General features: G+C 60.4%; 51 protein-coding genes and 8 tRNA genes (2 of these 59 running past the window's edge). 14 read left to right on the top strand and 45 right to left on the bottom strand.

Annotated elements, in window-relative coordinates; all coding sequences use genetic code 11:
* The 4 genes in view from NMB39_RS10105 to NMB39_RS10090 are tightly spaced (at most 57 nt apart) and all read right to left on the bottom strand, a layout consistent with a single transcriptional unit that may run on beyond the window.
* Window positions 1–132, bottom strand: the start of a protein-coding gene (locus NMB39_RS10105; RefSeq protein WP_198721031.1) for a LacI family DNA-binding transcriptional regulator. Its footprint begins 891 nt before the window's first position; the window shows 132 of its 1,023 coding nt (coding positions 1–132); the start codon lies at window positions 130–132; its stop codon lies beyond the left edge, outside the window.
* Window positions 133–135: 3 nt separating this feature from the next.
* Window positions 136–1,113, bottom strand: a complete 978-nt coding sequence (locus NMB39_RS10100) for an ABC transporter permease (RefSeq protein WP_003192502.1) — start codon at window positions 1,111–1,113, stop codon at window positions 136–138.
* The gene (locus NMB39_RS10095) at window positions 1,110–2,663 is read right to left on the bottom strand and encodes a sugar ABC transporter ATP-binding protein (protein ID WP_057024662.1); all 1,554 of its coding nucleotides are present in this window, start codon (window positions 2,661–2,663) and stop codon (window positions 1,110–1,112) included. The genes NMB39_RS10100 and NMB39_RS10095 overlap by 4 nt, the downstream gene beginning before the upstream one ends.
* Before the next feature lie 57 nt (window positions 2,664–2,720).
* Entirely contained in the window at window positions 2,721–3,680 is a 960-nt protein-coding gene (locus tag NMB39_RS10090) for a sugar ABC transporter substrate-binding protein (RefSeq protein ID WP_046068915.1), read from the bottom strand.
* A gap of 562 nt (window positions 3,681–4,242) precedes the next feature.
* On the opposite strand from NMB39_RS10090, the gene NMB39_RS10085 reads away from it, so the two are divergent.
* The 3 genes from NMB39_RS10085 (at window position 4,243) to NMB39_RS10075 (ending at window position 6,520) form a co-directional block, all read left to right on the top strand.
* Window positions 4,243–5,331 (top strand): asparaginase, encoded by a 1,089-nt coding sequence (locus tag NMB39_RS10085; protein WP_057024661.1) that lies wholly within the window; start codon window positions 4,243–4,245, stop codon window positions 5,329–5,331.
* A gap of 243 nt (window positions 5,332–5,574) precedes the next feature.
* On the top strand, window positions 5,575–5,826 hold the full coding sequence (locus tag NMB39_RS10080) for a DUF1654 domain-containing protein (RefSeq protein WP_231989017.1): 252 nt from the start codon (window positions 5,575–5,577) through the stop codon (window positions 5,824–5,826).
* 4 nt (window positions 5,827–5,830) lie between these two features.
* Complete coding sequence (locus tag NMB39_RS10075) at window positions 5,831–6,520, top strand: endonuclease (RefSeq protein ID WP_046068918.1); 690 nt, start codon at window positions 5,831–5,833, stop codon at window positions 6,518–6,520.
* A 31-nt stretch (window positions 6,521–6,551) separates the two neighbouring features.
* Here the strand turns inward: NMB39_RS10075 and NMB39_RS10070 are convergent, their stop codons facing one another.
* The gene (locus NMB39_RS10070) at window positions 6,552–6,917 is read right to left on the bottom strand and encodes an SPOR domain-containing protein (RefSeq protein WP_046068919.1); all 366 of its coding nucleotides are present in this window, start codon (window positions 6,915–6,917) and stop codon (window positions 6,552–6,554) included.
* A gap of 262 nt (window positions 6,918–7,179) precedes the next feature.
* Between NMB39_RS10070 and csrA the strand changes: the two genes are divergently transcribed.
* From csrA to NMB39_RS10055, 3 genes are all read left to right on the top strand, one after another.
* Entirely contained in the window at window positions 7,180–7,374 is a 195-nt protein-coding gene (gene csrA, locus NMB39_RS10065; protein ID WP_003192511.1) for a carbon storage regulator CsrA, read from the top strand.
* Between the two features lie 209 nt (window positions 7,375–7,583).
* Window positions 7,584–7,844, top strand: coding sequence for a hypothetical protein (locus NMB39_RS10060; RefSeq protein ID WP_057024659.1), 261 nt, complete (start codon window positions 7,584–7,586; stop codon window positions 7,842–7,844).
* A gap of 92 nt (window positions 7,845–7,936) precedes the next feature.
* On the top strand, window positions 7,937–8,221 hold the full coding sequence (locus NMB39_RS10055) for a DUF1652 domain-containing protein (RefSeq protein WP_057024687.1): 285 nt from the start codon (window positions 7,937–7,939) through the stop codon (window positions 8,219–8,221).
* 19 nt (window positions 8,222–8,240) lie between these two features.
* Here the strand turns inward: NMB39_RS10055 and NMB39_RS10050 are convergent, their stop codons facing one another.
* Window positions 8,241–8,918, bottom strand: coding sequence for an HAD family hydrolase (locus NMB39_RS10050; protein ID WP_306958371.1), 678 nt, complete (start codon window positions 8,916–8,918; stop codon window positions 8,241–8,243).
* Between the two features lie 220 nt (window positions 8,919–9,138).
* Here NMB39_RS10050 and NMB39_RS10045 point away from each other — a divergent pair, with 220 nt between their 5' ends.
* Genes NMB39_RS10045 through NMB39_RS10035 form a run of 3 tightly spaced genes read left to right on the top strand, consistent with a single transcriptional unit; the run spans window position 9,139 to window position 11,511 of the window.
* Entirely contained in the window at window positions 9,139–9,399 is a 261-nt protein-coding gene (locus NMB39_RS10045) for a DUF2790 domain-containing protein (protein ID WP_494339324.1), read from the top strand.
* A 43-nt stretch (window positions 9,400–9,442) separates the two neighbouring features.
* Window positions 9,443–10,114 (top strand): heavy metal response regulator transcription factor, encoded by a 672-nt coding sequence (locus NMB39_RS10040; protein WP_057024656.1) that lies wholly within the window; start codon window positions 9,443–9,445, stop codon window positions 10,112–10,114.
* The gene (locus NMB39_RS10035; protein WP_494339325.1) at window positions 10,111–11,511 is read left to right on the top strand and encodes a heavy metal sensor histidine kinase; all 1,401 of its coding nucleotides are present in this window, start codon (window positions 10,111–10,113) and stop codon (window positions 11,509–11,511) included. Before NMB39_RS10040 ends, NMB39_RS10035 begins: the two co-directional genes overlap by 4 nt.
* A gap of 12 nt (window positions 11,512–11,523) precedes the next feature.
* On the opposite strand, the gene NMB39_RS10030 is transcribed toward NMB39_RS10035, so the two are convergent.
* From NMB39_RS10030 to NMB39_RS10010, 5 genes are all read right to left on the bottom strand, one after another.
* The gene (locus tag NMB39_RS10030) at window positions 11,524–12,036 is read right to left on the bottom strand and encodes an anti-virulence regulator CigR family protein (RefSeq protein ID WP_057024654.1); all 513 of its coding nucleotides are present in this window, start codon (window positions 12,034–12,036) and stop codon (window positions 11,524–11,526) included.
* Between the two features lie 72 nt (window positions 12,037–12,108).
* Window positions 12,109–12,723: a pyroglutamyl-peptidase I gene (gene pcp, locus NMB39_RS10025; RefSeq protein ID WP_057024653.1), complete on the bottom strand. Its 615-nt coding sequence runs from the start codon at window positions 12,721–12,723 to the stop codon at window positions 12,109–12,111.
* Window positions 12,724–12,730: 7 nt separating this feature from the next.
* Window positions 12,731–13,681, bottom strand: coding sequence for a DUF979 domain-containing protein (locus NMB39_RS10020; RefSeq protein ID WP_046068927.1), 951 nt, complete (start codon window positions 13,679–13,681; stop codon window positions 12,731–12,733).
* Entirely contained in the window at window positions 13,678–14,394 is a 717-nt protein-coding gene (locus tag NMB39_RS10015) for a DUF969 domain-containing protein (protein ID WP_043049552.1), read from the bottom strand. The genes NMB39_RS10020 and NMB39_RS10015 overlap by 4 nt, the downstream gene beginning before the upstream one ends.
* A gap of 637 nt (window positions 14,395–15,031) precedes the next feature.
* Window positions 15,032–15,108, bottom strand: a tRNA-Val gene (locus NMB39_RS10010).
* 184 nt (window positions 15,109–15,292) lie between these two features.
* Here NMB39_RS10010 and NMB39_RS10005 point away from each other — a divergent pair.
* Window positions 15,293–16,576, top strand: a complete 1,284-nt coding sequence (locus NMB39_RS10005) for an NAD(P)/FAD-dependent oxidoreductase (protein ID WP_494339326.1) — start codon at window positions 15,293–15,295, stop codon at window positions 16,574–16,576.
* A gap of 65 nt (window positions 16,577–16,641) precedes the next feature.
* Here NMB39_RS10005 and NMB39_RS10000 read toward each other — a convergent pair whose 3' ends face one another.
* The 22 genes from NMB39_RS10000 to leuC all read right to left on the bottom strand — a co-directional run bounded on the left by NMB39_RS10000 (window position 16,642) and on the right by leuC (window position 40,661).
* The gene (locus NMB39_RS10000) at window positions 16,642–17,877 is read right to left on the bottom strand and encodes a c-type cytochrome (RefSeq protein ID WP_494339327.1); all 1,236 of its coding nucleotides are present in this window, start codon (window positions 17,875–17,877) and stop codon (window positions 16,642–16,644) included.
* A gap of 2 nt (window positions 17,878–17,879) precedes the next feature.
* Window positions 17,880–18,419 carry a (2Fe-2S)-binding protein gene (locus tag NMB39_RS09995; RefSeq protein ID WP_043049549.1) on the bottom strand — a complete coding sequence of 180 codons (540 nt, stop codon included), beginning with the start codon at window positions 18,417–18,419 and terminating at the stop codon, window positions 17,880–17,882.
* Window positions 18,412–21,243, bottom strand: a complete 2,832-nt coding sequence (locus NMB39_RS09990; RefSeq protein WP_494339328.1) for a xanthine dehydrogenase family protein molybdopterin-binding subunit — start codon at window positions 21,241–21,243, stop codon at window positions 18,412–18,414. Before NMB39_RS09990 ends, NMB39_RS09995 begins: the two co-directional genes overlap by 8 nt.
* Window positions 21,244–21,657: 414 nt before the next feature.
* Window positions 21,658–21,734 (bottom strand) — tRNA-Asp (locus NMB39_RS09985).
* A gap of 105 nt (window positions 21,735–21,839) precedes the next feature.
* A tRNA-Asp gene (locus NMB39_RS09980) sits at window positions 21,840–21,916 on the bottom strand.
* 55 nt (window positions 21,917–21,971) lie between these two features.
* Window positions 21,972–22,047: transfer RNA gene (locus tag NMB39_RS09975), tRNA-Val, on the bottom strand.
* A 107-nt stretch (window positions 22,048–22,154) separates the two neighbouring features.
* Window positions 22,155–22,919, bottom strand: a complete 765-nt coding sequence (locus NMB39_RS09970) for an SDR family oxidoreductase (RefSeq protein ID WP_046068931.1) — start codon at window positions 22,917–22,919, stop codon at window positions 22,155–22,157.
* An 11-nt stretch (window positions 22,920–22,930) separates the two neighbouring features.
* Window positions 22,931–24,142, bottom strand: coding sequence for an O-succinylhomoserine sulfhydrylase (locus tag NMB39_RS09965; RefSeq protein WP_043051728.1), 1,212 nt, complete (start codon window positions 24,140–24,142; stop codon window positions 22,931–22,933).
* 65 nt (window positions 24,143–24,207) lie between these two features.
* A complete protein-coding gene (purF, locus tag NMB39_RS09960) occupies window positions 24,208–25,713 on the bottom strand; it encodes an amidophosphoribosyltransferase (RefSeq protein ID WP_015884965.1) in 1,506 nt (501 codons plus the stop codon).
* Window positions 25,714–25,754: 41 nt separating this feature from the next.
* The gene (locus tag NMB39_RS09955) at window positions 25,755–26,312 is read right to left on the bottom strand and encodes a CvpA family protein (protein WP_494339329.1); all 558 of its coding nucleotides are present in this window, start codon (window positions 26,310–26,312) and stop codon (window positions 25,755–25,757) included.
* Between the two features lie 249 nt (window positions 26,313–26,561).
* Window positions 26,562–27,221, bottom strand: a complete 660-nt coding sequence (locus tag NMB39_RS09950; RefSeq protein ID WP_494339330.1) for an SPOR domain-containing protein — start codon at window positions 27,219–27,221, stop codon at window positions 26,562–26,564.
* Window positions 27,205–28,512, bottom strand: a complete 1,308-nt coding sequence (folC, locus tag NMB39_RS09945) for a bifunctional tetrahydrofolate synthase/dihydrofolate synthase (RefSeq protein WP_494339331.1) — start codon at window positions 28,510–28,512, stop codon at window positions 27,205–27,207. Before folC ends, NMB39_RS09950 begins: the two co-directional genes overlap by 17 nt.
* Window positions 28,509–29,429 (bottom strand): acetyl-CoA carboxylase, carboxyltransferase subunit beta, encoded by a 921-nt coding sequence (gene accD / locus NMB39_RS09940; protein ID WP_032888267.1) that lies wholly within the window; start codon window positions 29,427–29,429, stop codon window positions 28,509–28,511. Before accD ends, folC begins: the two co-directional genes overlap by 4 nt.
* A gap of 243 nt (window positions 29,430–29,672) precedes the next feature.
* On the bottom strand, window positions 29,673–30,305 hold the full coding sequence (locus NMB39_RS09935) for a phosphoribosylanthranilate isomerase (protein ID WP_057024639.1): 633 nt from the start codon (window positions 30,303–30,305) through the stop codon (window positions 29,673–29,675).
* A gap of 64 nt (window positions 30,306–30,369) precedes the next feature.
* The gene (gene truA, locus NMB39_RS09930; protein WP_057024638.1) at window positions 30,370–31,194 is read right to left on the bottom strand and encodes a tRNA pseudouridine(38-40) synthase TruA; all 825 of its coding nucleotides are present in this window, start codon (window positions 31,192–31,194) and stop codon (window positions 30,370–30,372) included.
* A gap of 230 nt (window positions 31,195–31,424) precedes the next feature.
* Window positions 31,425–33,950, bottom strand: coding sequence for a motility hub landmark protein FimV (locus NMB39_RS09925; RefSeq protein WP_494339332.1), 2,526 nt, complete (start codon window positions 33,948–33,950; stop codon window positions 31,425–31,427).
* A gap of 161 nt (window positions 33,951–34,111) precedes the next feature.
* Window positions 34,112–35,122, bottom strand: a complete 1,011-nt coding sequence (locus NMB39_RS09920) for an aspartate-semialdehyde dehydrogenase (RefSeq protein ID WP_494339333.1) — start codon at window positions 35,120–35,122, stop codon at window positions 34,112–34,114.
* A 238-nt stretch (window positions 35,123–35,360) separates the two neighbouring features.
* Complete coding sequence (asd, locus tag NMB39_RS09915; protein ID WP_005789767.1) at window positions 35,361–36,473, bottom strand: aspartate-semialdehyde dehydrogenase; 1,113 nt, start codon at window positions 36,471–36,473, stop codon at window positions 35,361–35,363.
* A gap of 64 nt (window positions 36,474–36,537) precedes the next feature.
* The gene (gene leuB, locus NMB39_RS09910) at window positions 36,538–37,620 is read right to left on the bottom strand and encodes a 3-isopropylmalate dehydrogenase (protein WP_306958385.1); all 1,083 of its coding nucleotides are present in this window, start codon (window positions 37,618–37,620) and stop codon (window positions 36,538–36,540) included.
* Between the two features lie 53 nt (window positions 37,621–37,673).
* Window positions 37,674–38,438, bottom strand: coding sequence for a class I SAM-dependent methyltransferase (locus NMB39_RS09905; protein ID WP_306958386.1), 765 nt, complete (start codon window positions 38,436–38,438; stop codon window positions 37,674–37,676).
* A gap of 149 nt (window positions 38,439–38,587) precedes the next feature.
* Window positions 38,588–39,232, bottom strand: coding sequence for a 3-isopropylmalate dehydratase small subunit (leuD, locus tag NMB39_RS09900; RefSeq protein WP_005789771.1), 645 nt, complete (start codon window positions 39,230–39,232; stop codon window positions 38,588–38,590).
* A gap of 10 nt (window positions 39,233–39,242) precedes the next feature.
* Window positions 39,243–40,661, bottom strand: coding sequence for a 3-isopropylmalate dehydratase large subunit (gene leuC / locus NMB39_RS09895; RefSeq protein ID WP_043051273.1), 1,419 nt, complete (start codon window positions 40,659–40,661; stop codon window positions 39,243–39,245).
* Between the two features lie 140 nt (window positions 40,662–40,801).
* On the opposite strand from leuC, the gene NMB39_RS09890 reads away from it, so the two are divergent.
* Window positions 40,802–41,692, top strand: a complete 891-nt coding sequence (locus tag NMB39_RS09890) for a LysR family transcriptional regulator (RefSeq protein WP_057024633.1) — start codon at window positions 40,802–40,804, stop codon at window positions 41,690–41,692.
* A 66-nt stretch (window positions 41,693–41,758) separates the two neighbouring features.
* The gene (locus NMB39_RS09885) at window positions 41,759–45,037 is read left to right on the top strand and encodes a sensor domain-containing protein (protein WP_494339334.1); all 3,279 of its coding nucleotides are present in this window, start codon (window positions 41,759–41,761) and stop codon (window positions 45,035–45,037) included.
* A 3-nt stretch (window positions 45,038–45,040) separates the two neighbouring features.
* On the opposite strand, the gene NMB39_RS09880 is transcribed toward NMB39_RS09885, so the two are convergent.
* The 11 genes from NMB39_RS09880 to uvrB form a co-directional block, all read right to left on the bottom strand.
* Complete coding sequence (locus tag NMB39_RS09880; protein ID WP_232923713.1) at window positions 45,041–45,988, bottom strand: CsgG/HfaB family protein; 948 nt, start codon at window positions 45,986–45,988, stop codon at window positions 45,041–45,043.
* A 456-nt stretch (window positions 45,989–46,444) separates the two neighbouring features.
* On the bottom strand, window positions 46,445–47,407 hold the full coding sequence (locus NMB39_RS09875; protein ID WP_057024631.1) for a tRNA dihydrouridine synthase: 963 nt from the start codon (window positions 47,405–47,407) through the stop codon (window positions 46,445–46,447).
* Between the two features lie 55 nt (window positions 47,408–47,462).
* Entirely contained in the window at window positions 47,463–47,897 is a 435-nt protein-coding gene (locus tag NMB39_RS09870) for an acyl-CoA thioesterase (RefSeq protein ID WP_494339335.1), read from the bottom strand.
* 38 nt (window positions 47,898–47,935) lie between these two features.
* Complete coding sequence (locus NMB39_RS09865; RefSeq protein WP_057024685.1) at window positions 47,936–48,766, bottom strand: alpha/beta hydrolase; 831 nt, start codon at window positions 48,764–48,766, stop codon at window positions 47,936–47,938.
* A 14-nt stretch (window positions 48,767–48,780) separates the two neighbouring features.
* Window positions 48,781–49,320: a TetR/AcrR family transcriptional regulator gene (locus NMB39_RS09860; protein ID WP_046068946.1), complete on the bottom strand. Its 540-nt coding sequence runs from the start codon at window positions 49,318–49,320 to the stop codon at window positions 48,781–48,783.
* A 182-nt stretch (window positions 49,321–49,502) separates the two neighbouring features.
* A tRNA-Glu gene (locus NMB39_RS09855) sits at window positions 49,503–49,578 on the bottom strand.
* A 78-nt stretch (window positions 49,579–49,656) separates the two neighbouring features.
* Window positions 49,657–49,732: transfer RNA gene (locus NMB39_RS09850), tRNA-Ala, on the bottom strand.
* A 50-nt stretch (window positions 49,733–49,782) separates the two neighbouring features.
* A tRNA-Glu gene (locus tag NMB39_RS09845) sits at window positions 49,783–49,858 on the bottom strand.
* A 78-nt stretch (window positions 49,859–49,936) separates the two neighbouring features.
* Window positions 49,937–50,012 (bottom strand) — tRNA-Ala (locus NMB39_RS09840).
* A 147-nt stretch (window positions 50,013–50,159) separates the two neighbouring features.
* The gene (gene gltX / locus NMB39_RS09835) at window positions 50,160–51,641 is read right to left on the bottom strand and encodes a glutamate--tRNA ligase (protein WP_046068947.1); all 1,482 of its coding nucleotides are present in this window, start codon (window positions 51,639–51,641) and stop codon (window positions 50,160–50,162) included.
* A 695-nt stretch (window positions 51,642–52,336) separates the two neighbouring features.
* On the bottom strand, window positions 52,337–54,352 hold the full coding sequence (gene uvrB, locus NMB39_RS09830) for an excinuclease ABC subunit UvrB (RefSeq protein ID WP_043047516.1): 2,016 nt from the start codon (window positions 54,350–54,352) through the stop codon (window positions 52,337–52,339).
* A 343-nt stretch (window positions 54,353–54,695) separates the two neighbouring features.
* Here uvrB and NMB39_RS09825 point away from each other — a divergent pair, with 343 nt between their 5' ends.
* Window positions 54,696–55,892: an amino acid aminotransferase gene (locus tag NMB39_RS09825; protein ID WP_043047517.1), complete on the top strand. Its 1,197-nt coding sequence runs from the start codon at window positions 54,696–54,698 to the stop codon at window positions 55,890–55,892.
* A gap of 98 nt (window positions 55,893–55,990) precedes the next feature.
* Complete coding sequence (locus NMB39_RS09820; RefSeq protein WP_043047518.1) at window positions 55,991–56,200, top strand: hypothetical protein; 210 nt, start codon at window positions 55,991–55,993, stop codon at window positions 56,198–56,200.
* Window positions 56,201–56,322: 122 nt separating this feature from the next.
* On the opposite strand, the gene ptrR is transcribed toward NMB39_RS09820, so the two are convergent.
* Window positions 56,323–56,998 carry the 3' portion of a putrescine utilization regulator PtrR gene (gene ptrR / locus NMB39_RS09815; RefSeq protein WP_046068948.1) on the bottom strand. Its footprint extends 197 nt past the window's final position, so the window shows 676 of its 873 coding nt (coding positions 198–873); its start codon lies beyond the right edge, outside the window; its stop codon occupies window positions 56,323–56,325.

Raw genomic sequence — 56,998 nt, 5'->3', positions numbered from 1 at the left:
GTCCAGTTGCTTGATCGCCGCCTCGACCTTGATGCGTACCGGCTCGCTGACCGGGCGCGTCTTGTTCACCACATGGGACACCGTGGTGTAGGAAATACCTGCAAGCGCTGCCACATCCTTGATCGTTGCCATGGTTCAGCCCCGCCGACTGGCGCGCTGGCTGCGGTAAGTATCGAGGACGACGGCGATCACGATCACTGCACCGGTAATGATGCGTTTCGTGGGCTCCGTTGCGCCGATCTGCGCCAGGCCGGCAGCCAATACCGAAATGATTAACACACCGAAGAACGTACTGATGACCGAACCGCGCCCGCCCATCAGGCTGGTGCCGCCAATCACCACGGCGGCGATCACTTGCAGTTCCAGGCCCGAACCGGCATTCGGGTCCGCCGCCTCCAGACGCGAAATTTGGAACAGGGCAGCCACACCGGCCAACAGGCCCATCAGGCTGAATACCAGGATCTTGTAGGGCTTGGGATTGATGCCAGCCAGGCGCACCGCCTCTTCGTTGGTGCCGATACCGATCAGGTAACGCCCGAATACAGTACGGGTCAGAACCAGCTGGGCCGCAATGATCACCAGCAGCGCAATGATGAACGACGGTGAAATGCCAAAGGCAATCGGGTTGGACAGCCAGGCAAACGAGTCACCGATATAGGCGGTGCGCGAGCCGGTCATCTGGTAGGCCACGCCGCGAGCCATCTCCAGCACACCCAGGGACACGATAAATGACGGAATGCGCCAGGCCACGGTGATAGAGCCGGTGATAGTACCGGCCAATGCGGCGCAGCCCATACCCAGCAGGGCGGCCGGCAGCACGCTCCAGCCCCAGCCAAGAATCGCCACGCTGACCGCCGACGCCGCCAATGCCAGTACGGAACCTACCGACAGATCGATGCCGCCGATGATCAGGATGAAGGTCATGCCTACCGCCAGCACCATCAGGTCCGGAATCTGGTTGGCCAGGGTACTGAAGGTGTCATAGGACAGGAAGTGGTCGCTGAGCACCGAGAACAGCGCAATCATCGCCAGCAAAGCGCCCGCCAGACCCAGGTAAGTACCCAGGCCATAGAAGTTGCCGCCAGTCTTACCGGGGGAAATGCTTGTTTTCATGGGGTATTCCTAGGCGCTGCTTCGTTGAGCAGCGCATCACGTTTCTGATAGCCGGCAAAGGCGGCGGCGAGCAATTCGTCCTGGGTCCAGCTGTCACGCTCGAAGGTCTGGATCAGGCGCCCGGCGGACAACACACCGATGCGGTCACAGATCAGCATCAGTTCGCGCAGGTCACTGGACACCACCACCAACGCCTTACCCTGGCGCGTCAGTTCGCCGAGCAAGGCATAAATGTCGAACTTGGCGCCGACGTCGATACCTCGGGTCGGCTCATCGAACAGCATCACCGAACAATCGCGCTCCAGCCAACGGCCGATCACCACCTTCTGCTGGTTGCCCCCCGACAGCTCGGAGACCAATTGCGCCGGGCTGGAACTGCGGATCCGCATGGCGTCGATCTGGCGCTTGGCCAAGGCCGTTTCATCGCGGCTATTGACCAGGCCGCCACCGGAGATTTCCGGCATGTTACCCAGGGCGATATTGGCGCTGATGGACTGGGTCAGCAGCAGGCCCTCGCCTTTGCGGTCTTCGGTGATCAGGGCAATGCCGTGACCGACCGCGTCCACCGGCGAGCGGATACTCACCACCTTGGCCGGCGAGCCCAGGGCCACGGTGCCGCTGTCGGCCAGGTCGGCGCCGAAGATCAGGCGGAGCAATTCGGTGCGACCGGCGCCGATCAAGCCGGAGATGCCATAGATCTCGCCAGCTCGCACTGCAAATGAGACGTCGCGAACCTTGTCCGAGCGGCTCAGGCCGGTCACGGTCAAGGCCGGGGCACCGATCGTACGTGGACCCAGGTCGATGTGTTCGCCCAACTCGCGACCGACCATCAAGGTCACCAGCTGCTCGCTGTTGTAATTGGCCATCGGCTCGACGCAGACCAGCTTGCCGTCGCGCAATACTGCAATGCGCTGGGCGACACGGGCCAGCTCTTCCAGCCGGTGCGAAATATAAATGATCGCCACGCCCCGGGCCTGCAGGCGGGTGATTTGTTCAAACAGCATCTCGACTTCACGGGCGGTCAGCATGGCCGTGGGTTCGTCGAGGATCAGCACATGACAGTCGCCAATCAGGTTACGGGCAATCTCGACCATTTGCTGATGACCAATGCCCAGGCTGCCAACCAGCGTATCCGGGTCGATCGCGTCCAGGCCGACCTGGGCCATGGCTTCGATCGCAGCCTTGCGCAGTTGTTTGCGGCTGATCCAGCCACAGCTGCTCGGCAGATTATCCAGGAACAGGTTTTCAGCCACCGTCAGCGTCGGCAGCAGGTTGAGTTCCTGCATGACCATGCGTACGCCCAGCGCTTCGGCCTGGGTGCGACTGCCAGGAAGGTAATCCTGGCCATTGAACTGCATGTGCCCGGTGGTCGGCGTGACCAGGCCGCCAATGATCTTCGACAAGGTACTTTTGCCTGCGCCGTTCTCACCGGTCAGCGCCAGCACTTCCCCGCGATTGAGCGTCAGGGTGATGTCGGACAGAACCGGCTGGGCATAGGTCTTACCGATACCGCTGACCGAGAGGACAGCGTTCGGGGCGGAAGATGACATAGGAAAATCTCCAGGCGCCCGCTCAGGACGAGCGAGCGCTGTTGGGTACTGCCAGGATTACTTCTTGAGGACGAGTTCGACCGGGGTTTCGATCACGCCATCTTTGGCATCGACCTTTTCACCCTTGACCAGCTTCAGCGCGTTCTGGATACCGAACACCGCTTGCTGGGCGGCGGCCTGGTCGGCAGTCGCGAGCACACGCCCGTCCTGCAGCATCGGCTTGATGGCTTCAATGTTGTCGTAGCCTACGACCAGCACCTTGCCGGCCTTGCCCGCGGCACGTACGGCAGAAACAGCGCCCAGGGCCATGTTGTCGTTACCGGCCAACAGGGCCTTGAGGTCGGGGTGTTCGCTCAGCATCGCCGACGCAACTTTCTGGCCCTGGTCGATTTCCCAATTACCGGATTGGGTGGAAACGATCTTCATGCCTGCGGCGTCCATCGCATCCTTGTAGCCTGCGGTACGCTGCTGGGCGTTGGTGGTGGTCGGTACGCCTTCGATGATGCCAACCTTGTCACCCGCAGAGAGCTGCTTGGCCAGGTAGTCGCCCACCAGCTTGGAGCCTTTGCGGTTGTCCGGGCCTACGAAAGGAATATCGAGGTTTTTGCTTTTGAGTACGTCAGGGTCAAGGCGGTTGTCGATGTTGACGACCTTGATGCCAGCGTCAGAGGCTTTTTTCAGCACGTTGGCCAGCGCTTTGGAATCGGCGGGCGCGATCACAATGGCATTGACCTTGGAATTGATCATTTCATTGACGATGGCAATCTGTGCGCTGGTGTCGGTTTCGTTCTTGATACCGTTGGTAATCATGTCGAAATCGGCGGCGTGATCTTTCTGATAAGCCTTCGCACCCTCTTGCATCGTGACGAAGAATTCATTGGCAAGGGATTTCATCACCAGGCCGACCTTGGGTTTGGCGGCGGCGTCTTCAGCAAATGCAGAGGAGAGAGGTAAAGCGGCGGATGCGGCAGCAAGCACAGCGACAGCAAGAAGACGTCCAGCAAATGGCAGCTTCATGGGTTCACTCCGATCTTATGATTATTGTGAGCAACGCTTGCACCGAAGACCCTTCGGTAGCCTCCCACCTGGGTGGCCGATACGAGCTGTCACGGTACTCGAGGAGTGTGCCGTGAAACATCTCGCAAACGTTTGCGTTAACAAACTATGAGAACCTTGTCGGGATTTGTCAACGGTAGAAAACAAGCCTTTCATCCAGCTCTCCAGCACTGGCGACTTCACCGGAGCCACTGATACGTTTAAGCAAAGCCCTTTACCGCATAACCCCTGAAACGACAGATGATGCCTGCCGAAGCCGTGCGAGTTGCCAAGATAATCCATACAGCTTTCGGACAACCGAACACCACAGCCCTGCATCGTTCGGAAAGCCGGACGAAGCGTCGCGCCAGCAATCTTAAATGCCGACAAAATTTGTTCTAAATCAAAACGTTAAATTAAAGCAGCAGGCACCATCAGTCTGGTACGAATCCTGCTCTTTCCCAGCACCCTGCGGCGCTCAGAACCGCCCGGGTGTTCTAGATGAACCTGCTACAGCACTCATCAAAAACCAGAGAGAAAAATAATGACATCTGCACTGAAGAACTTTGTCCCGGGCGCCCTCGCGCTCCTGCTGCTGTTCCCCCTTGCCGCCCAGGCAAAAGAAGTTGAAACCAAGACTAAATTGTCCAACGTGGTCATCCTGGCCACAGGCGGCACCATCGCCGGCGCTGGCGCCAGTGCCGCCAATAGCGCTACCTACCAGGCCGCCAAGGTCGGCATCGAACAACTGATTGCCGGCGTTCCTGAGCTTGGCCAGATCGCCAATGTACGCGGCGAGCAGGTGATGCAAATTGCCTCGGAAAGCATCAACAACGAAAACCTGCTGCAACTGGGCCGTCGCGTCGCCGAACTGGCCGACAGCAAGGACGTGGATGGTATCGTGATCACCCACGGCACCGACACCCTTGAAGAAACCGCCTACTTCCTGAACCTGGTGGAGAAAACCGACAAGCCTATCGTGGTGGTCGGCTCCATGCGCCCAGGCACCGCCATGTCGGCGGACGGCATGCTCAACCTGTACAACGCGGTTGCCGTCGCCGGCAGCAAGGATGCACGGGGCAAAGGCGTACTGGTCACCATGAACGACGAGATCCAATCGGGTCGCGACGTGAGCAAGATGATCAACATCAAGACCGAGGCATTCAAGAGCCCGTGGGGTCCGCTGGGCATGGTTGTTGAAGGCAAATCCTACTGGTTCCGCCTGCCGGCCAAGCGTCACACCATGGATTCCGAATTCGATATCAAGACCATCAAGAGCCTGCCCGATGTCGAAATTGCCTACGGTTATGGCAACGTGAGCGACACCGCCGTCAAGGCACTGGCCCAGGCTGGCGCCAAGGCCATCATCCATGCCGGTACCGGCAATGGCTCGGTATCCTCCAAGGTGGTCCCTGCCCTGCAGGAACTGCGCAAGCAAGGCGTGCAGATCATTCGCTCTTCCCATGTGAATGCCGGCGGTTTCGTCCTGCGTAACGCGGAACAACCAGACGACAAATATGACTGGGTTGCTGCCCATGACCTGAACCCGCAGAAAGCCCGCATCCTGGCAATGGTCGCCCTGACCAAGACCCAGGACAGCAAGGAACTGCAACGGATGTTCTGGGAATACTGATTCCTGGTGATCTACCTGTAGGAGCGAGCTTGCTCGCGAAGAACGCTAACGATAACGCGCAAAGCCTGACTTATTGCGGCGCTATCACGTTTTTGCGAGCAAGCTCGCTCCTACAGTTCCTTTGTCCCACCTCTCAACAAACTCCCTTAATCGCTGTCAGACCAACTTCTTGAAATTTAAGCAGTTGCGAAATCGCCTACATTTAAATACTGTATGTGCGTACAGCCTATTAAGGAATGCTCCGTGGCAAAGCCCTCGTCCGCAGTACCCGCATCGCCTGACGCCTACCAGCGCCTGGCCATTCGCGTGCAAAAAATCATCAATTCGACCAACGCGCAGAAAGCCAAGGCAGCCTTGATCTTCCGTTTACCCGATGAGCCGGAAGACGAGTGGCAGCGTCTTCTGGAAGAAATTGCTGAAAACGACAATGTCACCCTGGCCTATCGGGATGACGGCGGCGTGCAGATTTTCTGGGTTGTGCCGAAGGAAGATTGATTGAATGAGTGCCCGCTTTATTGCCCTGTGCTGTCTGTTTTTTACCATCACCGCCCACGCCCAAGCACCTCGAACCTTCAGCGAAGCCAAGAAAATTGCCTGGAAGCTCTACGCCCCGCAATCCACCGAGTTCTACTGCGGGTGTAAGTACACGGGTAATCGTGTGGACCTGAAGGCCTGTGGCTACATCCCACGCAAAAACGCCAACCGCGCTGCGCGCATCGAGTGGGAACACATCGTGCCTGCCTGGCAAATCGGGCATCAGCGCCAATGTTGGCAAAGTGGCGGGCGAAAAAACTGCACGCGCCATGACGAGGTGTTCAAACGCGCCGAAGCTGACCTGCACAACCTGGTGCCGAGCATCGGCGAAGTGAATGGCGACCGTAACAACTTCAGCTTTGGCTGGCTGCCGATACAAAGCGGGCAGTACGGCTCATGCCTGACCCAGGTGGATTTCAAGGCCAAGAAGGTCATGCCGCGCCCGTCCATTCGTGGAATGATTGCCCGCACGTATTTTTACATGAGCAAGCAGTACGGTCTGCGCCTGTCGAAACAGGACCGGCAACTGTATGAAGCCTGGAACAAGACCTATCCGGTGCAGACCTGGGAGCGCCAGCGCAACCAGACCGTGGCCTGTGTGATGGGACGAGGCAACGAGTTTGTCGGCCCGGTGAACCTTAAGGCCTGCGGCTGAATGTGGGCGGGGCTGCCGCCCACTCAGGCCCTTACTGCGCGACCTTGTGTTCGATGATCTCCGACACCGTATCGGTTTTCTTGGCCCTCGCCATCTTTTCGTTAAGCAACGCCTGCCTGGCTTCTGCCTCCGCTTTGGTGGCGAACGGGCCCAGCCGCACTTCATCCTTGCCATCGACCTTCACGATGTAAAAACTGAAACCATGCTCCAGCAACCAGGCGGTCAGGTCAGTGATCGCCTGCAGCTTGTGGTCCGGCGGGCCGACCCATAGATCCCATTCCTGAGCGGCAATCGCACCGGTTTGCGGCAGGCTTTCGGTCACGGCAGGCTTGGCCTTGGGGGCATCGACCGATTTACCTTCACCGCATCCGGCCAACGCCAACACCACAATTGCCATCGCTACTTTACGCACTGCCCTGCTCCTTTGAGGATCAAAGAGGCGACTTTACCATTCACTGTCTATTCTGGCCGTCATAAACGTTGGCTTAAACAATGCGAATGATGTATCGCGACCTGTATGATGCCGCCATGGGAATTAATGTCGCCTCTATGCGTCCTAAAAGAGGCAGTCACAGGGAAGCGCTTCGCAGTAAGCTACACACATCCGACACCTGCCCTGTCTGAAACATGTGTCCTTAAAAGTAATCAAGGAGAAGTCCATGCTTATACTCACCCGCAAAGTCGGTGAAAGCATAAACATCGGTGATGACATTACGATCACCATCCTGGGCGTTAGCGGCCAGCAAGTACGAATCGGCATCAACGCCCCCAAGGATGTTGCCGTGCATCGCGAGGAGATTTACCAGCGCATCCAGGCTGGCCTGACTGCACCCGACAAAAACCAGACGCCTTGAAACGCCTCAGTAGCCAGCCTTTTCGTTCATTGTAACGGCTGGCGAAAACCCAATTAGCCTGATCGCGCTTTCCGGCGTGGCCAGCGCACCTTGAGCATGGCCCTTCGCTGCAAGATGAAACTGTCAGGGTATCTGGAACTTGTCGAACTATTCGCAGCCCAATTTGTGACGCTTTTTCCTGCCATCCGAGTGCATTCAGGAGCACGTCGATGAGGCCAGTCGCGACGCCCCCACTTGTTACCCGATCCTGGATGATCGCCCTGCTGATAGGCTTGGTTTTCCTGGCGCTCGGGTATGGGCTGAGAGTGGAAGCTGAACGGGCCTTTCCCGATGACCACGCCTGGCTGGACTTGACACTTCTGCTGTGTGGCTACTTGCTGGTGTTCTGCCTCAAACCCCTCCAAAAGGTTATTTTGCGCAAGTTGTGCCAACGCGCAGCTCATCGTGCCCACCAGCAAACCCTGCGCTGATACCGTTGCATGCTATCGGATCGCCGGTATTTACAGTTGAGCAACAAGACCTATGCTTGGGCATGCACAGTCAGTCAAAGGTGCAGGACCAGATGGACACGCTCAGCAAATCCCAAATCGAAAAGGCCTTGGCAGACCGCCTGCCCAGCTACACGGTTGAGTGCACCCTGCATGCCGACGGTACCCTGTCAGCCGTTCTCAGCGGCCCGGAAACCGATCATTTTGCGGTTACCGGAATCGTGCGGGCGCATTATCACGGCACTGAAGCCATCAACCGGCTCGCAACAGAGATACTCAGGGAAATGGTGCTGTCGCGTCAGGGAATGAAAAGCAGCCGGTTGCAAGCAGTCGCCTGCACAGGAGGCCGAGCCCGGTAAAGGCTCGGCCTTCTGTGCATCAAGACGTCAACGGATGAACGCAAAGCAAGCCATCATCGTCGCGTAGCGCCCGCAACCCGTTGTATCCCTCGATACAAGCATGCTCAGTCACCATCGGCGTCAGGTGCGCAGAGGTCACGACCATGATATCCGCCCCCGCCGCCTCCCCCGCCCGGATGCCCACCGTGGCGTCCTCGAATACCAGGCAGTCTTGCACCGGCACGCCCAGGCGCTGGGCACCCAGCACATAACAGGCCGGATCCGGCTTGCCGCTCGCCACATCTTCGGCCGTCACTAACACCGCCGGCACCGGAATGCCCGCCGCTTGCAGTCGGCGCATTGCCAACGCTTTAGGAGCAGAGGTGACCAGCGCCCATTGATCGATGGGCAAGCATTTCAAAAACTCCACCGCACCGGGAATCGCCACGACACCGTCGACATCGTTCAACTCAGCCTCGGTGATCCACCGGGCTTCCACCTCGGGATCGACACCCGGCAACGCCTGGCGAGTGATCGTATCAATCGCACGGGCGCCATGAATGGTGGTCAGGAAAGCCTTCACGTCCAAGCCGTGACGTTCGGCCCAGATGCTCCATACCCGCTCGGCTGCGGCTATGGAGTTAAGCAGGGTCCCGTCCATGTCGAACAGGAAGGCGCGATAGCGCCGGGTAAACACAGCTGGATTCGGGATGGACACTACGCGGCTTCCTCATGAGCGAGACCCGTGCAATCTACGGATCACCTCCACGCTTGTAAACGCCGAGCCATCTACGGCCCGATCCTCAGAGCGCCTGGGCGCTCGTGTCGAGCCAACAATGACGAACTTGTCATGATCCTGTTGGTTAGCTGTTGGGGTCACCTGGTTACCGTGGACTCACTGCCACTGCGGCAGCCAATCCGTAACGAGAGATGCCACCATGAAACTGTTTACCCTCGGTTTTTCCGCTCTGCTCGCCGCCGGTTCCGCGTTCGCTGCCGATACGGCCCCAGCCTCTAGCGTTATCCATGACAAGACCGGCTTCTTCGTGCACCTGGATGTCGCCAAGGTAGTGTCGAGTACCGACACCTACGGCCAGTGCGGGGTCGTACCGGCGCAATTGCGTTACCTGGATCACCAGGGACGCGAACACGTGCTGGATTACCAGGTCCAGGCCATCGGTTGCGCCAGTGACAATTGATCGGGCTACACTTGCGCCACTTATTGAAGCAGGGGCATCTGCCATGAACATCCTCGTAGTCGAAGACGAACCCAAGGCCGGCAATTACCTGCTCAACGGCCTGCAGGAGCTGGGCCACTCTGTAAGCCTGGCCCGCGATGGCGTGGATGGTTTGCACCAGGCCCTGGAGACGCCCTTCGACGTGATTGTGCTGGACGTGATGATGCCGAAGATGGACGGCTGGGAAGTGCTGCGCCGCCTGCGTAAAGAAGCCGATACGCCGGTGCTGTTCCTCACCGCCCGGGATGATATCGCCGACCGCATCAAAGGCCTGGAGCTGGGTGCCGACGACTACCTGATCAAGCCCTTCTCCTTCGCCGAGCTGGTCGCACGCCTGCGTACCCTCAACCGCCGCGGCCCCAGCCGCGAGGAAGAACAGCTGCACATCGCCGACCTGCACATTGACGTGCTCAAGCGCCGTGTCACCCGTGCCGGCACGCGCATCACCCTGACCAACAAGGAATTCGCCCTGCTGCACCTGTTCGCCACGCACCAGGGCCAGGTGCTGTCCCGCTCGTTGATCGCCTCGCGGGTATGGGACATGAACTTCGACAGCGACACCAACGTAGTGGATGTGGCCGTCAGACGCCTGCGCCTGAAAATCGACGACCCGTTCCAGCTCAAGCTGATCCACAGCGTGCGGGGCATTGGCTACCGCTTCGATACCCAGCCATGAACCGTCATCGCCACTACTCCCTGACCCTGCGCCTGGCGCTGATCTTCGCCTTGCTCGCCTTCGCCTTGCTGGCAACCCTGGGCGTGACGTTGTACCGCGAGCTGGAGCGTGAACTGATCAAGCGTGACGACGCCGCGCTGATCTCGCGCGCCAACCAACTGCGCAACCTGCTTAATGACGGCAACACCCTGGAGCTGATCAAATCCAAGCCGGAGCTGTTCCAGAACATGCTGGGCAACAGTGAGTCGGTATTGAGCATCGCCGCACCCGGGCAGCAAGCGTTATTGCTGGTGAACCCTGGCAACATCCAGATTCCCCCGGTGTCGCCCGTGACGAAAGACCATGCGCTCGGGCTTGCCGATGTGCACCATTTCCTCGATGTGAACGGCGTGCCGTTCGCCACCGTAGCGGCGTCCATCGACACTGGTGACCTGGGCAACCTGCAAGTCACCGTCGGGCGCCTGATGGCCGAACGCACGGCCATGCTCGCGCGTTATCGCTTGAACGTGTTCATCCTGGCCAGCATCGCAGCGGTGATCCTCGCCTTGGTCGGTTATGTGCTGGTACACCGTGGGCTGCTGCCGTTGCGGCGTCTGGCCAGCCATGCACAGGGCATCGGCGTCAGTAACCTGGCCGAACGCCTCGACAGCCACGGCGCTCCCAAAGAACTGCTGCCGATGATTGATTCCTTCAACACCATGCTTGAACGGCTGGCCAAAGGTTTTATCCAGCTGGGCCAGGTCTCCACCGATATGGCCCACGAGTTGCGTACCCCCATCAACAACTTGCTCGGTGAAACCCAGGTCGCCCTGCAACAGAGCCGCAGCATGGAGAGTTACCAACAACTGCTGGCTTCCAACGTCGAAGAGCTCGAACGCCTGGCGCGGATGCTCGATAACATGTTGTTCCTGGCCCGTACCGACCCTGCCAGCGCCTTGCGCCAGCGCCAGGAGCTGGACGCAGCGGAAGAAGTGGAACGCATCGGAGATTATTTCGAGGGGCTGGCCGGTGATGTGGGCATGCACATCGTCGGCTTGGGCGAAGGTGTGATCTGGGCTGAACCGATGCTACTGCGCCGGGCCCTGGCGAATCTGTGTGCCAATGCCATCAAGTATGGCGCGCCGAACACCGAACTGAATATCCAGGCAATCCCGACGACCGAAGGCATCCGCCTGAGGGTCAGCAACTACGGCCAAACCATTGCCGCCGAGCATTTGCCCAGGTTGTTCGAACGCTTTTACCGGGTAGATGAATCCCGCGAATGTTCGTCCCAGTCCAACGGGCTGGGACTGTCAATTGTGGCGACCATCATGCAGTTGCATAACGGCCGCTATGGGGTTACCAGTGAGGGCGGCGTGACGTGCTTTGAATTGTTTTTTCCAAAGCGCAACGCGTGACAGCTCGCCCACTCAATCCAAGGCCCCGTTCAGCACCTCGTAGATGATACCGGTGGCAATGGCCACCAAGATCAAGTCGGTTCCCGCTTGCTGCCATTCATAACCATCGTAATGGGGCAACCGTCCCAACAGGCGGCCGTCGAGCTTCTTGGCGATACCGGGTGGCAGCGGCTTGCCACGCGCCAGGTTCTTCTGGATACCTGGCGGCAATGCGGGCCCCGGGCTCCAGTAATCGCGATAGCCGCCCAACACATTCAGTACGCTCCCTCGATCAACGCTGGGGCCATGACCACCCGACGCGCCCTTGCCTCCGGGTTTGTCATAGCCCTGTCCTACCGGGTTATTGCCTTTGTTATTGCCCTGCCCCTTCCCTCCCGGGTTATTAGCCTTGTTATTACCCTGACCCTGCCCCCCCTGGTTATTACCTTGGCCCTTGCCATTACCGGGATCAGCCAGGGCGAGACCGCTACCCGCAAACAGCGCGAGGGACAACGCGATAGACACGAACTTCGGGCACTTGATCATGATGGTTTTCCAAGGTGGATACGCTTGTGAACTATAGCCGAAGTTGCCCCACCTATATGCGCAGCCCAGCCGTCAGCTCACCTGCCCACCTGTTTCCACCACATCGGCCTGGATGAACCAAGCCGTAGAGACCGCCAGCCGCAAGCCTTCAACCAGGGAAGGCTGGCCCGCTGGCGGCAAGCTCGGCACATGGACAAACCCACTGCGCACCCCGGTGCCGGCCAGCCGATGCTGCAAAAGATAAAACACCTGGTTGCACACGAAGGTCCCCGCCGTTTGCGAAACCGCTGCTGCAACGCCCGCCTCGCGCAGCGCCTTGACCATGGCCTTGATCGGCAACGTCGAGAAGTACGCAGCCGGGCCATCGACCACCACCGCCGTATCAATCGGTTGTTGCCCGAGGTTGTCGGGGATGCGCGCGTCGTTGATATTGATCGCCACCCGCTCGATGGACATCTCGCTGCGCCCAGGTGCCAGGCCGGTAGCAATCACCATCGCCGGGCTCAACTCGTTTATCAGTTGGGCCAGGTACGCGCCTGCGGTGGCAAATGCGCACGGCAAGCAACGCGCGACAATTTGCACACCCTCGGCCACTTGCACGCCATCGAGCTGTCGCGCCGCCTCCCAGGAGGGGTTCACCAAGTCGTTATCAAAGGGCTCGAAGCCCGTCAGCAGCACCGTTTGCATTTGAGCCTCACATCAACAGATAAAGCAGCACGATATTGACCACCAGCATCATCAGCGCCGTGGGTATCTGGGCCTTGATCACCGCGTTTTTATCAGGCAGCTCCAATAAGGCTGCCGGTACGATGTTGAAGTTGGCCGCCATCGGCGTCATCAGCGTACCGCAGTAGCCGGAAAACATGCCGATCGCCGCCATCACCGCAGGGTTGCCGCCATAAATCCCCACCAGTACCGGCACGCCGACGCCACCTGTCATTACCGGGAACGCCGCGAACCCATTACCCATGATCACGGTAAACAAGGCCATGCCCAGCACATACACCATCACCGCCACCAACTTGTAATCCAGGTTGATATAAGTGGTGGTGACGTGGGCGACAGCGGTGCCCACCCCGGCTTCATTGAACAGCAAGCCGAGCATCGCCAGCATCTGCGGCAGCACCATCGCCCAGCCCAGGGCCTCGGTCAGGCGGCGCGATTCGCGCAAGGCTTGTACCGGCGTATCGCGGGTCAGCCAGCAGGCCAGGCCCAAGGCAATCAGGCAGCCGATGCCGAGGGACACAAAGGTGGTGTTCTTCGGGTCCAGCAGCGGTACACCGCCGATTTCAGTGTGCTTGAGCAATACCGAGCCAATCACCGTGGTCAGCGGGATCGCCAACGCCGGGATAAACAACTTGTGGCCCAGGCGCCCGGCACTGGCGCGGGACGCCTTGTCGTGCAATTCGGCGTGCTGGCCACGACCCACACCGCCCAGGCCTGCGATCAATGCCATCACCACCACACCGACCCCGATCACCACCGAAGGCAGGCGCTCCCCCACCAGGAAGGGTATGGCGAACAACAGCCAGAACAGCGCGCTGGACCAGCGCTTGGGATGGGAACGATCGAGCAGGATCATGCCCGCGGTGATCAGCAACAGCACACCGGCCAGCCAGTACAGGTATTGAATGGAAATGATCATTGCGCAGCCTCCACCGGGGCGGTGGCCGGGCTCATCTCTCGGGTCAGGCGTCGATCAAAGCGATGCAGGCGGATAGCGTGAATGATGAAGGCACAGATCGCCGTGGGAATGCCCCATACCGCAATGTGCAACGGCTCCACATCAATGCCCGAACCCAACAGGAAGGTATGCATCAACGCAATCGCACCGAAGGCGACAAAAATATCTTCCCCAAAAAACAGCCCGACGTTGTCGGTGGCCGCGCACATGGCCAATACCTTGTGGCGCAGCTTGTCCGGCAGCTTGCCGTAGCGTTTTTCCGCCGCGCCTTCGGCCATCGGCGCCAACAGCGGGCGCACCATTTGCGGATGCCCACCCAGGCTGGTCAGCCCCATGGCGGCCGTGGATTCACGCACAAACAGATACATGATCAGCAAACGCCCAACCGTGGCGCGCTCGAAGCGGGCGATCCAGTTCTGCGCATGCAGGCGCAGGCCATGGCGCTCCAACAGGCCGATCACCGCCAGCGGCAGTAATAGAATCAATTGCAGGGCACGGGTCTGGAGGAAGCCATCGCCCATTGTGGCGAGAATTTTTTCCAGCGGAAACTGGGCGGCGAACCCGGTAGCGATGGCGGCCGCGGTGACCACCAACAGCGGATTGAAGCGCAATACAAAGCCGACCACGATGACAAGTACGCCGATCAACGGCCATAAGTTCACTACTGTTTGCATGGCGGAGAGGTCCTTTAGTGCGCGCTGCGGCGCCATTACAGCAGGATGTGGGCAAAGGGCTCACAGCATGAATTGGCGTGCAGTCGGCTCGGTTTTTTTATTGTTGACCCGGAAGGTCGAGCGTCAGTGGCGGCAACTTTGCTGCCTGGGGGCGGGGGGTGTCCAACAAGAAAAATTGTTGCTGCAAACCAATAATTTTTGTGGGGGATGGCACCACGCAATCGGGCGCCATGGGACGGATTCAACCCAGGCTTATCGGGAAAAGTCGCGTAGGTGAACCGAGGAGGCACTCACCATCGGTTCAGCCATATGAATTCCCAAACAAGATCTATACTCCACGATGCAGCTGTGTGTATCTGAAGTTCGTTCACGGTGTTATGCCGACAATGAGGGCTCGCGCTATGTATGCCGGACAAATGAGTAATATGGCGACCACGTTTGGCGAGATACGCTGCCAGGTGTTCGTCCAGATAATTTGCCTGCTGTCGGTGGCTACGCTGTTCTGCTGACCCACCCTTCAAACCTGAAAGTACGCCGCGAGGCGTCTGAGGGTGTCCATTGCCCAAATTTCAGACAACAAAAAAGGGCCCACCTTTCGGTGAGCCCTTCTAGACCGCCCAGCAGAGCGGATTTTGTTTGGTAGGCGCGATTGGACTCGAACCAACGACCCCCACCATGTCAAGGTGGTGCTCTAACCAACTGAGCTACGTGCCTGCTGTGAGGCGGCATTCTACGGAATTCCGGAGGGGTGTCAACATCTTTTTTGCAGCTAAGCCTATGAATATGCGAATTTTTTATTTGCGCCGGGCACGTCTGTGATTTTTCGGTGGCTGGCAGGCAATTTTCAACTCAGGTAGGATCGCCGCACTCGTAAAAAATATAAAACAGAGGTTCCAGGATGGCGAACACCCCATACCCCCAGTCGTATTACGCCGCTTCCGCCAATGCAGTTCCACCTCGCCCAACACTGCAAGGTGAAGTCGAAACCGATGTGTGCGTGATTGGTGCCGGCTATACCGGGCTTTCCAGCGCGCTGTTCCTGCTGGAGAACGGCTTTCGCGTGACCGTCCTGGAAGCGGCCAAGGTCGGCTTTGGTGCCTCGGGCCGTAATGGCGGGCAGATCGTCAACAGCTACAGCCGCGATATCGACGTGATCGAGCGCAGTGTCGGCCCCAAGCAAGCGCAACTGCTCGGGCAGATGGCCTTTGAAGGCGGCAAGATCATTCGCGAGCGCGTGGCCAAGTACCAGATCCAGTGCGACTTGAAGGACGGCGGTGTGTTCGCCGCACTTAACAGTAAGCACATGGGCCACCTGGAGTCGCAGAAGCGCCTGTGGGAACGATACGGCCATACGCAACTGGAGTTGCTGGACGAACGCCGTATTCGCGAGGTGGTGGCCTGTGACAACTATGTCGGCGGCTTGCTGGATATGAGCGGCGGGCACATCCACCCGCTCAACCTGGCGCTCGGCGAAGCGGCCGCGGTTGAGTCCCTGGGCGGTACGATCTATGAGCAATCGGGTGCGGTGCGCATCGAGCGCAGTGCCAACCCCGTGGTGCACACCGCCGAAGGCAGGGTCAGGGCCAAATTCATCATCGTCGCAGGCAACGCCTACCTGGGGAACCTGGTGCCGGAGCTGGCGGCCAAATCGATGCCGTGTGGCACGCAGGTGATCACCACCGCACCACTGGGCGACGAACTGGCCAAGACCTTGTTGCCGCAGGACTACTGTGTCGAGGACTGCAACTACCTGCTCGACTACTACCGCCTCACCAGCGACAAGCGCCTGATCTTCGGCGGCGGCGTGGTGTATGGCGCCAGGGACCCGGCGAATATCGAAGCAATCATCCGGCCGAAAATGCTCAAGGCGTTCCCGCAGTTGAAGGATGTGAAGATCGATTACGCCTGGACCGGCAACTTCCTGCTGACGCTGTCGCGACTGCCGCAGGTCGGCCGTCTTGGCGACAACATCTACTACTCACAGGGTTGCAGCGGCCATGGCGTGACGTACACGCACCTGGCAGGCAAAGTGCTGGCAGAAGCGCTAAGAGGTCAGGCAGAGCGTTTTGATGCGTTTGCCGACCTGCCGCACTACCCGTTCCCGGGTGGGCAGCTGTTGCGCACGCCATTTGCGGCGCTGGGGGCTTGGTATTACGGGCTGCGTGATAAGTTCGGAATGTAGCCACACATCCCGTGTGAGAGCGACTTGCTCGCTCCCACACGGGTTGAGCGCTTTCTACACTGCCGTCAATGCGCCTTGTGTTCGACGGACGGCGCCTGGGCTTGCAGCTTCTGCACATCGCTGACGGCCAGCTCAGCCGATTGGCCGCCCCAACCCTGACGCAGGTAGTTGAGCAGATCGGTGAGCTGTTGCGCACTGAGCTTCCCGGCGAACCCCGGCATCGGTTGCATGTGCTCGAAGCCGGAAAACTTCTGCTCGCCGATACCGTCCTCGATCACCCGCAGCAGGTTGCGCGGGTCTTCCAGACGCAGCGTGGTGTTGCCGCGCATGGCCACCGCGATGTGGGGTTTGCCTTCACCACCCGCAGCATGGCAACCGGCGCAGACGTTCAGGTATTCCTGACGACCGCGCTGAGCGCTCGGGCTGAGTTTATCCATCGGCACTTCGACCAGCGCTTTGGCTGCCGGCGGTTTATCGCCCAGCAGGAACGTCGCCATCGCGGCCAGATCCAGATCGCTCAAGCCCTGGGTGCTGTTATGGAACACCGGGAACATCTCGTTGAACATCGTGCCTTGGGCACTCATGCCGTGCTTGAGGAATGTGGCCAGGTCCTGCTCATTCCAGCCGCGAGCCGCCAGGTCAGTGGCGAGCAGGCTCGGCGCCAGATAACCATTGAGAATGCCGCCAGTCAGGCGCTTGTCCAATTGCATCGCACCCGGCAGGCCGCGAGGTGTGTGGCATTCGCCGCAATGACCGAGTACCTCGACCATGTACTGGCCGCGTTTCCAGGCGTCGCTCTTGCCTTCGGCTGGCTCCAGTTCCAGGGCTTTGCCGTACAGCAGGTTCCATCCGATCAGGCCCAGGCGCACGTTGAACGGAAAGCTCAGGCGGGTCTCTGGCGCTGCGCGCTCGATAGGCTCGATAGTTTTCAGGTACGCATGAATCGCGTCCGAATCCTCACGGGGCATCAGGTGGTACGAGGTGTATGGCATCGCCGGATACAAATGCGCACCGTCGCGACGCTTGCCTTCGGTCAGCGCCACAAAGAACTCCTCATCGCTGTACAAACCGATGCCGTGCTCTTTGCTCGGTGTGATATTGGTGCCATAGATCGTGCCGAACGGCGAGACGATCGGCAGGCCGCCCGCAAATGGCGCGCCGCCCGGTGCCGTGTGGCACGCCATGCAGTCAGCTGCGCGGGCGAGGTATTCACCGCGCTTGACCTGATCATCGGCATGGGCAAACAACACCGGCGCAGCCAGGCCGACCGCCAGGGTCAGGCGGGTCAGAAATAGCTTCATGTCTAACCCTCCTTGACCAGGCCGAGATCGTTCAGCACGTTGCGGGTGGCGTTGTAGTAACGCACGTACCCGGTGCACCGGCAGATGTGATGGCCCAGGCTGTCTTCGATAACCTGCTCCAGCTGGCTTTGCACAATCGGCTGGCGTTGCAGCTTTTCCACCAGCACCGTTGCCGCGTTGACGAAACCCGGCGCGCAGTAGCTGCACTGGAACGCGAACTCATCGACGAAGCGCTGCTGGATCGGATTCAGCTCTGTGACCTGCCCCGACTCGTCGCGCTTGGCGTGGGATTCGATGGTGCGCACTTTCTTGCCTTCGAAGTAATGCGCGCCAGTGATACAAGTACGCACTTCTTCGCTGGTGCCGTCCGGGTTGTCGACGATCACCACGCAAGCGTGGCAAATACCCTGGCCGCAGCCTAGACGCGAGCCGGTGAGGTTTTTGTATTCGTGCAGGTAATCGATCATCGGCAGGTCATCAGGGATGTCCACCGGGCCGACGGATTGACCATTGAGGGTCAGTTGAAGCGGACGGTCAGCCATTGAGGGCCTCCTTGATGCGCGCAGCCGTGATTGGCAGGTCGCGAACACGTTTACCGATGGCATGCGCCACGGCATTACCGATGGCCCCGACGATCGGGATCATCACCACTTCAGCGATCCCCTTGGACGGGTCGCTTGGCGATAGCGCCGGCAGAATCTCCGACGTTTGCTTCCACACGGCTACGTGACGCGCCATCGGCAGACGGTAACGGTTGAAGTTCCAGTCGCCCTCCCCCGGCCCGCCTTCGTACAGCGGCATCTCCTCCATCAACGCGTGACCGATACCCATGGCGACACCACCTTCGAGCTGGCCTTTAACCAATTCCTCTACCAGCACACGGCCGCACTCGATCCACGAATGGTGATTGAGCACATCGACCTGCGCCGAGCTCTTGTTGACCTTCAACTCGACCAATGTGGCCACCGGGCTGTAGTAAGTCACGGCAGCGTTGTTCAACTGCGTCGCGGGGTAGCTGATGTTCTGGCGGTCCAACAGGTGGAAACCGGCGGTGCTCATCAGCGCTTGCTTGGCTTTCGGTGCACCGTCGCCGTACTTCACCGCCAGACCGTCGAGGGGCAGACGCTCGCGCACGCCGTCGATGCTGTATTCAGCCTCTGCCCAGCTCCAGCGGTTGAACCCGTGGACAGTGGCAGCGGTGACCAGGCCACGCTCGTGGGCGCGCTTGGCCAGCGCTTCAAAGCTCAACGGCTGCATGCCGTTGGCGGTGAGCTTGCCGTCGACCCAATGCGCATCTTCACGACGTACCACATAAGGGTTGGCCTGGCCGCCGAACGGACCCTGACGCCAGATCTCCAGCGCCGCCGGCCACAAACCATGGTTGAAAAGCACGCGTGCCGCTTCACGGGTGGCGTGGCTGAAGTAATACGCCGAGTTGGTGGCCGAAGACGCCGAAGCGAGCTTGCCAACCCACCGCGGGTTGCGCAGCAGGTTGTCCTGCTCGGCCTGACTCATGATGTAAGGGTTGCCGCTGGTGATCAGCTGCATCTCCTTCCATTCGGTTTCGCCGGTCTTCACCTCGTGTGCCGGGCTGCCGAGGAAATCAGCGACCACCAGCGACTGCGAGGTAGACATGCCGGTGCCGATTTCGATACCGATGTGGCGCAGGCTGATGCGACCGTCTGCGTTGAATTCGATACTGGCCATCGGCGCTTCGGAACCGGTGCCGAAGTCTTTCTGGCAGATGGCGAAACCGACGCCGTACCAGTTATCCGGGTCAGCGGCTTCGCGTTGTTTCTTGATCGCGTCACGGTTCTTCCACACGTCGTGCACAGCGGCCTTGTCGAGAATTTCGTGCAGGCGCAAGGCTCCGGCAGGAATGGCGCCCTGGGTGTTCTTCATGCCCGAACGCAGGGCATTCTTGCGACGCAGCTCGATGGCATCCACACCGAGGCGACCGGCGATTTCGTCGACCATCATTTCCGTCGCGGCCATGCTCTGCAGGGTGCCGTACCCCCGCATCGAACCGGCTTCAACGCCCCGCGAGTGATAGGCGGTGACTTGCAGATCGTTCTGCGGCATGTAGTAGATCGATTGCGCAGCCGTGGCGCCTACTGCGGCGACCGATGGGCTGTAGTTGATCCGGCCACCGCCGTCGACGCTCATGTCAGCCAGGAAGATCTTGAAGCCGTGGTCGTTCTTGTCGACAGCCAACTGGTAGCGGATGTCGAACGAGTGACGCTTGATGCCGCTCTGGAACTGCTCGTAACGGTCATTGGCCAGACGCACCGGCACGCCGCCGCCATACAAGGCTGCGAGGGCAGCGTAGTAGACAAAAATATTGTGGTCTTTGGAGCCGTAACCCACGGTATAACCGGGGTGCATGTTCAAGTTGGCCAAGCCGAAACGCGAAGGCGAGATCATTTTTGCGGTTTCGGTCGCAACTTCCAATGGGCACTGGGTGGCCACCACAAAGTGCAGGGTCTTGGTCGCTGGATCGTACCAGCCGTTGCCGTTATCCGGCTCCATGGCGGCCGGTTCGATCGACGGGGTTTTGTAGCGCTCGTCGAACACCAGCCAGTTATCCGGTGGTGTGTTGAGCTGGCTCTTCATGCGGTCGGCGTAGAACAGACCGCGCTCGGTCAGGTTGCCGTGCAGGTTTGGTTGGGAATTCCACACTGGGCGCCGGTTTTTCAGCATCGGGAACAGGATCGAATCCTTGAGGCTGGCGAATTCATCCTCATCTGCCGAGGTCGGGCCGCCAACGCGTACATAGCGAAAGCTACCGTAAGGGTCGCCTTCGTAGTACGGCACTTTGGCGCCGTAACGAATCGCCTTGTCATTGAACTTGAGTTTGTTTTTTGCCTGACGGAACCGCTCGAAATCGTTCCAGATCAGGATCGCCACCGGATGACCGATGAACATCGGCACCTTGCCTTCTGGCAACAGTGGATCCGGAGCATGTTCTTCCGGGAACACGATACCGTCGTTGTCCAGGTCGGCAGCGGTAACAATACGGTCCGGCTGCAGGCCGGCGCCGAGCCACGCCAGGTCGTAGCCCGCATAGATATGGTCGGCCTTGGTGGTCTTGAGCAGCATGGCGTGACCTTGCTGCGCAGGCCAGCCGGGCATGTCCTTGGAACGAATGTCGCGGGCGAAGACTTTGCTGCCGCAGACTTTCGACAAGGCATCGTTACGCTGGCGCGCCTTGCCGTTATTGCCCAGCCATTTTTCGGAGGGCACGGTGACGCTGTTTTCCATCAAGGCCGCCAGCGCCTGGGTGCTGAGCGGCGTGAGCGTGACGCTCACACCCGCCACCAGCCCGCCCTGGAGGAACGAGCGCCGGGTTATTTCACGGTTGGACATGGATCATCCTCTGAGCGGTTATACATCCGCCCTTATGGTTAAGTGCAGCGAATCTGGAGACTTGCAGAAGCCTTTCTGGACGAACTAAAAGGCCATGATGACAGTGCAAAGTTGACCGAAGGGTTAACTTTAAAGGTTTCTGCGCCTGCGGCAAATAACCACATGGAAATTTTTTGACACAACAATGCAAAACGACCGACAAGATCGATACGATCTGTCGGCCGTTTGCCTGTGAATGCGGGGTATTGGCGTCGTTCAAGAGATTGGCGTTCGCAGCTGCGAACACGATGGTGAGGTTTTACAAACGCCAGACACAAAAAACCCCGGTCTTTCGACCAGGGTCTTTGCTATCGGATCAAGTCAGCCAGTGGCTTTCTTGTGCTTCAAGGCGTTCAGTGGGCCTTGAGGCAGATATGGCGCAGCGGACGGGACTCGAACCCGCGACCCCCGGCGTGACAGGCCGGTATTCTAACCGACTGAACTACCGCTGCGTATCGCTTGGCTGATTGAGCGTACAGCCTCAACCACCTTTAAACATCTGATCGATCAACCTGGGTTGTTCAATCTCAAGCCCGATACATCGAACCTGGAAAATATGGCGCAGCGGACGGGACTCGAACCCGCGACCCCCGGCGTGACAGGCCGGTATTCTAACCGACTGAACTACCGCTGCGCGTCGGTGCAACCTTTAACGTTGCGTCTTGCCCTGGAGCAAGACTCTCAAGAAGTGGTGGGTGATGACGGGATCGAACCGCCGACCCTCTGCTTGTAAGGCAGATGCTCTCCCAGCTGAGCTAATCACCCTTTGCTTCGTTGAGGCCGCGAAATTTACGCAGGTAGCGGACCTAAGTCAATAGCCTGCTTGAAGTTTTTCTGAAAAAGACAAAATCACTTCAAGACGGCTAACCGCCCTACTCGCTGTAAATCATCTTCTTGCTCATGCCACCGTCCACCACAAACTCTTGCCCGGTGACAAACCCGGCCTGACGCGACAGCAACCAGGCTACCATCGCCGCCACGTCCTCTACCGTGCCCACCCTGCCCGCAGGGTGCTGGGCATGATCGGCGTCGGTGAGCGGCTCGGCACGGCGCGCAGCAGGATCACGCGCATCGATCCAGCCGGGGCTAACCGCATTGACCCGCACTTCCGGGCCCAGGCTCATGGCCAAGGCGTGGGTCAGGGCCAGTAGGCCACCCTTGCTCGCCGCATAGGCTTCGGTGTCCGGCTCCGATTGACGGGCCCGGGTCGACGCCAGGTTGACGATGGCACCGCCGTGGGCGCGCAGGTAAGGTGCACAATGCTTGGCCAGCAGCATCGGCCCGCTGAGGTTCACCGCCAGTACGCGATTCCAGTGGGCCAGATCGAGGCTTTCCAGGGTGATATTGCGCGGATCGGCCACTGCGGCATTGCATACCAGCGCATCCAGGCGCCCGAACTGCCCCAGCACCTCGGCGACACCCTGGGCGACTTGCTTCTCGTCGGCCACGTCCATGGTGATGAACCAGGCATTCTCGCCCAGCACCTTGGACACCTTGGAACCGCGCTCGCGGTCCAGGTCAGTCAATACCACCTGCCAGCCTTCGCTGATCAGCCACGCGGCAATACCGAGGCCAATGCCGCGCGCCGCCCCCGTTACCAGCGCAACGCGCCCGTTAGTGGCCGCTGCAGCCTCCATGGACCACTGGATCACAAGGCAGCCAGCCCGCGGGCCAGGTCTGCCTGCAAGTCAGCGACATCTTCCAGGCCCACCGCGATGCGGATCAGGCTGTCACGGATACCGGCGGCTTCACGCTCCTGCGGCGCCAGGCGCCCGTGGGAGGTGGTGCTCGGGTGAGTGATGGTGGTCTTGCTGTCGCCCAGGTTGGCAGTGATGGAAATCAGGCGCGTCGCATCGATAAAGCGCCAGGCGCCGTCTTTGCCGCCCTTCACTTCAAAGCTCACTACCGCGCCGAAACCACGCTGCTGGCGTTGGGCCAATGCGTGTTGCGGATGGCTCTTGAGCCCGGCGTAGTGCACTTTCTCGATACCGTCCTGCTGCTCCAGCCACTCGGCCAGGGCCTGAGCATTGGCGCAATGGGCTTTCATGCGCAGGCTGAGGGTTTCCAGGCCCTTGAGGAAGATCCAGGCGTTGAACGGGCTCAGGGTCGGGCCGGCGGTGCGCAGGAAGCCCACCACTTCTTTCATCTGCTCGCTGCGGCCAGCCACCACGCCGCCCATGCAACGACCCTGGCCGTCGATGAACTTGGTCGCCGAATGCACCACGATGTCCGCACCCAGCTTCAACGGCTGCTGCAAGGCCGGGGTGCAGAAGCAGTTGTCGACGATCAGCATCGCGCCCTTGGCGTGGGCGATCTCGGCCAGCGCGGCGATATCTACCAGCTCGGCAAGCGGGTTGGAAGGCGACTCGACGAACAACAGCTTGGTATTGGCCTTGATGGCCCCATCCCAACCGGACAGATCTGCCAGGGGCACGTAGTCCACTTCGATGCCGAAGCGCTTGAAATACTTTTCGAACAGGCTGATGGTCGAGCCAAACACGCTGCGCGATACCAGTACATGGTCGCCAGCGCTGCACAGGCTCATCACCACCGCCAGGATGGCCGCCATGCCGGTGGCGGTCGCCACGGCCTGCTCGGCGCCTTCCAGGGCCGCGATGCGCTCTTCGAACGCACGCACAGTCGGGTTGGTGTAGCGCGAATACACGTTACCCGGCACTTCGCCGGCAAACCGCGCAGCAGCGTCAGCGGCGGTACGGAACACGTAGCTGGAGGTGAAGAACATCGGGTCGCCGTGCTCACCTTCCGGGGTACGGTGCTGGCCGGCGCGCACAGCCAGGGTATCGAAAGCTACGCCATCGAGGTCGCTGTCCAACCGACCGGCATCCCATTCCTGACTCATGCTGCGACTCCTTACTCAATACTTTATTTAAGATACAAAACCGGCCCCTCAGGGCCGGTTGTTACTCAGTTGTTATACAGGTCGATGATCGCACTGACCGCCTGGGTCTTGATCTTCGACGAGTCGTTGCGCGCCTGCTCGATCTTGTTCAGGTAAGCCTCGTCGACATCGCCGGTCACGTACTTGCCGTCGAACACGGCACAGTCGAACTGGTCGATCTTGATCTTGCCACCGCCGACCGCTTCGATCAGGTCCGGCAGGTCCTGGTAGATCAGCCAGTCGGCGCCGATCAGGTCGGCCACGTCCTGGGTCGAACGATTGTGTGCGATCAGCTCATGGGCGCTCGGCATGTCGATACCGTACACGTTCGGGTAACGCACCGCAGGCGCTGCGGAGCAGAAGTACACGTTCTTCGCCCCGGCTTCGCGGGCCATCTGGATGATCTGCTTGCAGGTGGTGCCACGCACGATGGAGTCGTCCACCAGCATCACGTTCTTGCCACGGAACTCAAGCTCAATGGCGTTGAGCTTCTGGCGCACCGACTTCTTGCGTGCAGCCTGGCCAGGCATGATGAAGGTACGGCCAATGTAGCGATTCTTGACGAAGCCTTCGCGGAACTTGACGCCCAAATGGTTGGCCAGTTCCAGGGCAGCGGTACGGCTGGTGTCCGGAATCGGAATGACCACGTCGATATCATGCTCAGGACGCTCGCGCAGGATCTTCTCGGCGAGTTTCTCGCCCATACGCAGGCGCGCCTTGTAGACCGAAACGCCGTCGATGATCGAATCCGGACGCGCCAGGTAGACGTGCTCGAAGATGCATGGGGTGAGCTTCGGCGCCACGGCGCACTGGCGGGTGTGCAGCTTGCCGTCTTCGGTGATGTAGACAGCTTCGCCCGGCGCCAGGTCGCGGATCAGGGTGAAGCCCAATACATCCAGGGACACGCTTTCGGACGCGATCATGTACTCGACGCCTTCGTCGGTGTGACGCTGGCCGAACACGATCGGGCGGATGCCGTGGGGGTCGCGGAAACCGACGATGCCATAACCGGTGACCATGGCCACTACCGCGTAGCCACCGACGCAACGGTTGTGCACGTCAGTAACAGCGGCGAACACGTCTTCTTCGGTCGGCTGCAGCTTGCCGCGCTGGGCCAGCTCGTGGGCGAATACGTTGAGCAGCACTTCCGAGTCGGAACTGGTGTTGACGTGGCGCAGGTCAGATTCGTAAATCTCCTTGGCCAGTTGTTCAACGTTGGTCAGGTTGCCGTTGTGCGCCAAGGTAATGCCGTAAGGCGAGTTGACGTAGAACGGTTGAGCCTCGGCCGAGGTCGAGCTACCGGCAGTCGGGTAGCGCACATGGCCAATGCCCATGTGCCCGACGAGGCGCTGCATGTGACGCTGATGAAACACGTCACGCACCAGGCCATTGTCCTTGCGCAGGAATAACCGGCCGTCGTGGCTGGTCACAATACCGGCAGCGTCCTGGCCGCGGTGCTGGAGGACGGTTAGCGCGTCATACAGCGCCTGATTGACGTTCGACTTACCGACGATACCGACGATGCCACACATGCGACGCAACCCCTACTTAATGAATCTTGACTGAACACAGCTTACTGAGGCGTTTGCGCCGGCAAGAGGTGTTCCTTGAACGGAAGATCAGCGGGTACGCTGATTCCGCTGGCCAGCCACTGACTGCTCCACCCCAGGATGAGGTTCTTGGACCAATCTGCAACCAATAGAAATTTTGGCACGAGTACCGACTCCTGCCACCACGCATCCTGCTGTACCGGCCCCAGGCTCAACAGCCCGACCGCCACGACCACCAGCAACGCGCCACGCGCAGCGCCGAAGGCCATGCCGAGAAATCGATCGGTCCCGGAGAGGCCGGTGACACGTATCAACTCGCCAATAAGATAATTGACCATTGCCCCCACCAGCAGCGTGGCGATGAACATGATGGCGCAGCCCGCGATGACGCGAGCCGAAGGTGTCTCGATGTATCCAGCCAGGTAGACCGACAGTGAACCACCGAACATCCAGGCTACGACTCCTGCGATGATCCAGGTCAGCAACGACAGTGCTTCTTTTACGAAGCCGCGGCTCAGACTGATCAAAGCGGAGATGGCGACGATGGCAACAATCGCCCAATCAACCCAGGTAAATGGCACAGTGCAGCCTACGTACGGATAAGGCGGCGCATTTTAGCAGAGCGCCGGGCGATGGGTAAGCTGTGATTGCGGGTGCTTTGCAAATCAATAGATTGGGCGGTATGAACGCCATTTCAAGCCCACCATAAACCACCGTGGGAGGGGGCTTGCTCCCGATAGCGATGGATCAGTCAATACAACTGACACTGACCCACCGCTATCGGGAGCAAGCCCCCTCCCACACTTAGATTGCATTACTGCCTGCTTGAATCAGCCGCGCTCAGGCTGGAAGCGCACCACAAACCCATTGAGGTTCTGCTGGCGCCCCAACAAGTCCCGCAGGCGATCAGCCTCGGCACGCTCGATCAGCGGCCCGACAAACACGCGATTCTTGCCATCGGCACTACGGATATAAGCGTTATAGCCTTGGGCTCGCAGCTTTTTCTGCAAGGCATCGGCACTTTCGCGATTGGCCAGGCTGGCCAACTGGATCGACCAACTGATCGGCAGGCCATTGGGGTCGATGCGACTCTGGCCCACGTCCGGCTTGCCCGGCGCGGCAGGCTGCGGCGCTACCGGCTTGGGCGCTGGTGCAGGCGCAGCCGGTTTGGCGGCGACTGTCGGGGCCGGTGTCGGCTTGACCACCGGCACACTCGGCTGCACCGGCATCGAAGGCGCCTCTTGCGCGGCGACCTCCTCGTCACTCGGCACGGGCTCTTCCTCTGGCAATGCCTGAGGCTCAGGCACCACCACCGGCTCGACCTGAACCTGAGGCACCACGGGCGCCTGGGGTGCGGCAGGTGCCTCAACCACGACCTGGCGCTGCTCATCCTGGCGGGAAAACAGCATCGGCAGGAAAATCACCGCCAATGCCACCAACACCAGGGCTCCGACCATTCGCTGCTTGTACGCGCTATCCAGTAATGCCATGTGCAGCTTCCTCCGTGGAGCGCCGGGTCAACCATTCAAGCGCCTCGGCGACACAATAAAATGATCCGAACAACAGGATTTCGTCGTCGGCGGTCGCTACCGCACACTGAGCCTCGAGGGCAGCGGTGACGCTTGCATACGACGCCACCGGCGCACCAAGGTTCTGCAACGCAACTTCCAGCTCAACCGCCGGGCGGCTACGCGGCGTATCCAGCGGCGCAACGGCCCAAGACTGAACGCTGCCCAGCAACGGTGCAACCACACCGTCGAGATCCTTGTCGGCCAACAACCCGAACACGGCCAGGCGACGACCGGCCGGTGGCGTGCGCGACAGGCGCTGCGCCAGGTAGTGGGCAGCATGGGGGTTGTGCCCCACATCCAACAACAGGTTCAGGCGTTTGCCTGCCCATTCGAAGGCCCGGCGATCCAGGCGCCCCACTACTTTGGTCGCCAGCAACGTCGCGGCAATCTGCCCGGCGTTCCAAGGCAGGTCCAACAGCAGGTAGGCTTGCAGCGCCAGCGCAGCGTTTTCCATCGGCAGGTTCAACAGCGGCAGATCCAGCAGTTCTACCGCCTTGCCACGCGCATCACGCCCGCGCCATTGCCAGTGGGAAGCACCGATTTCAAGATTGAATTCGCGACCGCGCAGGTAGAATGGGCACTCAAGTTCACGCACCTTGTCCAGCAAGGGTTGCGGCGGATCCAGATCGCCACACAGCGCCGGCCTGCCCTGGCGGAAGATCCCGGCCTTTTCATACGACACCGACTCACGGGTATCGCCCAGGTAGTCGGCGTGGTCGACACCAATGCTGGTGACCAACGCCAGGTCGGCATCCACCACATTGACCGTGTCCAGGCGCCCTCCGAGGCCGACCTCCAACACCACCACATCCAGTTGCGCACGCTCGAACAGCCAGAACGCCGCCAGGGTGCCCATCTCGAAATAAGTCAGGGAAATATCGCCACGCCCGGCATCCAGGGCGGCGAAGGCTTCGCATAACTGTTCGTCGGTGGCTTCGACACCATTGAGCTGCACGCGCTCGTTGTAGCGCAGCAGGTGCGGCGAACTGTACACGCCGACTTTCAGGCCCTGGGCCTGCAACAGCGCGGCGACAAAGGCACAGGTGGAGCCCTTGCCGTTGGTGCCGGTCACCGTGATCACACGCGGTGCCGGCTGGCCCAACCCAAGGCGGGCCGCTACCTGTTGCGAGCGCTCCAGGCCCATGTCGATGGCGGACGGATGCAACTGCTCAAGGTAGGCGAGCCATTCGCCCAGGGTACGTTGGGTCATAGGTTTGCAGGCACCGGCGGCACGACAATTGGCTCGACTTTAGGGGCGACGTACACGGGAGTCGGCAGGCCCATCATTTGCGCCAGCAGGTTGCCCAGGCGTGGGCGCAGTTCGCCACGAGGAATGATCAAGTCGATTGCGCCATGCTCCAGCAAGAATTCGCTGCGCTGGAAGCCTTCCGGCAGTTTTTCCCGCACGGTTTGCTCAATCACTCGCGGGCCGGCAAAACCGATCAACGCCTTGGGCTCGCCGACGATCACATCACCCAACATCGCCAGGCTGGCGGAAACGCCGCCGTAAACCGGGTCGGTCAGTACGGAGATGAACGGGATGCCCTCTTCACGCAGACGCGCCAATACCGCCGAGGTCTTGGCCATTTGCATCAGGGAGATCAGGGCTTCCTGCATACGCGCACCACCGGAGGCGGCGAAGCAGATCATCGGGCAGCGGTTTTCCAGGGCGTAGTTGGCAGCGCGTACGAAACGCTCGCCGACGATGGCGCCCATGGAACCGCCCATGAAGGAGAACTCGAAGGCCGAGACAACCACCGGCATGCCCAGCAGCTTGCCGCTGACCGAGATCAGCGCGTCTTTCTCACCGGTCTGCTTCTGCGCAGCGGTCAGGCGGTCCTTGTATTTCTTGCCATCGCGGAACTTGAGGCGGTCAACCGGCTCCAGATCAGCGCCCAGTTCGTTGCGGCCGTCGGCATCCAAAAAGATGTCGATGCGCGCGCGCGCGCCGATACGCATGTGGTGGTTGCACTTGGGGCAAACGTCCAGGGTCTTTTCCAGCTCCGGGCGGTACAGCACCGCGTCGCAGGATGGGCACTTGTGCCACAGACCTTCAGGAACCGAGCTTTTCTTCACCTCGGAACGCATGATCGAAGGGATCAGTTTGTCTACTAACCAGTTGCTCATGCTTTCTTTCTCCAGTACCGGTGGCTTGAACACAGCCCCGCGTATGCCCTTGAGCTAAATTCATATGTGGCGATGATACCTGCGGGACGGGGTCAGACGTTCGACCTGCCATTTCCTGCCTGTATCCTCAGCCTTCCAGACAACCTGCCAGCGCAGGGTTGCCACTTCATTTCCGGCCCACCACAGGCGGCGCCGGGCTGTTTTACACAGTGGTAGTTATGGACGGCGGCAGACTGCCAGCCGTCACATCCCACTACTGCTGTTGCGCACGGCCTGCACAAATGCGCGAATCTTGCCATGGTCCTTGACGCCCTTGGCCTGCTCTACCCCGCCGCTGACATCCACCGCATAGGGTCGGACCTGGGCGATTGCCGCCGCGACATTGGCCGGATTGAGCCCGCCGGCAAGGATGATCGGCTTGCTCAGGCCCGCAGGAATCAGCGACCAATCGAACGCCTCGCCCGTGCCGCCCGGTACGCCTTCGACGTAGGTGTCCAGCAGGATCCCGCGAGCACCGGCATAGGCTGCGCACGCAGCGCCGATGTCGTCTCCCGCCTTGACCCGCAACGCCTTGATATACGGACGCTGGTAGCTCTCGCATGCCTCAGGGCTTTCGTCGCCGTGGAACTGCAGCATGTCCAGCGACACGGCATCCAGGGTTTCGTTGAGCTCGCAACGGCTGGCATTGACGAACAAGCCCACCGTGGTCACGAACGGTGGCAGCGCGGCTATGATTGCCCGCGCCTGCAACACATTCACCGCCCGCGGGCTCCTGGCATAAAACACTAAACCGATGGCGTCCGCCCCCGCCTCGACTGCCGCGAGCGCGTCTTCTATGCGGGTAATCCCGCAAATCTTGCTGCGAACGGCTGGCATATCGTAGGAACCTCAGGGTTTGGACCGTGAAAGTCCCGGATGGTAACAAAAGCTTTTCCAGGCGTCAGCCGCCAAGTTCGCTGAAACCTGTGAGGAAGTGTGGCCCGATAAAGCGTTCCGGCAATTGGAACTCGTCGCGGTACTCCACATCCACCAGATACAGGCCAAACGGGTGCGCCGTGACGCCGCCCGTGCGGCGAATGCGGCTTTCCAGCACTTCCCTGGCCCACTCCACCGGGCGCTCGCCGGTGCCGATGGTCATCAGTACGCCGGCAATGTTGCGCACCATATGATGCAGGAAGGCCCCGGCGCGGATATCCAGCACGATCATCTTGCCGTGCCGGGTGACCCGCAGGTGGTGGACTTCCTTGATTGGCGACTTGGCCTGGCACTGGCCGGCACGGAAGGCGCTGAAGTCATGCACACCCACCAGGTACTGCGCGGCCTCGGCCATGCGTTCGGCATCCAGCGGGCGATGGTTCCAGGTGATCTCTTCGTTGAGGTGCGCGGGGCGGATCTGATCGTTGTAGATCACGTAGCGGTAACGCCGGGCGATGGCCTTGAAGCGCGCATGAAAGTGCGCCGGCATGACCTTGGCCCAGCTCACACTTACGTCATGGGGCAAGTTGATATTGGCGCCCATCACCCATGCCTTCATTGAGCGCTCGGCCTGGGTGTCGAAATGCACCACCTGGCCACAAGCGTGGACACCCGCGTCGGTACGCCCGGCACACATCAGCGACACCGGCGAATCAGCGACTTTGGACAGGGCGTTTTCCAGGGTTTCCTGCACCGTCGGCACGCCAGACGCCTGGCGCTGCCAGCCGCGATAGCGCGAGCCTTTGTATTCCACGCCCAGGGCGATGCGGTAAAAGCCTGCGGCCGCCATTTCGGCGGCCGCGTTATCTATATTTGCCAAGAACTGAGAGCCTGATGAATTGCGCAAAGGCGGGCATTATAAAGGCGCCGGATGCGGGGCGGGCGTTTTGTTATGGATCGATGCCAAACAAATGTGGGAGGGGGCTTGCTCCCGATAGCGGAGTATCAGTCAACAGGTTCATTGACTGAGCCACTGCTATCGGGAGCAAGCCCCCTCCCACACTGTTACAGCGCCTGGCTTTAGATGCGGCCGAGCATTTCCTTGGCTTCGCTACGCTGACCTTCATCACCCTCGGTCAACACTTCAGACAGGATATCCTTGGCACCGTCCGCATCACCCATGTCGATGTACGCCTGGGCCAGGTCCAGCTTGGTGGCGACCTCATTGGTGCCCGAGAGGAAGTCGAATTCCGGCTCATCACCGCCCAACGCCGCATCTTCTGCGGTGAAGGAAGGCTCGATGGGCGGATGTTCCAGGCTCTGGGACAAGCGGTCCAGTTCAGCGTTGACATCATCGAGCTCCGACGAAAAGGCGTCGGGCTTGGCTGCGGTGGCGCTCGGTTCATCAGCCAGAGACAGATCGAAGTCTTCCGGCAGTTCGAATTCGTCCAGTGCGGCGGGTGTCAGTGTGGGTGGATCTACCGGCGGCACATCCGCCACCTGCCCTTCGAGCCCCGAAAGGAAATCGTCATCGGACTGCGACGCCGGCGGCTCCAACTGCAGGTCCAGGTCGAAGTCCGACAGGTCCTGCGCATCAGGCTTGGCTGCGGTCTGTTGCTGCAACAGCGCCTCAAAGGTTTGCTGGTCTTGCGCGATCTCGGCCGGTGAAGCGGCCTCCAGATCATCCAGGCTCAGGTCGAAATCGGTATCGAGCGCGGCCGCATCCGCCTGAGGCGTCGGAGCCGGCTTATCGTCGAGCAGGTCCTTGACGTATTGCGCATCCAAGGCTGCGGCGGCCACTGCGGCACTGACACCCGCGGCCAACACGGCCATGGCCGGGAAGCGCGCCTTCAGCTGCTCGACTTGGGCATGGTTCTCACCGTTGGCCACCAATTGGCGCTCCTGGGTGACGAAACCGTCCTTGTCGTTCTGCAGGCCGTAGACTTCCATCAGCTTCAAGCGCAGGTCGCTGCGCTTGGGCTCGTGCTTGATGGCTTGCTCGAGCACATCAGCCGCCTGGTTCAGGTGACCACGGTCGATATGGGACTGGGCTTGCGCCAGGGCATCGCTGGAGTTCTCCTGGGCCACGGCCACAGCCAGCGGCGCGAGCACAGAGGCAACAGTCGGCACGACTACGGGCTCAACCACCGCGGCAGGCGCTGGAGCGGTCGCCAGCTTGACGCTCGGCGGCGGTACTTCAAGGCCTTCGAAACTGTCGGGCGGCAGGTCCTGGTCAATGTTGGAGGTGAACTCAGGCTCTTCGGCCAACGCCCGAGCCATGCGCAGGTGTTTTTCTTCTTCGCGGCGGGCATTGCGATGGCGCGCCCACAGCAGCAAGAGCAGCAGCACCACCAGGATGGCTGCGCCGCCAAGGATGCCAAGCACAATCGGGTTGGTCAGCAGGTCGTTGAACTTGCCTTCGGTGCTGGCAGGCGCTGCAGCCGGCTTGACCGGTTCAGGGGCAGGTTCAGGTGCCGGGGCCGCAACGGGCGCCGCAGGTGTTGCCGGCGCCGCCTCGGGCTCGCCGGCCAGCTGCGCAGGCATAGCCGCCGTCGCCGGCTCACCTTTTTCAGCCTGCAAGCGCGCGAGCTGGTCATTCTTCAGTTGAATCAGCTTTTGCAGCTTGTCCAACTGGCTCTGCAAGTCGGCGGCGCGGCTTTTCAGTTCTTCGTTATCGCGGCGCGTGGTGTCCAGCTCTTCCTGGGTCATCGCCAGTTTGTCGCTCAGGGCGCGGCTGTCAGCGGCCTTGCCCTTCACGCCTTTCTTGGCGGACTCGGCCGAGACCAGGCTCAAGTTGTCCTGGGCCGAGGTGCTCGACGGCGCATTGCCGGCCTGGGTGCGTTTGGTCGCATCCAACTGCGCCTTGCCGGCCACTTGGCCTTGAGGGGTACGGCGGCCTTGGCGCCAGGCGGCGTTCTGCGCGCTTACTTCGGCAATTGCTTGCGGTTGCGCCAGCGCAGTGCTTTGTGTGGCATCCGGCAGGCGCAGGACCCGGCCGGTTTTCAGACGGTTGATATTGCCGTCGACAAAGGCATCAGGATTGAGCGCCTGAATGGCCAGCATCGTCTGCTGGATCGAGGCACCATTGCGATTCTTCGCTGCAATTTCCCACAAGGTGTCGTGGGAAGTGGTGGTGTGCTGGGCGGGCTGGCTGACCACGGGCGCAGTGCTGGCCGGCGCGCTGGCAGTCGGGGCCGGCTGGTCGAACCTGGCCGGGTCGAGCAGCACGCTGTAGTCACGCATCAGGCGGCCGTTGGGCCATTGCACCTGCATCAGGAAACGCACATAGGAATCGGGCAGCGGCTTGCTGGAGGTCACCCGCACGACGCTGCGACCTTCGGGGTTGATCACCGGGGTGAACGTCAGGTCATCGAGAAACGCCTGGCGGTCGACACCCGCATCCACGAAAGCCTGGGCCGAAGCCAGGCTTGGCGTGATCTCGGACGCCGTGAGGCCGCCGACGTCGCGCAATTCGATTTCCACCGACAGCGGCTGGTTCAACTTCGACTTGAGGGTCATCTCCCCAAGTTGCAGCGCCTGCGCCATACCGGAGGTCAGCGCCGAGGCGGCCGCTATTGCTAACACCAGTTTGCGAACTTGAACCATAGCCTCATCCTTTGTTTGAACACTCCCCGCCCTGCGAGAAGGTTGGTAACCGCTGCCATAAGGCATGGCGAGCCGATAGGTTACCGACGCGCTTGTGTTCCACTTGGGGCCAAGCATAGCGCCTGGCTAGAATCAATCTACAAATTGCCGCCAAGTATCTTTTACACAAGGCCTTTTATCAACAACTGCGCCAATTCCACGGCGTTCAGGGCCGAGCCCTTGCGTACGTTATCTGACGTCAGCCACAGATTTAGTTCCGCGGGGTCGTCGACACCTGCGCGAACTCGTCCTACGTATACAACGTCCTGGCCGACGGCGTCGCCTACAGCCGTTGGATAATCGCCCTCCTCGACCAGCTCGATAGCCGGCGCCGCCTCGAGGGCGCGGTTCACCGCGACCAGATCGACCGGCGCGGCCAATTGCAACGACACAGTCAGGCTATCGCCAAAAAACACCGGGGCTTGAACGCAGGTTGCGGAAATCTTTAGCAAAGGTGTTTCCAGCACGGCACGCAACTCATGTACGAGGCGTTTTTCCAGCTCTGTATGACCCTGGGCATCTGGGGTACCGACTTGTGCCAACAGATTGAAAGCCATTTGCCGGTCGAAGAACTTCGGCTCCAGCGGACGCACGTTCAACAGCTCGGCAGTCTGGCGAGCCAACTCGCTGACGGCTTCGCGGCCCTGGGCGGAGACCGCCAGGTTGGCGGTGACACTGACGCGCTGGATGTCCACCAAGCCACGCAGCGGCGCCAGCACCGCCGCAAGGTAAGTGGCGCAAGGGCTTGGGCTGCCGAGCTGGAACGGCTTTTTCAAACCCTCCAGCACATGGGCGTTAGCCTGCGGTACGACTTGCGGCGCCTGCTCGGCCGGCAGTGCGCCGGACAAGTCGATCACCGAACAACCGGCGGCCGTGGCGCGCGGGGCGAAGCTCAGGGTCACCGCCGGGCCTGCCGCAAAGAAGGCCAACTGCGCCTTGCTGAAATCGAACTCGTCGACCTCCTTGACCCGCACGTTCTTGCCACGAAACGGCACCGAAGCCCCCGCCGAGTTACTGCCCGCCAGCAAATACAAGGTGCCCACCGGGAAATTCAGCTCTTCAAGGATCTGCACCAGGGTTTCACCCACGGTGCCGGTGGCGCCGATCACGACGATTTCAAAGGTCTGGGTCATGGGGGTTGCCTCGGGCGTTACGGGGGAGCGGCACTTTACCGGGTGGTTGGGGGTGAGGCAATTAGCCTGGGCCTTGTGGTGGGGCTGATGGCCTCATCGGGGGCAAGCCCCCCTCCCACATGTTGAGTGTGAACGCATTCAAATGTGGGAGGGGGCTTGCCCCCGATTGGGCCCGAAAGATCAACAAAAAACCCGCGCCTGTCACCAGAACGCGGGTTTCTCTTACTAACTTAAGCGATCAACGCTCCAGCAGGATCCGCAACATACGACGCAACGGCTCAGCCGCGCCCCACAGCAGTTGGTCGCCGACGGTGAACGCGCCAAGGAACTGGCTGCCCATATTCAGCTTGCGCAAGCGGCCCACCGGCACATTCAGGGTGCCGGTGACCTTGGTCGGGCTCAGCTCCTGCATGCTGATATCGCGGTTGTTCGGCACCAGCTTGACCCAAGGGTTGTGCTGGCTGATCAGCCCTTCGATATCGGCGATCGGCACGTCTTTGTTCAGCTTGATGGTCAGCGCCTGGCTGTGGCAACGCATGGCGCCGATGCGTACGCAGATGCCGTCCACCGGGATCGGGTTTTTGAAGCGACCGAGGATCTTGTTGGTTTCGGCCTGGGCCTTCCACTCTTCGCGGCTCTGGCCGTTGGGCAGTTCCTTGTCGATCCACGGGATCAGGCTGCCGGCCAATGGCACACCGAAGTTCTCGGTCGGGTAAGCATCGCTGCGCATGGCTTCGGCCACACGGCGGTCGATGTCGAGGATCGCGCTGGCCGGGTCGGCCAGTTGATCGGCGACCGCTGCGTGGGTCGCGCCCATCTGCTTGATCAGCTCGCGCATATTCTGCGCGCCGGCACCGGAGGCCGCCTGATAGGTCATGGCGCTCATCCACTCGACCAAACCGGCCTCGAACAAGCCGCCCAGGCCCATCAGCATCAGGCTGACGGTGCAGTTGCCGCCGACGTAGTTCTTGGTGCCGGCATCCAGTTGCTGGTCGATGACCTTGCGGTTGACCGGGTCCAGGATAATTACTGCGTCGTCCTGCATGCGCAGGCTCGAGGCGGCATCGATCCAATAGCCCTGCCAGCCGGCTTCGCGCAGCTTGGGGAAGACTTCGCTGGTGTAGTCGCCACCCTGGCAGGTCAGGATCACGTCGAGGGTCTTCAACTCTTCAATGCTGTAGGCATCCTTGAGCGGGGCGATATCCTTGCCCACGGACGGCCCTTGGCCACCTACGTTCGAAGTGGTGAAAAACACCGGCTCAATAAGATCGAAATCCTGCTCTTCCAGCATCCGCTGCATGAGCACGGAACCGACCATACCGCGCCAACCGATCAGACCTACACGTTTCATCGCAACTACACCTTGTTAAAAAGTGGGCCGCCTTGCAGCAACAACTGCAAGCGGGCCCGAGAGATTACAGATTCCGCAGCGCGGCGACTACTGCGTCGCCCATTTCTTGCGTACCCACCTTGGTGCAACCCTGTGACCAGATGTCACCGGTACGCAGGCCCTGGTCCAGCACCAGGCTGACGGCTTTCTCGATCGCGTCCGCTGCTTCACTCAGGTTGAAGCTGTAACGCAGCATCATCGATACCGACAAAATGGTCGCCAACGGGTTGGCAATGCCCTGGCCTGCGATATCCGGCGCCGAACCGTGGCACGGCTCGTACATGCCCTTGTTGTTGGTGTCCAGGGACGCCGACGGCAGCATGCCGATGGAACCGGTGAGCATCGAGGCCTGGTCGGACAGGATGTCGCCGAACAGGTTGTCGGTGACGATCACGTCGAATTGCTTGGGCGCGCGCACCAGTTGCATGGCGGCGTTGTCGACGTACATGTGGCTCAGTTCGACGTCCGGGTAGTCCTTGGCGACCTCCTCGACGATTTCGCGCCACAGTTGGCTGGAGGCCAGTACGTTGGCCTTATCCACCGAACAGACCTTCTTGCCACGCACGCGAGCCATGTCGAAACCGACCCGGGCAATACGGCGAATTTCGCTCTCGCTGTATGGCAGGGTGTCGTAGGCCTGGCGTTCGCCATTTTCCAACTCACGCACACCTCGTGGCGAGCCGAAATAGATACCGCCGGTCAGCTCACGCACGATGAGGATATCCAGGCCTGCCACCACTTCCGGCTTGAGGCTCGAGGCGTCGGCCAGCTGCGGATAGAGGATCGCCGGGCGCAGGTTGCCGAACAGGCCCAGTTGCGCACGGATTTTCAGCAAGCCGCGCTCGGGGCGGATGTCACGGTCAATCTTGTCCCATTTCGGCCCGCCCACGGCGCCGAGCAGCACGGCGTCGGCCGCACGGGCGCGGTCCAGGGTTTCGTCAGCCAGGGGCACGCCATGCTTGTCGATGGCAGCGCCGCCGATCACGTCGTGGCTCAGCTCGAAGCCCAGGCGGTACTTGCTGTTGGCCAATTCCAGGACCTTGACCGCTTCGGCCATGATTTCCGGGCCAATACCGTCGCCAGGGAGAATCAGAATCTGCTTGCTCATGCGTTCCTCATTTCATCAAGCGACCCGCCCGCGGGCAGGTCGGAAAAAATCAATCAGCGTTCGGCAAACACCACCAGCACGTCGGTGCTGAAGGTGCCGTCGGCCTGTATTTCGTAGTAATCACGTACTTCCTGGCCCATCGCCTGTTGCAGCTCAAGGATTGCCGCACGCAACAGCTCTGGCGTGCGCATGCGCTCGACCCACGACGTGTATTCCAGGCGCAGGCGCTGGCGGCGGCTGTTGCGCACATGCAGACCGGACTCGCTGAGTTGCTGCATCCACTCGGCGGCGGAGTAGTCACGCACGTGACTGGTGTCGCGCAGCACTTCGACGGTTTGCAGGTAAGTGTCCAGCAATGGGCTGCCCGGTGACAAGACGTCGACAAACGCCGCCACGCCGCCTGGCTTGAGCACTCGGCGCACTTCGCGCAGGGCCAGGCCGAGGTCGCTCCAATGGTGGGCCGAGTAGCGGCTGAACACGAAGTCGAACTCGCCATCGGCAAAGGGAAGGCGTTCGGCGGCGCCGTGTACGGTACGGATATTGTCCAGGCCGCGGTCAACCGCAGCCGCGGCAACCACATCGAGCATCGGCTGGGACAGGTCGTAGGCCACCACTTCGTTGACCAAGGGTGCGACATGGAAGCTCACATGACCGGCACCGCAGCCGAGGTCCAGCAGTCGTGCAGCGCCCTGCCCGGCCAGCTCGGCCTGGAGCAGCGCGAATTCGGTGCCCTGGGCGTGCACGGCACTGCTCAGGTAGGCCGAGGCTTGTTCGCCGAATTGCTTTTGCACGACTTGGGTGTGGGCGGTGGTGGTCATGGGGGATTCCTCAATGGACCTTGTGGTGTTTGTTCTGGCCCTATCGGGAGCAAGCCCCCTCCCACATTTGATCGCATTTCAACTGGAGGAACTGGATCAAATTTGGGAGGGGGCTTGCTCCCGATAGCGGCGGCCCTGCCTACATCAATCTATGCATCGCGAAACAACCAAGGCTGGCTCGCCCGATGCCTGGCTTCAAACGCCGCAATCGCATCGCCGTCCTGCAAGGTCAGGCCGATATCGTCCAGGCCGTTGATTAGGCAATGCTTACGGAACGCATCCACCTCGAAGTGATACACCTTGCCATCCGGACGGGTCACGGTCTGCGCGGCCAGGTCCACCGTCAGCTGGTAGCCCACATTGGCTTCCACCTGCTGGAACAGCTCATCCACTTCGGCATCGCTCAAGATGATCGGCAACAAGCCGTTCTTGAAGCTGTTGTTGAAGAAGATGTCGGCATAGCTCGGCGCGATAATGCTGCGAAAGCCGTATTCCTCCAGGGCCCACGGCGCGTGCTCACGGCTGGAGCCGCAGCCGAAGTTTTCCCGGGCCAGCAACACGCTGGCGCCCTGGTAACGCTCGGCGTTGAGCACAAAGTCTTTGTTCAGCGGGCGCTTGGAGTTGTCCTGGTAGGCATAGCCCACGTCCAGGTAGCGCCACTCATCGAACAGATTGGGGCCAAACCCGGTGCGCTTGATCGATTTCAAGAACTGCTTGGGGATGATCTGGTCGGTATCGACGTTGGCGCGATCCAAAGGGGCGACAAGGCCAGTGTGTTGAGTGAAAGCACGCATCGGGTATTCCTCAGATCAATTCGCGAACGTCGATGAAACGACCGTTGACGGCCGCCGCGGCAGCCATGGCCGGGCTGACCAAGTGGGTACGCCCGCCGGCGCCCTGACGCCCTTCGAAGTTACGGTTGGAAGTGGAAGCGCAATGCTCGCCCGACTCCAGGCGGTCGGGGTTCATCGCCAGGCACATCGAGCAGCCCGGCTCGCGCCACTCAAAACCGGCCTCGAGGAAGATCTTGTCCAGGCCTTCGGCTTCAGCCTGGGCTTTGACCAGACCGGAACCTGGAACCACGATGGCTTGCTTGATGGTCGAGGCGACCTTGCGCCCCTTGGCGATCACTGCCGCGGCGCGCAGGTCTTCGATCCGCGAGTTGGTGCAGGAACCAATGAATACGCGATCCAGCTGGATGTCGGTAATCGCCTGGTTGGCTTTGAGGCCCATGTACTTCAAGGCGCGCTCGATGGAGCCACGCTTGACCAGGTCAGCCTCTTTCGCCGGGTCCGGCACGTTCTGGTCAACCGCCAGGACCATTTCCGGCGAGGTGCCCCAGCTGACTTGCGGCTTGATCTGCGTGGCATCGAGTTCGACCACGGTGTCAAACACCGCATCGGCGTCGGACACCAGGTCCTTCCAGGCTTCGACGGCGGCATCCCAATCGGCGCCTTGCGGGGCAAATGGGCGGCCTTTGACGTACTCGACGGTTTTCTCGTCCGCCGCCACCATGCCCACGCGCGCACCGGCCTCGATGGACATGTTGCAGATGGTCATGCGGCCTTCGATGGACAGGTCGCGAATCGCGCTGCCGGCAAACTCGATGGCGTGGCCGTTGCCGCCAGCGGTGCCGATCTTGCCGATCACGGCGAGCACGATGTCCTTGGCGGTCACGCCAAACGGCAAGGTGCCTTCGACGCGCACCAGCATGTTCTTCATCTTCTTGGCCACCAGGCACTGGGTGGCGAACACATGTTCCACCTCGGAAGTGCCGATGCCATGGGCCAGGGCGCCGAACGCACCGTGGGTGGAGGTGTGGGAGTCGCCGCAGACCACGGTCATGCCCGGCAAGGTCGCACCCTGCTCCGGACCGATGACGTGGACGATGCCTTGACGCACATCATTCATCTTGAATTCGGTGATGCCATATTCGTCACAGTAGTCGTCGAGGGTCTGTACCTGCAAACGCGAGACCTGGTCGGCAATGGCTTCGATACCGCCCTTGCGCTCAGGCGTGGTCGGCACGTTGTGGTCCGGGGTGGCGATGATCGAGTCGACGCGCCAGGGCTTGCGCCCGGCCAGTCGCAGGCCTTCGAACGCTTGGGGCGAGGTCACTTCATGGATGATGTGACGGTCGATATAGATCAGCGACGATCCATCATCGCGACGTTTCACTTCATGGGAATCCCAAAGCTTGTCGTAAAGCGTTTTGCCGGCCATCAGTCGGTCCTCATCAGCGGTGCTTCTATACGCCGGGCTTTTCAATAACCCTTTGGCTTGTGAGGCTGATGGTATGGCGCTACATTAAATAACTCAAATTCATATTTTTTATGCTTTGGATTACCAACTGGAATACACCCATGGACCTGGCCAACCTCAATGCCTTTATTGCCATCGCTGAAACCGGCAGTTTCTCTGGTGCCGGCGAACGCCTGCACCTGACCCAACCGGCCATCAGCAAACGCATCGCTGGCCTGGAACAACAACTGAAGGTGCGTCTGTTCGATCGCCTGGGCCGTGAAGTGGGTTTGACCGAAGCCGGGCGAGCCTTGCTGCCTCGCGCCTATCAGATCCTCAATGTGCTGGACGACACCCGTCGCGCCCTGACCAACCTCACCGGCGAAGTCAGCGGGCGACTCACTCTGGCCACCAGCCACCATATAGGCCTGCACCGCCTGCCACCGATCCTGCGCACGTTCACCCGGCAATACCCGAACGTGGCGTTGGATATTCAGTTTCTCGATTCGGAAGTGGCCTACGAAGAAATCCTCCACGGTCGTGCCGAAGTGGCAGTGATTACCCTGGCGCCCGAGCCCCACAACCTGGTGCGCGCCACGCCGGTCTGGGATGACCCGCTGGATTTCGTGGTGGCGCCCGAACACAGCCTGATCAGCAACGGCTCCATCAGCCTGGCCGATATCGCCGCGCACCCGGCGGTGTTCCCCGGGGGCAACACCTTCACCCACCACATTGTCAGCCGGTTGTTCGAGGCCCAGGGCCTTGCGCCGAATATCGCCATGAGCACCAATTATCTGGAAACCATCAAGATGATGGTCTCCATCGGCCTGGCCTGGAGCGTGTTGCCGCGCACCATGCTCGATGAGCAGGTGGCAAGTATCGCTTTGCCGGGCATACAGCTCAGTCGCCAGCTAGGCTATATCGTGCACACCGAAAGGACGCTGTCGAACGCTGCGCGGGCCTTCATGAGCCTATTGGATGCACAGGTCGATCTGCCAGGGTTACCGGCATGACACCGTGCGGCCCCGGGTTCTAACTACTACCGCGCTGTTTTCCCAACGAGCCAAGGCCCTTTGATAATGCGCAATCCCGTCGACCCGATACCTCCCCTGCCCCGCATCTACGCCCTGGACCCTCAAGCGGCGGAACAAAGCTGGGACAGCGCTCCGCAGTTGCTGGCGGCCCTCAATGCCGCCCGGCTGGGTGCCTGGTGCTGGGAAATCGATACGGGAAAAATCAGTTGGTCCCGGGGCACCCAGGCGCTATTTGGCTTTGATCCTCGCCAGCCGCTGCCCAAAGACCTCGACTATCTCGATCTGCTCGCACCGGAAGACCGAACCCGCGTAATACGCGGTTTTCACGCGGTACTCGCCGGGGAGCCATTCGAGCGCGCCATGCACCACCGCATCCAGTGGCCCGATGGCAGCCTGCACTGGCTGGAGATCAGCGGCAGCCTGGCGCCAGATAAAGCGGGTCGGCGCCGCATGATCGGAGTGATTCGTGAGATCACGCATCAGCGCGAACGCGAATACGCCCTCAGTCATTCAGAAAAGCGCTTCGCCACGCTGTTCCATTTGTGCCCGAACATGGTGCTGCTGACGCGCCAGGCCGACGGCTTGATCAGCGAGGCCAACCAGTACTTCGAAATGCTGTTCGGCTGGCCGGTGGCCGACGCCATCGGCCGCACCACCCTGGAGCTGGGCTTGTGGCGCGATCCTGAACAACGCGCACTGCTGGTCAAGGCCACCCAACGCAAGGGCGAGCCCATGACCATGGAGGTGCAGTTCTGCGCCAGCAACGGCCAGATCCACGACGGCACGCTCAGCGCCCAAAAGGTTGAGCTGGAAGGCGAGGCTTACCTGATCAGCACGTTCCTGGACACCACTGAGCGCAAAAATGCCGAACAAGCGCTCAAGGACAGCCAGGAACGCCTGGACCTGGCCCTGGATTCGGCACAGCTGGGCACCTGGGATTGGCACATACCCAGCGGCATGCTCTACGGCTCGGCTCGCGCCGCGCAATTACACGGCCTGGACCCGGCACCGTTCCACGAGTCCTTCGATGCGTTTTTCGAAGGCATGTCCGATGCAGATCGCGAGGGCATGCGCAACGCCTACCGCAGCTTGCGCGAAGGTCCGGGTGGCAACTATCAGTTGACCTATCGCGTGCTGATGGAGGACGGCAGCCCACGCTACCTGGAAAGCCGTGCGCGCCTGTATCGCGACGAGTCCGGCCACCCCTTGCGCATGGCCGGCACGTTGCTGGATATCACCGACCAGGTCGAGCGCGAGCAACGGCTCACAGCTTCCGAAGAAAAATTCGCCAGCTTGTTCCAGGCCAGTCCCGACCCGATCTGCGTGACCGACCTGGAGAGCGGCGCCTTTATCGAGATCAACCCCGCGTTCACCCAGACCTTCGGCTTTACCGCCGCCGAAGTGATCGACAGAAGCGCCGAGCAGATCGGCCTGTGGGACGACTCCAGCAAGCGCCTGCAACGCATCGAGCAGGTGATTCGCGAACAGGCCCTGAGCAACGTAGCCGTCGTAGTGCATCACAAGGACGGCCAAAGCCTGACCTGCGTGATTTCCAGCCGCTTGATCAAGGTCAGCGACCAGTCGTGCATCGTCACCACGCTGCGCGATATCACCCAGCAGCAACGCTCGGAAGCCGCGCTCAAGGCCAGTGAAGAGAAATTCGCCAAGGCATTCCACTCCAGCCCCGACGCGATTTCCATCACCGAACGCGACAGCGGCCGTTATGTGGAGGTCAATGATGGTTTTTGCCGCCTGACCGGTTACCGCACCGAGGAAGTGATCGGCCTGACCCTCTACCAGATCGGCATCTGGGCCGATGAAAACCAGCGCGCCGCCCTGCTGGCCGAGCTGCAGATCAAGGGCCGCATTCATCATCTGGAAATGCTCTGGCACAACAAACGTGGCGAGGTGTTGGCGGTAGAGGTTTCGGTTGAGCCGATCACCTTGAATGAAACCCCATGCCTGCTGCTGACCGCACGGGACGTCAGCCTGTTGAAAAACGCCCAGGCGCAGATCCGTCACCTGGCGTACCACGACCCGCTCACCAACCTGCCCAACCGTGCGCTGCTGATGGATCGCCTGAGCCAGCAGATCGCCTTGCTCAAACGCCACAATTTGCGCGGCGCCCTGCTGTTTCTTGACCTCGACCACTTCAAGCACATCAACGACTCCCTCGGCCATCCGGTGGGCGACACCGTACTAAAAATTGTCACCGCACGCCTGGAAGCCAGCGTACGCATGGAAGACACCGTGGCACGCCTGGGCGGCGATGAGTTCGTGGTGCTGCTCAGCGGCCTGGAGGGTTCGCGCCAGGCCGTCAGCAGCCAGGTGCAAGCATTGGCCGACACTCTTCGCGAGTTACTTTCGGAACCGATGTTCCTCGACGGCCATCGGCTGCAGGTCACGCCGAGCATCGGCGTGGCGCTGATTCCCGACCATGGCAGCACACCGGCCGACCTGCTCAAGCGTGCCGACATCGCCCTGTACCGCGCCAAGGATTCAGGGCGCAATACCACGCAGATGTTCCACAACAGCATGCAAAAAACCGCCAGCGAGCGCCTGCGTATGGAAACCGACCTGCGCCTGGCTTTGTCACGCGGCGAGTTCAGCGTGCATTACCAGCCTCAAATAGACGCCCGTGGCAACAGGATTGTCGGTGCCGAGGCCCTGGTGCGCTGGCAGCATCCGCAACTGGGGGCGCAGTCGCCAACGGAATTTATCAAGGTTTTGGAAGACAGTGGCCTGATTCTGGAAGTCGGCACCTGGATTCTCGATGAAGCCTGCGGCGCCTTCGCACAATTGATTGCCGACGGCCTGGTGGACCCGCTCAATTTCAGCCTGTGCGTGAACATCAGCCCACGGCAGTTTCGCCAAAATGATTTTGTGGAGCGGGTGGAACGCAGCCTCGAACAGCATCAACTGCCCTTCAGCCTGCTGAAACTGGAGATCACCGAAGGCATTGTCATCCAGAACCTTGACGATACCGTGGCGAAGATGCGCCGCCTGAAAAAGCTAGGCGTGAGCTTCGCAATGGATGATTTCGGCACCGGCTACTCATCCCTGACCTACCTCAAGCGCCTGCCGGTGGATGCATTGAAAATCGATCAGTCGTTCGTACGCGATGCGACTCACGACCCGAATGATGCGGAAATTATCCGTGCCATTGTGGCCATGGCGCGCAGCTTGAACCTGGAGGTGATTGCCGAGGGCGTGGAAACCCCGGAACAACTGGCGTTCCTGCAACAGCTGGGCTGCCATTTATTCCAGGGTTATTTGCACAGCCGGCCGTTACCGATAGAGGGGTTCAGGCGACTGCTGGAGTAGCGATCACATCAGCGCAACGGCCTGACCTCGCGTAGGGGCCGAACCTTGGCGCCCCCATAATTCTTCGCGGCCATTGATGACGGCCACCGAATGCATGGCCCGGTTACACATACCCAGTTGCCCGTTAGCAAGGTCGCGTACAGAAACCTTTTTCATATGCTTCTTCAACCCCAGCCGCATGAACCCTTCACCCGGCCCGGTCTCGTCCTCGCCATTATTCAAACTGCGGATCGCCGCCTGGAAGCTTCGGCCCGCCGTACGATCATTGTTTTCCATCTGCGCACGCTTGGCACTGACCGCGAACAGAAACTGCGCATCCTTGAGCATCCCCTTGTCCGCGCCGACAAACCGCGCACCTCGCGCTCCTTCGGCGAGCTCCCGGTCGGTCAGGGTGAGCTTGAAGTCATCCCGCATGACCACCTGGTAGCCGCCACTGGTTTTGGTCACTTCCTTGAAAATATCCGTGGGGCTCTGGCCAAATCGATACATCGCCGCCTTAATGGCCGATACCGTCACACAGTTGCCATCCGGGCCTTGGCGAAACCCGCTCCAGATGTTGTCAGGCTTGGCGCCATTTCGCTTGCTGGAAAGCCCCTGGATCTCCAGTGCTGAACCTGGTTTGGGGGCGACAGGTTCTGGCATCACCTGCGGGGTAACCTCTACGGAAGGAGCAGGTGCATCAGGACGTACCTGGGCCCGTCTATCTCTTCGATCAGATATCAATGCTTGTAACTGAAAAGAAATTGAACGCAACGCAGTAAGAACTTCCGGCAACTTGTCAGTTTCGATTTTGCTTTCCGACACCGCGCTGACAGGAACGCGTACATCGCGCTTAATACCCTCACTGCCAGACCATAGCGCTGGGCTTGACTTATTACTCGCCTCAGCCAGATCACCGAACTTATTGAAATCTACAATACGCGCAATATTGTTAATTGAATGGATAGACATATACTTCTCCACACACAGGCATCCCACGGATACAGAGTTCCCGAAGGTGCCTGCTTTTCTTAAAATTTTAACCAAGCCCGCTCATACACAGTCTCGGGGCGCTCGTCCGCCCCTGCTCCAGTGCGGGTATTGATTGATTTTTATGAACTGGAACAACAGTGTCACCCAGTCCATCTATTCGTGGAGAATCCGCCTTTCGAGTTCCCGAAATCGTTTCTCATATAAAGACATCAACAGGCACTGAAGGGTGTCCCTCCTCGCCTGTGCCCTTGAAGTCCTTGCGCCAGGCCGCTGCTGACTAACTTCGAGCCTTACATACGTTAATAAACTGCTGAAATGTAAACAGTCGATAATATTCAAGCAACTTCCAGCTGCGTTTTTATGGTATTTAGCGCACACGAGAGAAAGGGCTCCAATAGAGCCCTGTCAGGTACATGTAAAACTTACTTAATTGGTTCAATCCAACGGGACTGGGTGCTGCATGCCCAATAGGCGACTGACCTGCTCCAATTGCGTCTCACGGCGCAGGGCCGTGAACAGTTCCACCGCCTCCGGGTAATTGCGTGTCAGCATCGCCAGCCATTGCTTCAAGCGGCCGGGCGCCTGCTTTTCAGTCAGTTGTGCCACCGATTGGCGCCAGAATTCCTGCAGCATCGGCTGCATCTGCGCCCAGGTCATTTCGACCACGTCCTCGCCCGCCTTCGCGGCTACGATCTGCCGCGCCAAGTCAGGGCGCGCCACCAAGCCACGGCCCAGCATGATGTCTTCGGCACCACTGATTTCGCGACAACGCTTCCAGTCTTCGACGCTCCAGATATCGCCGTTGGCAAACACCGGCACCTTGACCACCTCCTGCACCCGCGGGATCCACTCCCAATGGGCCGGCGGCTTGTAACCATCGGCTTTGGTACGCGCATGCACCACGATATGCGCAGCACCACCCTCGGCCAGGGCCGTGGCGCACACCAACGCCCCGTCCGGGCTGTCGAAGCCCAGGCGCATCTTGGCGGTGACCGGAATATGGGCAGGCACGGCGCGGCGCACGTGTTCGACAATCTGGTTGAGCAGTTCCGGCTCCTTGAGCAGCACCGCACCACCACGGGATTTGTTCACGGTCTTGGCCGGGCAACCGAAGTTCAAGTCGATGACTTCAGAGCCCAACTCGCAGGCCAGGGCGGCATTTTCTGCCAGGCATACCGGGTCGGAGCCGAGCAGTTGCACACGCAGCGGTACACCTGCCGCCGTATGGGCACCGTGCAGCAGTTCCGGAGCGAGCTTATGGAAATAGGCAGGGGTGAGCAGGCGGTCGTTGACGCGGATGAACTCGGTCACGCACCAGTCAATACCGCCCACGCGGGTCAACACGTCCCGCAGGATGTTGTCGACCAACCCCTCCATGGGCGCCAAGGCAATTTGCATGGAAAACACTCAACAAAAATCGTGGCGCAGTTTACTGGGTTTCCTGCGGTAACCGTTAACCCCCGGTCAGGGCGGGGCCATAACCTTCAATAAACTCGGCGGGCATACGCTTGGGCTTGCCGCTGGACAGCTCGATGCACACAAAGGTGGTTTGCGCACGCAGCAGGGTTGCGCCATCACGGGGGCGTACCAGCTGGAAACGACGGGTCATTTTCAGGCGCTGGTCCCAATCGACGATCCAGGTGGCCAGTTGCAGCTCATCCGCTTCATAGCCGGCCGCCAGGTAATCGATCTCGTGTCGCACCACGGCCATGGCACGATCCAGACGCCGGTATTCGGTGAGGTCCAGCCCCAGGCGCTGGGAATGGCGCCAGGCACAACGCTCCAGCCAGGACACGTACACTGCGTTATTGGCGTGCCCGAGGCCGTCGATGTCCTCAGGCGCGACCTGCAGATCGATGATAAACGGCGTTTCCAGGTCCCAGCCCATGCCTTGCTCCAGTCGATTAATGTCGGCGGGGCAGTGTATCAGGCGATTTGCCGTTCCTGTAGGCGGCCAGCCAACAGCACGAGTACCGCATCGATCACCCTTGGGTCGGCCAGCACTTTCTGATGCCCACCTGCCTCTATACGCAGCAGGCGGCTGTCGAACCACGCGTCATGGATGGCTTGCGCCGCCTTGACCGGCACGAAGGTGTCGTCTTCGGCATGCACGATCAGGCCGGGAATATTCATCTGGTAGTGAGCCACATCGAGGTGCTTGAGCGGCATACCGAACGTCAGTTCCACCTCCCGGATAAACGCCGCCCGCGCCCGCGACGGCAAACCGACCATGTGGGTGAAGCCGCGCAGCACATCCAGAAAACGCGACGGTGCGGCAATACTCACCAACGCCTCGGTACGCAGCCCCAGCTGCACCGCCAGCATCGCACTGGCGCCGCCCATGGAATGGCCGATTACCGCATGCAGCGGCGGCAACTCGGCAGCGGCCTCGAGCATGGCGCGGGCAAACAGCAGCACATGGGCTTCACGCCCCGGCGAACGGCCATGGGCTGGACCATCGAGGGCAATCACTGAATAACCGTTATCCACCAACGCAGTGATCAGGCTGGCGAACTGGGTGGGCCGACCTTCCCAGCCGTGCATCAACAGCACCGCAGGGCCCTGGCCCCAGCGCAGGGCGGACAAGCCAAAGCGCAAAGTAATGCGCTCCGATTGCGCCAACAGCGGCAGCTCCCAGGCTCGTGGCGGCAGGTCTCGCGGCGTCATGAACACACGTCGCATCCTGTTGGCCACGGTTTGCGGCGCCAGATGCCCCAGGGTGCCGTTGAAGCGACGAGTCCAGGTTAACGTGCCCATCATCCAGCCCTCTTCTAGCGTACGGCCGACTTGGCAGCGCGCAGCACCCGGTCAGACAACTCACCCGGGCCAAGGGCACGCGCCAAGGCCAGGCCGCCGATCATCAGCGCCATGTCCGCCAGGGCTTTGTCAGTGTCCTCAGGGCTGGCCGCCAGCTGTGCAGCCATCAGCTCGCAGTGCTCATTCAGCGCCTGGCGGAATTCATCGGGCAGGCGGCTCATCTCGCCCACCGTCGCCGGGATCGGGCAAGCCTGGGTGGTGGAGTCGCGATGCTTGCGCGACAGATAAAACGCCGCCACCAGCGCCCTGCGTTCTTCACCGGTCAGTTGGGAGTCCATGTCGTCAATGGACGCGCGACGCTTGGCCAACAGCTGGGTGAACGCCTCGAGCATCAAGGCGTCCTTGCTTTCAAAGTGCGCATAGAAACCACCGACCGTCAGCCCCGCCGCCCCCATGACTTCGCCCACGCTCGGCTCAGCCGGGCCACGCTGGATCAACGCCGCGCTGGCAGCCTGCAAAATACGCTCGCGGGTCTGGGCTTTTTTATCGCTCATACTTGCCTCCGTCTCTCATGGGTTGAATATTATTACCATAATAATATTTGGCAAGCGACCGGCATGACCATTGGTCAGTACACAGGAATGGGATTGGGGAGAGGATTGGCCAAACGCCAGACAAACAAAAGGGCCATTCAATAATTGAATGACCCTTAAAAATCCCGCAAAGCGGGTAATCGTGGCGTCCCCTAGGGGACTCGAACCCCTGTTACCGCCGTGAAAGGGCGGTGTCCTAGGCCACTAGACGAAGGGGACACAAACCTTCTGTACATTGATCAGGGCTGAGACCTGATCGATTCAAGGCCGGTGTGGCCAAACCTTGAACCTGTAAATTGGTGGAGCTAAACGGGATCGAACCGTTGACCTCTTGCATGCCATGCAAGCGCTCTCCCAGCTGAGCTATAGCCCCGGATTTTTCGCCTCGCGGCGCAGCAGACCTTGCGAGCTGCTTGTTGAAACTGGCGTCCCCTAGGGGACTCGAACCCCTGTTACCGCCGTGAAAGGGCGGTGTCCTAGGCCACTAGACGAAGGGGACAAAACCTTCTGTACAACTGATCAGGGCTGAGACCTGATCGATTCAAGGCCGGTGTGGCCAGACCTTGAACCTGTAGATTGGTGGAGCTAAACGGGATCGAACCGTTGACCTCTTGCATGCCATGCAAGCGCTCTCCCAGCTGAGCTATAGCCCCTCATCGGTGAGGACGGGGCGAATCTTAATGGCGGTTTGGAAAGGTGTCAAATTTATTTTCAACATTTTCCAAAATTTTTTGCCGGGATAACAATCACTTACCGACAAAACCCCGGAAAACCGGGGTTTTGTCACTGCAGCGGCCTGATTACGCGATGGCGCCCAGCAGTTTTTCCCATTCCTTGTTTTCTTTCTTCGACACACCACCAAGCAAATCAAGGGCTTGGCGAAGACGGAAACGGGTCAGGTCCGGCCCAAGGATTTCCATCGCATCGAGCACCGACACCGAACTGGCCTGCCCGGTGATCGCGGCAAACATCAGGGGCATGGCGTCGCGCAGTTTCAACTCCAGGGATTCCACTACCGCCTGGATCGTCGCGGTGATGGCGTCCTTCTCCCACTGGCGCAGGCTTTCGAGCTTCCACAGGATCAACTGCATCAGTTGGCGAACCTGGTCAGCCGAAAGCTTCTTCGACTCAAACAACTTGGCATCCGGGTTCACGCCCCCGGCGAAGAAGAAACTGGCCAACGGTGCGACCTGGCTGAAGGTCTCTACCCTGCCCTGCACCAATGGCGCGATCTTCATCATGTACTCAGGGTTCAACGCCCACTGCTGCACACGGCTGGCGAACTCTTCCACCGGCAGGTCACGCAGCCACTGGCCATTGAGCCACGACAGCTTCTCGATATCGAAGATCGGCCCGCCCAGGGAAACGCGGGACAGGTCGAAGTTGTCGACCATTTCCTGCAGCGAGAACTTCTCACGCTCGTCCGGCATGGACCAGCCCATGCGGCCCAGATAGTTGAGCATCGCCTCGGGCATGAAGCCCATGCGCTCATAGAAGGTTACCGAGGTCGGGTTCTTGCGCTTGGACAGCTTGCTCTTGTCCGGGTTACGCAGCAGCGGCATGTAGCACAGCTGCGGTTGTTCCCAGCCAAAGTACTCGTACAGCAGGATCAGCTTCGGCGCCGAGGGCAGCCACTCTTCGCCACGCAATACGTGGGTAATGCCCATCAGGTGATCGTCGACCACGTTGGCCAGGAAGTACGTCGGCAGGCCGTCGGTCTTCATCAGCACCTGCATGTCCATGCGATCCCACGGGATCTCGACGTCGCCGCGCAGCATGTCCGGTACCACGCACACTCCCTCGCTCGGCACTTTCATGCGTATCACGTGAGGTTCGCCAGCCGCCAGGCGTGCAGCCACTTCTTCCTTGGACAGCAACAACGCACGGCCATCGTAGCGTGGGGTTTCGCCACGGGCCTGTTGCTCGGCGCGCATCTGGTCCAGCTCTTCTGCGGTGCAGAAGCACGGGAAGGCATGGCCCATGTCGACCAGTTGCTGGGTGTACTGCTTGTAGATGTCGCTGCGCTCGCTCTGGCGGTACGGGCCGTGGGGGCCGCCGACGTCCGGGCCTTCGGCCCAGGTAATACCCAACCAGCGCAGGGCGTCGAAAATCTGCTGCTCCGACTCACGGGTGGAACGCAGTTGGTCGGTATCTTCGATCCGCAGGATGAATTCACCGCCGTGCTGCTTGGCAAAGCAGTAGTTGAACAAGGCGATGTAGGCAGTACCGACGTGGGGATCCCCAGTAGGCGATGGCGCAATGCGCGTGCGGACGGTGGTCATGGCAGGTCTCGAATGGGCGATAAAACTGAAAATTGAAGCAAGGGGCGAATGGTAACAGCCTGGGGGATTTCTGGAAAACCGCGGCGCGGCCATCGGGGGCAAGCCCCCTCCCACATTTGACTGTATTCACAAATCAACATGTGGGAGGGGGCTTGCCCCCGATGAGCATAGGTATCTACACAACTTTGGTACACCACTGCTTCTCTGGCAAGGGAGCTTATAGCTATCTAACTGATGCACCGCGATCCAAATGTGGGAGGGGGCTTGCCCCCGATGGCGGCCTGACAGCCGACCAGAATGTTGGATCAGACCGAGTACATATCCGTTATTTGGGCAACGGCCACTATTGGTTCCGCTTTTACAGCGGGTCACTTTGAAAAGCGCAAAGTAACCAAACGCTCTTGCCCCACCACTCGGCACCTCGCCCAGGCTCGGTGTGCCCGTAATCCGCCATGGATTTGGGGGGCCGCCGCCACGCGCCATCCATGGCGCGGGGCGGCTAAACCGGCATCCCTGCCGGTTTACCCCCCAAATCCCTGTCGAATTCCGGCCAGCGTGGTTTAACGGGGCGCCTGAGATCAAAATCAAAAGCAGATCAAGATCAGGAGCGGCTCGCTGCGCATCGTGGTTACGGTCTGCTGCTACGAAGTTGTGTAGATACCTATGCCCGATGAGGCCAGTAAAGCCAGCGCAAATCAGACCGTCAGCAGGCGCTCACGCAACTTGCCAATCTCATCCCGCGTCTGTGCCGCCGCCTCGAACTCAAGATCCCGCGCCAACTGGTACATCTTCTCTTCCAGTTGTCGAATGCGCTTGGTGATTTCACTCGGCGAACGCAGTTCGTTCTCGTACTTGGCGCTTTCTTCGGCGGCCTTGGCCATGCCCTTGCGCTTCTTGCTGCGCGAGCCGGGCACGGTGGCGCCTTCCATGATGTCGGCAACGTCCTTGAACACGCCTTTGGGGATGATGCCGTTTTCCAGGTTGAACGCGATCTGCTTGTCGCGACGCCGCTGGGTTTCGCCAATCGCCCGCTCCATGGAGCCAGTGATGCGGTCCGCGTACAGAATCGCCCGGCCATTGAGGTTACGCGCCGCACGGCCGATGGTCTGGATCAGCGAGCGTTCGGAGCGCAGGAAGCCCTCCTTGTCCGCATCGAGAATCGCCACCAGCGACACTTCCGGCATGTCCAGGCCTTCGCGCAGCAGGTTGATGCCCACCAGCACATCGAAGGTACCCAGGCGCAGGTCGCGGATGATTTCCACGCGCTCCACGGTGTCGATGTCCGAGTGCAGATAGCGCACGCGCACGCCATGGTCGGCCAGGTAGTCGGTCAAGTCTTCGGACATGCGCTTGGTCAGGGTGGTGACCAGTACGCGCTCTTCCAGGGCGACACGCTTGTTGATCTCCGAGAGCAAGTCATCGACCTGGGTCAGCGCCGGGCGGATTTCGATTTCCGGGTCCACCAGGCCAGTCGGACGCACCAGCTGCTCGATTACGCGGCCGGCATGCTCGGCTTCATAGTTACCGGGCGTGGCGGACACAAAGATGGTCTGCGGGCTGATGGCCTCCCATTCATCGAAGCGCATCGGTCGGTTGTCCAGTGCCGACGGCAGGCGGAAACCGTATTCCACCAAAGTCTCTTTACGCGAACGGTCGCCCTTATACATGGCGCCCACCTGCGGCACGCTGACGTGGGACTCGTCGATCACCAGCAAGGCGTCCGGCGGCAGGTAATCGTAGAGGGTTGGCGGCGGCGCACCGGACTCGCGACCCGAAAGGTAGCGCGAGTAGTTTTCGATGCCGTTGCAGTAGCCCAGCTCCAGGATCATCTCCAGGTCGAAGCGGGTGCGCTGCTCCAGGCGCTGGGCTTCCACCAGCTTGTTGTTGGAACGCAGGTATTCCAGGCGCTCGGCCAGCTCGACCTTGATACCCTCGATGGCGCCCATCAGGGTTTCCCGCGGGGTCACGTAGTGGCTTTTCGGGTAGAAAGTGAAGCGTGGCAACTTGCGGATCACTTCGCCGGTCAACGGGTCGAAGGCCGACAGGCTTTCGACTTCATCGTCGAACAGCTCGATGCGAATCGCTTCCAGGTCGGATTCCGCCGGGTAGATATCGATCACATCGCCGCGCACCCGGAAGGTGGCGCGGGCGAAGTCCATGTCGTTGCGGGTGTATTGCAGGCTCGCCAGGCGCCGCAGCAGTTCGCGCTGGTCGAGTTTGTCGCCGCGGTCGACGTGCAGCACCATCTTCAGATAGGTTTCCGGGCTGCCCAGGCCGTAGATGCACGACACCGTGGTCACGATGATCGCGTCCTTGCGCTCCAGCAAGGCCTTGGTCGCCGACAGCCGCATCTGTTCGATATGGTCGTTGATCGATGCATCCTTCTCGATAAAGGTATCGGAGGACGGCACGTAGGCTTCGGGCTGGTAGTAGTCGTAGTAGGAAACGAAGTACTCCACCGCGTTGTTCGGGAAGAACGCCTTGAACTCGCCATACAGCTGCGCGGCCAGGGTCTTGTTCGGCGCCAGCACCAGGGTCGGGCGGTTGATCTGGGCGATCACGTTGGCGATGCTGAAGGTCTTGCCTGAACCGGTCACCCCGAGCAGCGTCTGATGGGACAGGCCGGCCTCGATGCCTTCGACCATCAGGCGAATGGCTTCCGGCTGATCGCCGGCGGGTTCAAAACGGGTGACGAGCTGGAAATCCGACATAACGTACCTCGTGTAGTCACCCCAGACTCAACACCGCCAGGGACGAAATAGCTCAGCAACCCGCGATTAATCATCGCAGGTTGCAGGAAAAAACCATGATAGCTGTAGAAGTGGTGACGAATGTGATGGGTTTCAAGGCTATCCTCCTACAAGACCTTTCCCTTCAATGTTGCAATAAGACTAACGGTCAACAAATAAACCGAAAAACATCGCCGAAAAGCCGTTTCGGTTGTCGCCCTCAGCCGTGATGGCCTCTATACTAGCTCCCCGTTTGTGCACCGCTCTAGTGCATTCGGCTGGAGCGCGACACGTCCCTCCCTTCCCCCATAGAGCTGCCGCAAAAATGAGCCTGTTTTCCGCTGTCGAAATGGCACCACGCGATCCAATCCTGGGCCTCAACGAAGCATTCAACGCCGACACACGAACCACCAAGGTCAACCTTGGCGTGGGCGTTTACTGCAACGAGGAGGGGAAAATTCCACTCTTGCGTGCCGTTGCCGAAGCGGAAGCCATTCGCGTGGCGCAACACGCCGCCCGAGGCTACTTGCCGATCGACGGCATCGTGGCCTACGACCAGGCCGTGCAAAAACTGTTGTTTGGCGCTGAATCCCCCCTGCTGAGCGCTGGCCGCGTGATTACCGCCCAAGCGGTAGGCGGCACTGGCGCGCTGAAAATCGGCGCTGACTTCCTCAAGCAATTGCTGCCCAATGCCGTGGTCGCCATCAGCGACCCGAGCTGGGAAAACCACCAGGCGCTGTTCGAAAAAGCCGGTTTCCCGGTGCAGACCTACCGCTACTACGACGCTGCCACCCACGACGTCAACCGTGCCGGCCTGCTCGAAGACCTCAACGCTTTGCCCCCGCAATCCATCGTGGTGCTGCACGCCTGCTGCCATAACCCGACCGGCGTCGACCTGAGCCCGGCCGACTGGCAAAACGTGCTGGAGGTGGTCAAGGCCAAGAACCTGGTGCCGTTCCTCGACATGGCCTATCAGGGCTTTGGCGATGGCATCCACGAAGACGCCGCTGCCGTACGTCTGTTCGCTGAATCGGGCCTGACTTTCTTTGTGTCCAGCTCGTTCTCCAAGTCGTTCTCCTTGTACGGCGAGCGCGTGGGCGCGCTGTCGATCGTCAGCGAGTCCAAGGAAGAAAGCGCGCGCATCCTGTCTCAGGTCAAGCGTGTGATCCGCACCAACTACTCCAACCCGCCGACCCACGGCGCGGCCATCGTTGCAGCTGTGCTGAACAACCCTGAACTGCGTGCCCAGTGGGAAGCCGAACTGGCTGAAATGCGCTTGCGCATCCGCGGCATGCGCGAACAGATGGTGGCTGAGCTGGCCAAGGCGGCTCCAGGTCATGATTTCAGCTTCGTCGGTCGTCAGCGTGGGATGTTCTCCTACTCCGGCCTGACCGTTGAGCAAGTCACCCGCCTGCGCACCGAGTTTGGCATCTACGCACTGGATACCGGGCGTATCTGTGTGGCGGCGCTGAACCAGTCGAACATTGGTGCGGTCACACAAGCAATCGTTCAGGTGCTGTAAACCTGCTGGCGTTGCACAGAAGGGGAAGCCATGGCTTCCCCTTTTTTGTGCCCAGCCCCTAGACTGAACCTTGACCGCCCCTTTGCTGTGAGAGCCCTATGAGAAACGACGACCTGGATCTGCGTGCCGACCGCGACGAATTGCACGATTACGCCCCACGTGCACCGCAAGCCAAACGCCAGAAGAGCCTGGTGCTGCAAGTGGCGCTGGGGGTGTTCCTCGGTGGTCTGGCGTTGTGGCTGGTGCAACTGGGTGCGACGGCGATCATGGCCAAATTGGCCATGGGCACCTTCCAATTTGGCGGCTGATGAAGAACAAAATGTGGGAGGGGCGGTGCGACGATTCGACTTGCTCCCGATTGCATTCTTTCAGCCAAGTATTCGTTAGCTGAAACATCGCTATCGGGAGCAAGCCCCCTCCCACATTGAACTCAGGCGGCTGCCAGGCCGCGTTCTTCCAGCAGTTTTACGAAACTGTTCAGGCTCTGTGACACAGTGCCCCGGCGCCAGATCAGCCAGGTATTCAGTAAGCGGAAGCTGTCCGTCAACGGCCACACACTCACCGCCGCACACCCCGGCATACTCTCAAGCATGCTGCGCGGCATCAGCGCCAGCCCGGCCCCGGCGCTGACGCAGGCAAGCATGCCGTGGTAGGACTCGATCTCGAAGATCTTGCCCGGCATCGCGCCATCCTGTGAGAACCAGCGCTCGAAGTGGTGCCGGTACGAACAGTTGGAGCGAAACGTATAGATGTTTTCGCCATTCACATCCTGCCCGCGGGTGATCGGCGCGTGATGCAGCGGCGCAATCACCACCATCTCCTCTTCGAACACCGCCACGCCTTCCAGGGTGGAATGCAGCACCGGTCCGTCAACGAAAGCCGCAGTCAGCCGCCCGGACAACACGCCTTCAATCATGGTGCCCGACGGTCCCGTACTCAGGTCCAGCTCGACCTTGGTGTACTGCTGGTTATACGCCGCCAGCAAGGCGGGGATGCGCACCGCTGCCGTGCTCTCCAGGGAGCCCAGGGCAAACGCACCTTGGGGCTCCTCCCCCGCCACCGTAGCGCGGGCCTCTTGCACCAGGTCGAGAATACGCCGCGTATAA

The organism is Pseudomonas sp. FBCC-B545 (assembly GCF_059134095.1).
Note: the sequence above shows the minus strand (reverse complement) of the source record. Positions and strands in the feature narration are given on the sequence as shown.

What these genes read in the sequence shown, in the direction of transcription:
- NMB39_RS10100 (WP_003192502.1), bottom strand. Translation starts at nt 1,113, where the DNA reads ATGAAAACAAGCATTTCCCCCGGTAAGACTGGCGGCAACTTCTATGGC.
- NMB39_RS10095 (WP_057024662.1), bottom strand. Translation starts at nt 2,663, where the DNA reads ATGTCATCTTCCGCCCCGAACGCTGTCCTCTCGGTCAGCGGTATCGGT.
- NMB39_RS10090 (WP_046068915.1), bottom strand. Translation starts at nt 3,680, where the DNA reads ATGAAGCTGCCATTTGCTGGACGTCTTCTTGCTGTCGCTGTGCTTGCT.
- NMB39_RS10085 (WP_057024661.1), top strand. Translation starts at nt 4,243, where the DNA reads ATGACATCTGCACTGAAGAACTTTGTCCCGGGCGCCCTCGCGCTCCTG.
- NMB39_RS10075 (WP_046068918.1), top strand. Translation starts at nt 5,831, where the DNA reads ATGAGTGCCCGCTTTATTGCCCTGTGCTGTCTGTTTTTTACCATCACC.
- NMB39_RS10070 (WP_046068919.1), bottom strand. Translation starts at nt 6,917, where the DNA reads ATGGCAATTGTGGTGTTGGCGTTGGCCGGATGCGGTGAAGGTAAATCG.
- csrA (WP_003192511.1), top strand. Translation starts at nt 7,180, where the DNA reads ATGCTTATACTCACCCGCAAAGTCGGTGAAAGCATAAACATCGGTGAT.
- NMB39_RS10060 (WP_057024659.1), top strand. Translation starts at nt 7,584, where the DNA reads ATGAGGCCAGTCGCGACGCCCCCACTTGTTACCCGATCCTGGATGATC.
- NMB39_RS10055 (WP_057024687.1), top strand. Translation starts at nt 7,937, where the DNA reads ATGGACACGCTCAGCAAATCCCAAATCGAAAAGGCCTTGGCAGACCGC.
- NMB39_RS10045 (WP_494339324.1), top strand. Translation starts at nt 9,139, where the DNA reads ATGAAACTGTTTACCCTCGGTTTTTCCGCTCTGCTCGCCGCCGGTTCC.
- NMB39_RS10040 (WP_057024656.1), top strand. Translation starts at nt 9,443, where the DNA reads ATGAACATCCTCGTAGTCGAAGACGAACCCAAGGCCGGCAATTACCTG.
- NMB39_RS10035 (WP_494339325.1), top strand. Translation starts at nt 10,111, where the DNA reads ATGAACCGTCATCGCCACTACTCCCTGACCCTGCGCCTGGCGCTGATC.
- NMB39_RS10030 (WP_057024654.1), bottom strand. Translation starts at nt 12,036, where the DNA reads ATGATCAAGTGCCCGAAGTTCGTGTCTATCGCGTTGTCCCTCGCGCTG.
- pcp (WP_057024653.1), bottom strand. Translation starts at nt 12,723, where the DNA reads ATGCAAACGGTGCTGCTGACGGGCTTCGAGCCCTTTGATAACGACTTG.
- NMB39_RS10020 (WP_046068927.1), bottom strand. Translation starts at nt 13,681, where the DNA reads ATGATCATTTCCATTCAATACCTGTACTGGCTGGCCGGTGTGCTGTTG.
- NMB39_RS10015 (WP_043049552.1), bottom strand. Translation starts at nt 14,394, where the DNA reads ATGCAAACAGTAGTGAACTTATGGCCGTTGATCGGCGTACTTGTCATC.
- NMB39_RS10005 (WP_494339326.1), top strand. Translation starts at nt 15,293, where the DNA reads ATGGCGAACACCCCATACCCCCAGTCGTATTACGCCGCTTCCGCCAAT.
- NMB39_RS10000 (WP_494339327.1), bottom strand. Translation starts at nt 17,877, where the DNA reads ATGAAGCTATTTCTGACCCGCCTGACCCTGGCGGTCGGCCTGGCTGCG.
- NMB39_RS09995 (WP_043049549.1), bottom strand. Translation starts at nt 18,419, where the DNA reads ATGGCTGACCGTCCGCTTCAACTGACCCTCAATGGTCAATCCGTCGGC.
- NMB39_RS09990 (WP_494339328.1), bottom strand. Translation starts at nt 21,243, where the DNA reads ATGTCCAACCGTGAAATAACCCGGCGCTCGTTCCTCCAGGGCGGGCTG.
- NMB39_RS09970 (WP_046068931.1), bottom strand. Translation starts at nt 22,919, where the DNA reads ATGGAGGCTGCAGCGGCCACTAACGGGCGCGTTGCGCTGGTAACGGGG.
- NMB39_RS09965 (WP_043051728.1), bottom strand. Translation starts at nt 24,142, where the DNA reads ATGAGTCAGGAATGGGATGCCGGTCGGTTGGACAGCGACCTCGATGGC.
- purF (WP_015884965.1), bottom strand. Translation starts at nt 25,713, where the DNA reads ATGTGTGGCATCGTCGGTATCGTCGGTAAGTCGAACGTCAATCAGGCG.
- NMB39_RS09950 (WP_494339330.1), bottom strand. Translation starts at nt 27,221, where the DNA reads ATGGCATTACTGGATAGCGCGTACAAGCAGCGAATGGTCGGAGCCCTG.
- folC (WP_494339331.1), bottom strand. Translation starts at nt 28,512, where the DNA reads ATGACCCAACGTACCCTGGGCGAATGGCTCGCCTACCTTGAGCAGTTG.
- accD (WP_032888267.1), bottom strand. Translation starts at nt 29,429, where the DNA reads ATGAGCAACTGGTTAGTAGACAAACTGATCCCTTCGATCATGCGTTCC.
- NMB39_RS09935 (WP_057024639.1), bottom strand. Translation starts at nt 30,305, where the DNA reads ATGCCAGCCGTTCGCAGCAAGATTTGCGGGATTACCCGCATAGAAGAC.
- truA (WP_057024638.1), bottom strand. Translation starts at nt 31,194, where the DNA reads ATGGCGGCCGCAGGCTTTTACCGCATCGCCCTGGGCGTGGAATACAAA.
- NMB39_RS09925 (WP_494339332.1), bottom strand. Translation starts at nt 33,950, where the DNA reads ATGGTTCAAGTTCGCAAACTGGTGTTAGCAATAGCGGCCGCCTCGGCG.
- NMB39_RS09920 (WP_494339333.1), bottom strand. Translation starts at nt 35,122, where the DNA reads ATGACCCAGACCTTTGAAATCGTCGTGATCGGCGCCACCGGCACCGTG.
- asd (WP_005789767.1), bottom strand. Translation starts at nt 36,473, where the DNA reads ATGAAACGTGTAGGTCTGATCGGTTGGCGCGGTATGGTCGGTTCCGTG.
- leuB (WP_306958385.1), bottom strand. Translation starts at nt 37,620, where the DNA reads ATGAGCAAGCAGATTCTGATTCTCCCTGGCGACGGTATTGGCCCGGAA.
- NMB39_RS09905 (WP_306958386.1), bottom strand. Translation starts at nt 38,438, where the DNA reads ATGACCACCACCGCCCACACCCAAGTCGTGCAAAAGCAATTCGGCGAA.
- leuD (WP_005789771.1), bottom strand. Translation starts at nt 39,232, where the DNA reads ATGCGTGCTTTCACTCAACACACTGGCCTTGTCGCCCCTTTGGATCGC.
- leuC (WP_043051273.1), bottom strand. Translation starts at nt 40,661, where the DNA reads ATGGCCGGCAAAACGCTTTACGACAAGCTTTGGGATTCCCATGAAGTG.
- NMB39_RS09890 (WP_057024633.1), top strand. Translation starts at nt 40,802, where the DNA reads ATGGACCTGGCCAACCTCAATGCCTTTATTGCCATCGCTGAAACCGGC.
- NMB39_RS09885 (WP_494339334.1), top strand. Translation starts at nt 41,759, where the DNA reads ATGCGCAATCCCGTCGACCCGATACCTCCCCTGCCCCGCATCTACGCC.
- NMB39_RS09880 (WP_232923713.1), bottom strand. Translation starts at nt 45,988, where the DNA reads ATGTCTATCCATTCAATTAACAATATTGCGCGTATTGTAGATTTCAAT.
- NMB39_RS09875 (WP_057024631.1), bottom strand. Translation starts at nt 47,407, where the DNA reads ATGCAAATTGCCTTGGCGCCCATGGAGGGGTTGGTCGACAACATCCTG.
- NMB39_RS09870 (WP_494339335.1), bottom strand. Translation starts at nt 47,897, where the DNA reads ATGGGCTGGGACCTGGAAACGCCGTTTATCATCGATCTGCAGGTCGCG.
- NMB39_RS09865 (WP_057024685.1), bottom strand. Translation starts at nt 48,766, where the DNA reads ATGGGCACGTTAACCTGGACTCGTCGCTTCAACGGCACCCTGGGGCAT.
- NMB39_RS09860 (WP_046068946.1), bottom strand. Translation starts at nt 49,320, where the DNA reads ATGAGCGATAAAAAAGCCCAGACCCGCGAGCGTATTTTGCAGGCTGCC.
- gltX (WP_046068947.1), bottom strand. Translation starts at nt 51,641, where the DNA reads ATGACCACCGTCCGCACGCGCATTGCGCCATCGCCTACTGGGGATCCC.
- uvrB (WP_043047516.1), bottom strand. Translation starts at nt 54,352, where the DNA reads ATGTCGGATTTCCAGCTCGTCACCCGTTTTGAACCCGCCGGCGATCAG.
- NMB39_RS09825 (WP_043047517.1), top strand. Translation starts at nt 54,696, where the DNA reads ATGAGCCTGTTTTCCGCTGTCGAAATGGCACCACGCGATCCAATCCTG.
- NMB39_RS09820 (WP_043047518.1), top strand. Translation starts at nt 55,991, where the DNA reads ATGAGAAACGACGACCTGGATCTGCGTGCCGACCGCGACGAATTGCAC.